Source organism: Vibrio sp. 10N.261.54.A5, from assembly GCF_041471145.1.
GTDB lineage: Bacteria > Pseudomonadota > Gammaproteobacteria > Enterobacterales > Vibrionaceae > Vibrio > Vibrio crassostreae_C.
In genome coordinates this window covers 1-57,671 of the sequence record NZ_JBFRNU010000025.1, presented here as the reverse complement: position 1 = coordinate 57,671, position 57,671 = coordinate 1, and the positions used below count along the sequence as shown (strand labels likewise).

At 42.8% G+C, this 57,671-nt stretch carries 54 protein-coding genes and 1 pseudogene; 23 read left to right on the top strand and 32 right to left on the bottom strand.

The window, feature by feature from the left end:
* Nucleotide 1 precedes the first annotated feature (1 nt).
* The 3 genes from AB4329_RS08500 to AB4329_RS08490 all read right to left on the bottom strand — a co-directional run bounded on the left by AB4329_RS08500 (nt 2) and on the right by AB4329_RS08490 (nt 2,666).
* Nucleotides 2-1,312 (bottom strand): peptidoglycan DD-metalloendopeptidase family protein, encoded by a 1,311-nt coding sequence (locus AB4329_RS08500; RefSeq protein ID WP_372138014.1) that lies wholly within the window; start codon nt 1,310-1,312, stop codon nt 2-4.
* Nucleotides 1,313-1,588: 276 nt separating this feature from the next.
* Nucleotides 1,589-1,888 carry an isoamylase early set domain-containing protein gene (locus AB4329_RS08495; RefSeq protein ID WP_009845720.1) on the bottom strand — a complete coding sequence of 100 codons (300 nt, stop codon included), beginning with the start codon at nt 1,886-1,888 and terminating at the stop codon, nt 1,589-1,591.
* A gap of 124 nt (nt 1,889-2,012) precedes the next feature.
* Nucleotides 2,013-2,666: a hypothetical protein gene (locus AB4329_RS08490; RefSeq protein WP_017062744.1), complete on the bottom strand. Its 654-nt coding sequence runs from the start codon at nt 2,664-2,666 to the stop codon at nt 2,013-2,015.
* Nucleotides 2,667-2,698: 32 nt separating this feature from the next.
* On the opposite strand from AB4329_RS08490, the gene AB4329_RS08485 reads away from it, so the two are divergent.
* The 4 genes from AB4329_RS08485 (at nt 2,699) to AB4329_RS08470 (ending at nt 7,937) form a co-directional block, all read left to right on the top strand.
* Nucleotides 2,699-3,181, top strand: coding sequence for a GFA family protein (locus AB4329_RS08485; protein ID WP_102393911.1), 483 nt, complete (start codon nt 2,699-2,701; stop codon nt 3,179-3,181).
* Between the two features lie 175 nt (nt 3,182-3,356).
* A complete protein-coding gene (locus tag AB4329_RS08480; protein ID WP_017062746.1) occupies nt 3,357-4,031 on the top strand; it encodes a YoaK family protein in 675 nt (224 codons plus the stop codon).
* Between the two features lie 228 nt (nt 4,032-4,259).
* Nucleotides 4,260-5,630, top strand: a complete 1,371-nt coding sequence (locus AB4329_RS08475; RefSeq protein ID WP_017067418.1) for a YjiH family protein — start codon at nt 4,260-4,262, stop codon at nt 5,628-5,630.
* Nucleotides 5,631-6,065: 435 nt separating this feature from the next.
* Nucleotides 6,066-7,937 carry a methyl-accepting chemotaxis protein gene (locus AB4329_RS08470; RefSeq protein WP_102321342.1) on the top strand — a complete coding sequence of 624 codons (1,872 nt, stop codon included), beginning with the start codon at nt 6,066-6,068 and terminating at the stop codon, nt 7,935-7,937.
* A 128-nt stretch (nt 7,938-8,065) separates the two neighbouring features.
* Here AB4329_RS08470 and AB4329_RS08465 read toward each other — a convergent pair whose 3' ends face one another.
* Together AB4329_RS08465 and ppiC are read right to left on the bottom strand one after the other, a co-directional pair.
* Nucleotides 8,066-9,472 carry an alpha-amylase family glycosyl hydrolase gene (locus AB4329_RS08465; protein ID WP_017062749.1) on the bottom strand — a complete coding sequence of 469 codons (1,407 nt, stop codon included), beginning with the start codon at nt 9,470-9,472 and terminating at the stop codon, nt 8,066-8,068.
* A gap of 283 nt (nt 9,473-9,755) precedes the next feature.
* Nucleotides 9,756-10,037 carry a peptidylprolyl isomerase PpiC gene (gene ppiC / locus AB4329_RS08460; RefSeq protein ID WP_258185064.1) on the bottom strand — a complete coding sequence of 94 codons (282 nt, stop codon included), beginning with the start codon at nt 10,035-10,037 and terminating at the stop codon, nt 9,756-9,758.
* A gap of 281 nt (nt 10,038-10,318) precedes the next feature.
* Here ppiC and AB4329_RS08455 point away from each other — a divergent pair, with 281 nt between their 5' ends.
* Nucleotides 10,319-11,233 (top strand): chemotaxis protein, encoded by a 915-nt coding sequence (locus AB4329_RS08455; RefSeq protein WP_017062751.1) that lies wholly within the window; start codon nt 10,319-10,321, stop codon nt 11,231-11,233.
* Between the two features lie 94 nt (nt 11,234-11,327).
* On the opposite strand, the gene AB4329_RS08450 is transcribed toward AB4329_RS08455, so the two are convergent.
* The 4 genes from AB4329_RS08450 to hutW form a co-directional block, all read right to left on the bottom strand.
* Nucleotides 11,328-11,888 carry an ATP:cob(I)alamin adenosyltransferase gene (locus tag AB4329_RS08450; protein ID WP_017062752.1) on the bottom strand — a complete coding sequence of 187 codons (561 nt, stop codon included), beginning with the start codon at nt 11,886-11,888 and terminating at the stop codon, nt 11,328-11,330.
* 113 nt (nt 11,889-12,001) lie between these two features.
* The gene (gene hutZ / locus AB4329_RS08445) at nt 12,002-12,532 is read right to left on the bottom strand and encodes a heme utilization protein HutZ (protein ID WP_004731858.1); all 531 of its coding nucleotides are present in this window, start codon (nt 12,530-12,532) and stop codon (nt 12,002-12,004) included.
* A gap of 155 nt (nt 12,533-12,687) precedes the next feature.
* On the bottom strand, nt 12,688-13,209 hold the full coding sequence (gene hutX / locus AB4329_RS08440) for a heme utilization cystosolic carrier protein HutX (protein ID WP_016784265.1): 522 nt from the start codon (nt 13,207-13,209) through the stop codon (nt 12,688-12,690).
* 48 nt (nt 13,210-13,257) lie between these two features.
* Nucleotides 13,258-14,667, bottom strand: coding sequence for a heme anaerobic degradation radical SAM methyltransferase ChuW/HutW (hutW, locus tag AB4329_RS08435; protein ID WP_372138012.1), 1,410 nt, complete (start codon nt 14,665-14,667; stop codon nt 13,258-13,260).
* Between the two features lie 161 nt (nt 14,668-14,828).
* Between hutW and AB4329_RS08430 the strand changes: the two genes are divergently transcribed.
* The 6 genes from AB4329_RS08430 (at nt 14,829) to AB4329_RS08405 (ending at nt 19,720) form a co-directional block, all read left to right on the top strand.
* The gene (locus AB4329_RS08430) at nt 14,829-15,647 is read left to right on the top strand and encodes a TonB family protein (protein ID WP_372138010.1); all 819 of its coding nucleotides are present in this window, start codon (nt 14,829-14,831) and stop codon (nt 15,645-15,647) included.
* Between the two features lie 2 nt (nt 15,648-15,649).
* Entirely contained in the window at nt 15,650-16,351 is a 702-nt protein-coding gene (locus tag AB4329_RS08425) for a MotA/TolQ/ExbB proton channel family protein (RefSeq protein ID WP_017062755.1), read from the top strand.
* Nucleotides 16,348-16,761: a biopolymer transporter ExbD gene (locus tag AB4329_RS08420; protein ID WP_017062756.1), complete on the top strand. Its 414-nt coding sequence runs from the start codon at nt 16,348-16,350 to the stop codon at nt 16,759-16,761. The genes AB4329_RS08425 and AB4329_RS08420 overlap by 4 nt, the downstream gene beginning before the upstream one ends.
* A 148-nt stretch (nt 16,762-16,909) precedes the next feature.
* On the top strand, nt 16,910-17,797 hold the full coding sequence (locus AB4329_RS08415; RefSeq protein WP_372138008.1) for a hemin ABC transporter substrate-binding protein: 888 nt from the start codon (nt 16,910-16,912) through the stop codon (nt 17,795-17,797).
* Nucleotides 17,798-17,900: 103 nt separating this feature from the next.
* The gene (locus AB4329_RS08410; RefSeq protein ID WP_017064312.1) at nt 17,901-18,938 is read left to right on the top strand and encodes an iron ABC transporter permease; all 1,038 of its coding nucleotides are present in this window, start codon (nt 17,901-17,903) and stop codon (nt 18,936-18,938) included.
* Complete coding sequence (locus AB4329_RS08405; RefSeq protein WP_017062759.1) at nt 18,938-19,720, top strand: heme ABC transporter ATP-binding protein; 783 nt, start codon at nt 18,938-18,940, stop codon at nt 19,718-19,720. Before AB4329_RS08410 ends, AB4329_RS08405 begins: the two co-directional genes overlap by 1 nt.
* Nucleotides 19,721-20,105: 385 nt before the next feature.
* Here AB4329_RS08405 and AB4329_RS08400 read toward each other — a convergent pair whose 3' ends face one another.
* Nucleotides 20,106-20,567: a TetR/AcrR family transcriptional regulator gene (locus AB4329_RS08400; RefSeq protein ID WP_017062760.1), complete on the bottom strand. Its 462-nt coding sequence runs from the start codon at nt 20,565-20,567 to the stop codon at nt 20,106-20,108.
* A gap of 530 nt (nt 20,568-21,097) precedes the next feature.
* Here AB4329_RS08400 and AB4329_RS08395 point away from each other — a divergent pair.
* Nucleotides 21,098-21,397 (top strand): YfcZ/YiiS family protein, encoded by a 300-nt coding sequence (locus AB4329_RS08395; RefSeq protein ID WP_017062761.1) that lies wholly within the window; start codon nt 21,098-21,100, stop codon nt 21,395-21,397.
* Between the two features lie 36 nt (nt 21,398-21,433).
* Here the strand turns inward: AB4329_RS08395 and AB4329_RS08390 are convergent, their stop codons facing one another.
* Nucleotides 21,434-21,730 (bottom strand): YnjH family protein, encoded by a 297-nt coding sequence (locus AB4329_RS08390; RefSeq protein WP_017067955.1) that lies wholly within the window; start codon nt 21,728-21,730, stop codon nt 21,434-21,436.
* A 103-nt stretch (nt 21,731-21,833) separates the two neighbouring features.
* On the opposite strand from AB4329_RS08390, the gene AB4329_RS08385 reads away from it, so the two are divergent.
* On the top strand, nt 21,834-22,433 hold the full coding sequence (locus AB4329_RS08385; RefSeq protein ID WP_372138006.1) for a hypothetical protein: 600 nt from the start codon (nt 21,834-21,836) through the stop codon (nt 22,431-22,433).
* 221 nt (nt 22,434-22,654) lie between these two features.
* Here AB4329_RS08385 and AB4329_RS08380 read toward each other — a convergent pair whose 3' ends face one another.
* A complete protein-coding gene (locus AB4329_RS08380) occupies nt 22,655-23,761 on the bottom strand; it encodes a 1-acyl-sn-glycerol-3-phosphate acyltransferase (protein WP_017064308.1) in 1,107 nt (368 codons plus the stop codon).
* A 175-nt stretch (nt 23,762-23,936) separates the two neighbouring features.
* Here AB4329_RS08380 and AB4329_RS08375 point away from each other — a divergent pair, with 175 nt between their 5' ends.
* On the top strand, nt 23,937-24,563 hold the full coding sequence (locus AB4329_RS08375) for a hypothetical protein (protein ID WP_017067957.1): 627 nt from the start codon (nt 23,937-23,939) through the stop codon (nt 24,561-24,563).
* Nucleotides 24,564-24,696: 133 nt separating this feature from the next.
* On the opposite strand, the gene AB4329_RS08370 is transcribed toward AB4329_RS08375, so the two are convergent.
* Together AB4329_RS08370 and AB4329_RS08365 are read right to left on the bottom strand one after the other, a co-directional pair.
* Complete coding sequence (locus AB4329_RS08370) at nt 24,697-25,182, bottom strand: hypothetical protein (RefSeq protein ID WP_048609737.1); 486 nt, start codon at nt 25,180-25,182, stop codon at nt 24,697-24,699.
* 27 nt (nt 25,183-25,209) lie between these two features.
* Nucleotides 25,210-25,731 (bottom strand): nicotinate-nicotinamide nucleotide adenylyltransferase, encoded by a 522-nt coding sequence (locus AB4329_RS08365; protein ID WP_017067428.1) that lies wholly within the window; start codon nt 25,729-25,731, stop codon nt 25,210-25,212.
* A gap of 109 nt (nt 25,732-25,840) precedes the next feature.
* Between AB4329_RS08365 and nadE the strand changes: the two genes are divergently transcribed.
* Nucleotides 25,841-26,671 (top strand): ammonia-dependent NAD(+) synthetase, encoded by an 831-nt coding sequence (nadE, locus tag AB4329_RS08360; RefSeq protein ID WP_102393916.1) that lies wholly within the window; start codon nt 25,841-25,843, stop codon nt 26,669-26,671.
* A 106-nt stretch (nt 26,672-26,777) separates the two neighbouring features.
* On the opposite strand, the gene AB4329_RS08355 is transcribed toward nadE, so the two are convergent.
* Nucleotides 26,778-28,649: an MOSC N-terminal beta barrel domain-containing protein gene (locus AB4329_RS08355; protein ID WP_372138004.1), complete on the bottom strand. Its 1,872-nt coding sequence runs from the start codon at nt 28,647-28,649 to the stop codon at nt 26,778-26,780.
* A gap of 209 nt (nt 28,650-28,858) precedes the next feature.
* A complete protein-coding gene (locus tag AB4329_RS08350; RefSeq protein ID WP_017062770.1) occupies nt 28,859-29,623 on the bottom strand; it encodes an EAL domain-containing protein in 765 nt (254 codons plus the stop codon).
* A 269-nt stretch (nt 29,624-29,892) separates the two neighbouring features.
* Here AB4329_RS08350 and AB4329_RS08345 point away from each other — a divergent pair, with 269 nt between their 5' ends.
* Both AB4329_RS08345 and AB4329_RS08340 read left to right on the top strand, forming a co-directional pair.
* Entirely contained in the window at nt 29,893-30,849 is a 957-nt protein-coding gene (locus AB4329_RS08345) for a helix-turn-helix domain-containing protein (protein ID WP_102321328.1), read from the top strand.
* A 96-nt stretch (nt 30,850-30,945) separates the two neighbouring features.
* The gene (locus AB4329_RS08340; protein ID WP_102321327.1) at nt 30,946-31,956 is read left to right on the top strand and encodes a helix-turn-helix domain-containing protein; all 1,011 of its coding nucleotides are present in this window, start codon (nt 30,946-30,948) and stop codon (nt 31,954-31,956) included.
* A 255-nt stretch (nt 31,957-32,211) separates the two neighbouring features.
* Here the strand turns inward: AB4329_RS08340 and AB4329_RS08335 are convergent, their stop codons facing one another.
* The 7 genes from AB4329_RS08335 to AB4329_RS08305 form a co-directional block, all read right to left on the bottom strand.
* Nucleotides 32,212-32,475 carry a hypothetical protein gene (locus AB4329_RS08335; RefSeq protein ID WP_017062773.1) on the bottom strand — a complete coding sequence of 88 codons (264 nt, stop codon included), beginning with the start codon at nt 32,473-32,475 and terminating at the stop codon, nt 32,212-32,214.
* A gap of 533 nt (nt 32,476-33,008) precedes the next feature.
* A complete protein-coding gene (locus tag AB4329_RS08330) occupies nt 33,009-33,749 on the bottom strand; it encodes a LysM peptidoglycan-binding domain-containing protein (protein ID WP_065584792.1) in 741 nt (246 codons plus the stop codon).
* A complete protein-coding gene (locus tag AB4329_RS08325; RefSeq protein ID WP_102321325.1) occupies nt 33,746-34,873 on the bottom strand; it encodes a hypothetical protein in 1,128 nt (375 codons plus the stop codon). Before AB4329_RS08325 ends, AB4329_RS08330 begins: the two co-directional genes overlap by 4 nt.
* The gene (locus AB4329_RS08320; protein WP_229648578.1) at nt 34,830-35,534 is read right to left on the bottom strand and encodes a hypothetical protein; all 705 of its coding nucleotides are present in this window, start codon (nt 35,532-35,534) and stop codon (nt 34,830-34,832) included. The genes AB4329_RS08325 and AB4329_RS08320 overlap by 44 nt, the downstream gene beginning before the upstream one ends.
* A 13-nt stretch (nt 35,535-35,547) precedes the next feature.
* A complete protein-coding gene (locus AB4329_RS08315; RefSeq protein WP_102321324.1) occupies nt 35,548-38,349 on the bottom strand; it encodes a CS1-pili formation C-terminal domain-containing protein in 2,802 nt (933 codons plus the stop codon).
* Nucleotides 38,349-38,876: a hypothetical protein gene (locus AB4329_RS08310; protein WP_240800848.1), complete on the bottom strand. Its 528-nt coding sequence runs from the start codon at nt 38,874-38,876 to the stop codon at nt 38,349-38,351. Before AB4329_RS08310 ends, AB4329_RS08315 begins: the two co-directional genes overlap by 1 nt.
* 67 nt (nt 38,877-38,943) lie before the next feature.
* Entirely contained in the window at nt 38,944-39,474 is a 531-nt protein-coding gene (locus AB4329_RS08305) for a hypothetical protein (protein ID WP_102321323.1), read from the bottom strand.
* A 467-nt stretch (nt 39,475-39,941) separates the two neighbouring features.
* On the opposite strand from AB4329_RS08305, the gene AB4329_RS08300 reads away from it, so the two are divergent.
* The 3 genes from AB4329_RS08300 to pyrC all read left to right on the top strand — a co-directional run bounded on the left by AB4329_RS08300 (nt 39,942) and on the right by pyrC (nt 43,572).
* Entirely contained in the window at nt 39,942-41,906 is a 1,965-nt protein-coding gene (locus AB4329_RS08300) for an adhesion domain-containing protein (protein WP_372074940.1), read from the top strand.
* A gap of 286 nt (nt 41,907-42,192) precedes the next feature.
* Nucleotides 42,193-42,351, top strand: coding sequence for a YqaE/Pmp3 family membrane protein (locus AB4329_RS08295; RefSeq protein ID WP_017059962.1), 159 nt, complete (start codon nt 42,193-42,195; stop codon nt 42,349-42,351).
* Nucleotides 42,352-42,543: 192 nt separating this feature from the next.
* Nucleotides 42,544-43,572, top strand: coding sequence for a dihydroorotase (gene pyrC, locus AB4329_RS08290; protein WP_372129481.1), 1,029 nt, complete (start codon nt 42,544-42,546; stop codon nt 43,570-43,572).
* 117 nt (nt 43,573-43,689) lie between these two features.
* Here the strand turns inward: pyrC and AB4329_RS08285 are convergent, their stop codons facing one another.
* Nucleotides 43,690-44,595, bottom strand: a complete 906-nt coding sequence (locus tag AB4329_RS08285; RefSeq protein WP_372138002.1) for a DUF808 domain-containing protein — start codon at nt 44,593-44,595, stop codon at nt 43,690-43,692.
* A gap of 174 nt (nt 44,596-44,769) precedes the next feature.
* Here AB4329_RS08285 and AB4329_RS08280 point away from each other — a divergent pair, with 174 nt between their 5' ends.
* Nucleotides 44,770-45,696: a M14 family metallocarboxypeptidase gene (locus AB4329_RS08280; RefSeq protein WP_372138001.1), complete on the top strand. Its 927-nt coding sequence runs from the start codon at nt 44,770-44,772 to the stop codon at nt 45,694-45,696.
* A gap of 205 nt (nt 45,697-45,901) precedes the next feature.
* On the opposite strand, the gene AB4329_RS08275 is transcribed toward AB4329_RS08280, so the two are convergent.
* The 6 genes and pseudogenes from AB4329_RS08275 to xsc form a co-directional block, all read right to left on the bottom strand.
* A complete protein-coding gene (locus tag AB4329_RS08275; RefSeq protein WP_372137999.1) occupies nt 45,902-47,509 on the bottom strand; it encodes a BCCT family transporter in 1,608 nt (535 codons plus the stop codon).
* 486 nt (nt 47,510-47,995) lie between these two features.
* The gene (locus tag AB4329_RS08270) at nt 47,996-48,568 is read right to left on the bottom strand and encodes a malate synthase (protein WP_017070684.1); all 573 of its coding nucleotides are present in this window, start codon (nt 48,566-48,568) and stop codon (nt 47,996-47,998) included.
* 236 nt (nt 48,569-48,804) lie between these two features.
* Nucleotides 48,805-48,996, bottom strand: a pseudogene (locus AB4329_RS08265) (cache domain-containing protein); the annotation flags it as partial.
* The gene (locus tag AB4329_RS08260; protein WP_372137997.1) at nt 48,990-49,376 is read right to left on the bottom strand and encodes a nuclear transport factor 2 family protein; all 387 of its coding nucleotides are present in this window, start codon (nt 49,374-49,376) and stop codon (nt 48,990-48,992) included. The pseudogene AB4329_RS08265 and the gene AB4329_RS08260, both read right to left, overlap by 7 nt.
* Nucleotides 49,377-49,638: 262 nt before the next feature.
* Entirely contained in the window at nt 49,639-50,454 is an 816-nt protein-coding gene (locus AB4329_RS08255) for an FRG domain-containing protein (RefSeq protein WP_372137995.1), read from the bottom strand.
* 400 nt (nt 50,455-50,854) lie between these two features.
* On the bottom strand, nt 50,855-52,666 hold the full coding sequence (gene xsc, locus AB4329_RS08250) for a sulfoacetaldehyde acetyltransferase (protein ID WP_017057935.1): 1,812 nt from the start codon (nt 52,664-52,666) through the stop codon (nt 50,855-50,857).
* A gap of 262 nt (nt 52,667-52,928) precedes the next feature.
* Between xsc and AB4329_RS08245 the strand changes: the two genes are divergently transcribed.
* Together AB4329_RS08245 and AB4329_RS08240 are read left to right on the top strand one after the other, a co-directional pair.
* Entirely contained in the window at nt 52,929-53,912 is a 984-nt protein-coding gene (locus AB4329_RS08245) for an AAA family ATPase (protein ID WP_372137993.1), read from the top strand.
* A 3-nt stretch (nt 53,913-53,915) separates the two neighbouring features.
* The gene (locus AB4329_RS08240) at nt 53,916-55,634 is read left to right on the top strand and encodes a cobaltochelatase CobT-related protein (protein WP_372137992.1); all 1,719 of its coding nucleotides are present in this window, start codon (nt 53,916-53,918) and stop codon (nt 55,632-55,634) included.
* 84 nt (nt 55,635-55,718) lie between these two features.
* Here AB4329_RS08240 and AB4329_RS08235 read toward each other — a convergent pair whose 3' ends face one another.
* Together AB4329_RS08235 and pta are read right to left on the bottom strand one after the other, a co-directional pair.
* Nucleotides 55,719-56,483, bottom strand: a complete 765-nt coding sequence (locus AB4329_RS08235) for a sulfite exporter TauE/SafE family protein (protein ID WP_065605238.1) — start codon at nt 56,481-56,483, stop codon at nt 55,719-55,721.
* A gap of 73 nt (nt 56,484-56,556) precedes the next feature.
* On the bottom strand, nt 56,557-57,630 hold the full coding sequence (gene pta, locus AB4329_RS08230; protein ID WP_102458217.1) for a phosphate acetyltransferase: 1,074 nt from the start codon (nt 57,628-57,630) through the stop codon (nt 56,557-56,559).
* Nucleotides 57,631-57,671: the final 41 nt, after the last annotated feature.

The following is a 57,671-nucleotide window of genomic DNA, read 5'->3' as shown; positions in this document are numbered from 1 at the left end:
GCTACTTACTAGCATTATTAACCATTGCTAGATTGCGCGTTTCTAACGCTGCCTTCAATAGCTTGTCGGCTTCATCTCTCGCGGCTGTGAATGTCGCTTTTTCCTTTTTAGGCACAGAATCAGCCATTGGGATATTCGCTTTCATCGCATCAACAGGGCGACCACGTTCGATCAGTTCATAGTGCAAGTGAGCACCTGTCACTCGACCCGTTTTACCCGATAGGCCAATACGTTGACCACGAGATACCGTTTGTCCTTTACGAACAAGGATCTTGCTTAAGTGCAAGTAGCGCGTTTTGTAAGTGCTGCCGTGCTGAATGACCACGTAGTTACCCGCATATGGGTGCTTACGCGTCATAATCACTTTGCCATCACCCGTTGCTTGAACCGGCGTACCAACTGGCGTCGCGAAATCTGTACCGTTGTGCGGTGAAATGCGGCCAGTCACAGGGTGTAAGCGCTTAGGGTTAAACTGAGAACTTTGGCGCCAGCTACTGCTCACTGGGTAACGTTGGAAAGCACGTTGTAAGCTATCGCCATTAGCATCGTAATATTGTCCGTCAGTGTGTAAGTATGCTGACACAACGCGGTTACGATTCATGATCTTAATTGCTTCAATTTCACGTTTTCCGGTTGCAACACCATCAACATATTGCGCTTTTTGAAGCACTTCAAACTGATCGCCAGCACGTAGGTCTCGGCTAAAGTTCAGCTTATCTTTAAGAAGAGTCACAATATGGTCAATCTCAAGACTGCTCAGGCCAACCTTGTTCGCCGACATTGAGAAGCTGCCATGAATATCACCCACTAAAGGTTTTTGCTTCCATTCACCAGGAATAGAGATGTCTTCGAATTCGTAGCTGCCGTCATCAAGCAGTCGGTAAACCACTTTGTCCGCGACGCTAAATTGAAGTTCCATTTTAGAAAGGTCGCCGGTCGCTTCATCACGCCAAAAGCGTAATGTATTACCCGGACGAAGCGTATCTAAAGCAAGGAAGTTCAAATCAGTTTCCATCACGCTCATCATCGATTTGTAAGAAAATCCAAGCTGAGTGAAGATGCTACTCAAGTTATCGCCAGATTGAATTTGATACTCAAATGTCGGCGGCTCAATAACGGTAACAGAAGATGGTGACAGAATTGACTCAATAACGGTTGAGTCGGGCAAATCAAGATCGATCGTTTTCGTCAGATCCGATTGTGACGATTGCAAAGCAACACCAATCGCAGCAATAAGTGGCAGTCCCAAAATAGCTACTTTTTTTACAGGTGAAAGCTCAGCAAACGGAGAGGGAAATATTTTTGAATACACGGTAAACAGGTCTTTCTACGATATAAAGGCATAGGATATGCTTTTCAAACGCATAAATCATCAATGCATTGTCATAATATGATGTGAATCTTCCCAACTTAGCCTAAGTCATTGAGTTGCCGTAGATGAAGAGCCACTAGATAAGAAATAAAATTAACCGCTAAATTTAAAAATAAAAAAGCAGAAACGGCTAGTTTCTGCTTTCTATTGGTTGACGTTATTCCGTTTCGAATAATTAATAAACGAAGCGAATTAGTCGCTGGTTTTAAGAAAAGATTATGCGTTTACCGTCGACACTAGGCAGTTGTCTTCACCAAATTCATTTGGGATGTAACGATCGGCATTCGCATCGTTCACCCATTGTTGGTCATCAACTAGGTAGCGGAATTGAAACTCGCCATCTTTAGGTAGACGAGTTTTAAACTTGTAAACCTTCCCTTTGGCCAGTTTTTTCATTGGGGTGGCTTTCCAATCAAGAAAGTCAGCAACGATGGATACAGAGTTCGCTTCCTGAGCTTCTAGCTCGAAGGTCACTTCAACTTCATCTTTCGTCTTAAAAAAACGTTTATTAATCATTCGCAAGCTCCATTTGTAAAAATAAGCGGACACAAAGCTAAGTGTGTCTAAATTTCATTCATCTAACTAAGATAATATGTAATTTGACTCACATAAACAACAGATCCTTACATTCACGCAAACGTTATTGCTTACCAATTGATTGCGTATCAAAAGAAAAACTCATTAACACCTTTTCAGAAGGGGGTTCTGCAAATGATTGTTCCGCAGAATGCTGAGTAAAGCCGATAAAACCTTCCCCAGTAAGTTTATTCTGTGATTGCGAATCTGGCAGCTGAGCGACCTCCAATGTCTGAATTTGTATACGGTCACCCAGTAAAAGTTGGTCGACTAACACCACGCGGCTTCGTTGCTGGTCATGTTTAAACAGGCCTAGATAATAGAACACACCGCTGCCTTGGTTAGATATCCACATCGGCGCGACAAAGAAACTCGCCTTGCCCAGCGTGGCGGCTGAAAGATTATTTGTGTCTACCGTTACCACACCGCGCTCAACACCTGAGTCATAGCGTCCAAACGCGATGGCTCTAGGCTCATCAACTTCATTGATAAAAGCGTAGGCGTTAGTCTCAGGAACTTTAATTGTCCATGGATTGGTCGTCTTCAAATCAAAAACGGTTTCTACGACTGGGTCATAACTCACTTGAGAAGAAGGAAACTTCGCCAAGATCTCTTCATCACTTAAGCTAAAGCGATAAATACCCGCTACTATCACCACAACCAGCATGACAATTGGAATCAGTAGAATCAGAGGGATAGGTAAGATTTTCTTTTTCATGGGCAATTATATTCTTTTGTTTTCATCCAGTTGTGCAGACCATAAAGGGCTTTAGTATAATTATCAATACAGGGTTAACCAGAAGTGGAGCATGGATGGATATCAATCATATTAAAGATAGAAATATCAGAAGTTGCGAATGCCGCTGTGGAGCAGTCAACCTAGTATGCCGAGGTGAACCTCAACGTACATCTGTCTGCCATTGCTATGAGTGTCAGAAACGCACCGGAAGTGTGTTCGGCATTCAGGCTCGGTTCCCAATAGAACAAGTTACACTCAGCGGTGAAGTGACCTCTTTTTCACGCATCAGCGATACGGGTAATGAAGTCACCTATCAGTTTTGTCCCAAGTGTGGCACCACCATGCTTTTGCAGTCGGTTGCCGCCGCTGATTTTTATATCGTCCCGCTCGGATTATTTAAAGAGCAAGACTTCCCACTGCCGACCTTTTCGGTTTATGAAGAACGCAAACACGGTTGGGTTAAGTTCGACCACCAAATGAGCCATTACAACTAGTTCGTCATTGAGCGTTATCTTTATCTCGTTATTGACCGTTATCTTTATATAGCAACAGTATTAAAACAAACTGCAATACTGTTGCCTAAGATCAAATATCACCGCTTCACAGCGCTAGCGTATCTTTTGTCTAGCGTTATAATCTTGCTCCTCTATTTAACCCAGGGTGAACCACATGATTTCTAAGTTACCTCGCTGGGTTGAATACGGCGCCCTTTTGTTAGCTGGTCTTGCTGGCAGTGTTAATGCTATCGGCTTACTTGGCTTCCAACATCAAGCTATCTCCCATATCTCCGGCACCATGTCTTTGCTAGGCAGTAGCCTGCTTACACCGACCTCGGCTTCTGTTCACCTCCTATTGGTGATCATGAGCTTCATGTTAGGTGCGGCGTTCAGCGGGTTCTTTATTGAAAACCAAGCATTGAAGTTAGGACGCCGTTACGGTGTTGCACTATGTATTGAGGGTGGATTGCTGTTTTTGGCGCTGTGGACACTGTTGCAAGGCTATACTTCAGGTCAGTATTTCGCTTCAGCCGCGTGTGGTTTGCAGAACGCGATGATCACCACTTACAGCGGGGCAATCATTCGAACAACACACATGAGCGGGATCATTACCGATCTTGGGATCATGATTGGCGCTCGCTTAAAGGGGATGCCTTTTGACCGCCGTAAAGCCAAACTGCTAATTTTCATTGTGGTTGGCTTCCTGTTTGGCGGCTTAATTGGCGCTTGTCTGTTCCAACGCTTCGAAATCTTGGCATTGGCTTTCCCTGCCTCTTTTGCTTTCATTATTGCGTTTAGCTACTGGTTATACTTGACCTATCGAACTGAAACCCCAGTCAATTTATAAATATCTGGCAATATAACCTCAAACTACGTAACATCCGCAACACTTTATTCTAAACTCTTAATACGTTGCAGAATAACCAGTATGAATATTTAGCGATATTTGATGAATAGTATTGCAAGCGATATTAATACTGGGTAATCTTGCACCCAATGAGAAAATACGGACGTTTAGTGAATAAAAATGCCAAGGATGTGGCTTTTTTACGTGTAGAAATTCGAGAACAATAACATGTCTAACAACAAGAATACTGCTCAAACAGAGAAATCTAAAGGCAGTTTCTGGGTTTTCTTAATCCCATCATTGATTGGTTTATTCCTTTTCATGGCGCCAATCAGCTATCAAGGTGATCTAACCATCCCTGTAGCTATCTTAGCCAAATCAATTCAAGCGGTTTTCGGTGAATATCTAGTCCCTATCATCACTGCGATCGTTGCTTTCATGTCTGTAGCTTCAGTTTTAAGCACCATTTTTAAGCCTACATTCATTACATCAAATTCATTTTTAAACGGCCTTTTCAACCCATCTCCACTGTGGTTGCTGGTTCGTTTAATTGGTGGTGCTGCAGCCGTTATGGCTTTCTTCCAAGTTGGCCCTGAGGTTATTTGGGAAGAAAATACTGGTGGTCTGGTTCTAGAAGGCCTGCTTCCGACACTGTTCTCAGTATTCATCTTTGCTGGTTTGCTACTTCCGCTTCTACTTAACTTTGGTCTACTAGAGCTGTTTGGCACGCTACTAAGTAAAATCATGCGTCCAATCTTCAACCTACCAGGCCGCAGTGCTATTGACTGTATGGCTTCTTGGTTGGGTGACGGCAGTGTTGGTATCCTGCTTACAAGCAAACAGTACGAGAAGAAATTCTACACTCAGCGTGAAGCTGCGGTTGTTGGTACGACTTTCTCAGCAGTATCTATCACATTCAGTCTTGTGGTTATTGCTCAGGTAGAACTAGAGCACCTGTTCCTACCTTTCTACGCAGCAATCTGTTTAGCGGGTATTGTGGCAGCGGTGATCATCCCTCGCCTTCCACCACTAAGCATGAAGAAAGATACTTTCATTGATGGCAGCAAGCCGCACAAAGACGCTGACGCGATCCCAGCAGGTCACTCAACGTTCTCTTGGGGTCTTGAGCTAGCGGTAAATAAAGCATCTCAAGTAAAGTCGGCTAAATCTGTATTTGGCGAAGGCGTTCGTAACGCCGTAGATATGGTATTTGGCGTACTGCCTGTTGTTATGGGTTTAGGTACAATGGCACTGGTTATTGCGGAATACACGTCTGTGTTCTCAATCCTAGGTCAGCCTTTCATTCCATTCCTAGAGCTACTTGGTGTTCCTGAAGCGGTTGCAGCATCTGAAACGATTGTTGTTGGTTTTGCGGACATGTTTATCCCAGCAATCCTTGCGGCTTCTATCGACAACGAGATGACTCGCTTTGTTATTGCAGCAATGTCGGTAACTCAGCTGATCTACATGTCTGAGGTGGGCGCTCTACTTCTAGGCAGTAAGATTCCAGTGAACATCTTAGAACTGTTTATTATCTTTATTCTACGTACGTTAATTACGCTTCCAGTTATCGCTGGTGTAGCGCATCTAATATTCTAAATTAGATACTACTTATGTAACTCAATAAAGATTCAGTTTATAAAGCCTCACTTTTGTGGGGCTTTTTATTTGCGAAAATATATACACAGTATTATTTGGAGTTCAATTAATTTATAAGCTCTGCATGTCATTTGATTTCATATCGTTTGTTCACCCCGCCTCTTTTTAATAGAAAACTGAACGCATAACTATCAAATTAATACATTCTTAATTCCTCCTTAAACTCCGTCTAGCCCCATTCCCCAACTCATTGAACCAAATACTAAAAGCAACAAATATGCGATTTAGTGAATTTTGTATTGTTTATGTTGTTGTATTTTTGCAGTCTATTTTGTGAAATTACATTCAAGTAAAACCCAATCTAGTCGATATATATAATTACAAAAACACGATTAACTTTAGTCTTCGCAAAGCCTGTGAGAAGGGGAAAACTCAATGAAATTTAGCCATAAGGTGGTTGCTGCATCATCAGCCTTGCTGCTAGTGACAGTATCATTGCTTTCAATACAACAACTTTACACTGTAAGAAGTGCAGTAGAAAACCACGTCAATGCGAGCCTGAAAGAGATGGTCTCGGGCGTGAAAAATACCGTCGTATCGGAGATGAACGCCAAGAAAGCGTTGGCTCAATCGACGACTGAAGTCATCGAGATCAACCCTGAAGATCGCGCTTACGTTAAAGAAATCTTAGAAAAGCCAAAGCTTAAAAACAGCTTCCTAGCGGTTGGTTTTGGTTATGAAGCAAACGGTTTCGTTATTGAAAATGATGATGGTTGGGATGCCGGTCCAGACTACGACCCACGAATTCGTCCTTGGTACATTGATGCTAAATCCAAAAACAGTTTAGTTGTTACCGCTCCTTATGTGGATGCATCAAGTAAGAAAGTCATCATATCAGTAGGTACTCCAGTTAAAGACAACGGCCGCTTTACTGCGGGTATGTTCTACGACCTAGAATTGACGAACCTTGCTACCTTGGTCAACCAAGTGAACTTGTTTGATGCGGGTTACCTGTTCCTAGTAACAGCCGACGGCACCACGATTGCTCACCCAAATGCGAAAAACAACGGTGAAACGCTATCAAGCTACATGCCACAAGCGACTATTCGTGAAGGCTCTCAAGAAATTGAAGTCGACGGCAAAATGTTCCTAGTTAATTTCACCCACATCCCTAGTGAAGATTGGTATATAGGTGCCATCCTGGATGAAGAGATCGCGTTCCAAACCGTTGAAGAATTGAAGAACAGCTCAATGATCTACTCGTTGATTGCAGTTATTCTCAGCATCATTGCACTGACTGTTCTGATTCGTGTGTTAATGCGTCCACTGGATGCGCTTAACCAAGCCATTCAAGATGTGGCGAGCGGTCAAGGTGATTTAACTAAGCGCCTAGATACCAACACAGACCAAGAGTTCTCTGACCTAGCGAAAGGTTTCAACACCTTTACTGAAAACCTGCAAAATCAGATCATTCAATCGAAAGCGATTGGTGTTGAAATTAAGCGTGGTACTGAAATCACGGTTAAAGGTGCAGGCGAATCAGCGAAAGCGATGAATACCCAACTGGAAGAGCTTGAACAGTTAGCGACTGCAATGAACGAGATGGCGGTTACTGCAACTGAAGTTGCAAACAATGCTCAAGGCGCAGCAGCGGCAGCCCGTGAAGCAGACGAAGCAACGCTAGGCGGCACATCTGTCGTAAGTGACACCACTCAAGCGATTGATAACCTTTCAGCACGTATCGACCAAGCGGTTGCCGAAGTACAAGTACTTGAATCAGCAACAGCCAACATCGAAACAATTCTAAAAGTAATCAACGATATTGCAGACCAAACCAACCTACTGGCATTGAATGCGGCTATTGAAGCGGCGCGTGCTGGTGAATCAGGCCGTGGTTTCGCAGTCGTTGCCGATGAAGTTCGTACTCTGGCACAACGTACTCAAGAATCAACTACGGAAATCCGCAACATGATCGAGCAGCTCCAAGCGGGTGCAAGCTCAGTATCGAACGCGATGAACCAAAGTAAAGACACAGCCACTGACGCCGTTGAACGCGCTCAGCAAGCGAACTCTTCACTTGACCGTATCCGTGACGCGATTCAACGCATCTCAGATATGAACATCCAGATTGCTTCAGCGGCAGAAGAGCAGAGCTTAGTAGCGGAAGAGATCAATAACAACACTGTTAAGATCAAAGACCTTTCAACACAAGTATCAACAGCGGCCCAAGAAGCGAATACCGCAATGCAGCAGCAAACTGACAATGTTCGCCAACAAGACGAGCTATTGAATAAGTTTACGGTTTAACCAAGGTTTGGCTCAGTTGCCGTTTGGCTGAGTCGCCATTTGGTTTAGTTACCGAGCAATAGCTTAAAATAAAAAGCCCCGATTACTGATTGCCAGTAAGCGGGGCTTCTCTTTCTAGTCTATCCAAGTTAACTCGTGACAGGCTTCAATTCATTCGTCGTTAACATCATGCATTGGTTCGATTCCACCTTGATGGTTAAATCCTTACCAACACATTCAAACACATCATCCGACAGTAAATCGGTTACCGCACCAGTCCAATTTAATGAGGCTGTTTTGCTTCGCTTCGACTTGTTGATCACCACAATGCCTTTATCGCCACGGACAAACACCAACAAATCATCATTCGCTTCAACCACACGCATCGCTTCGCCATGAACATGGTTATGGAATTGAATCATGCTTTTCATGTAAGGCGCTTGCCAGTCGTTAAGCCAACGAGGCTGACCGCTCTTGTCCAGAATACCGCTGGTGCTCAGTTCACTGTAAACAAGCGGCACACCGCCGTCTCGACCAAGAATGAAAGCATGAGCCAATCGCTCATCCACTTCATCCATCACATGCTCCAAAAACACCTCGTTATTGGGAATATCATGAGTGACCGCAAACGTGATCGCTCGCATATTCGACAGAGCCTGACCAAAACAGTATGGGTTAATCAAAGACTTAAAGCTGCCCTGCTCTTCAAATGCTTTGAAGATGGTGTTGAACAACGGGAAATCGTAAGCGCCTAAGCGAGTGTGTTTAAGATAAGGCTCAAGGAACAGCTCATACTCTTCTTCTGTCGCGCCGCCATCGGTAATGATCTCACCGAAGATGTGCATTTCTTCGCAGATGTCATCCGTCCACACCTTGCGTAGGTGTGCCAGTGTCATATGCTTTGCCGCATCAATGCGAAATCCTTTCACACCAATCTCTTTCAGTGCTTTTAGGTAGGCTCTTTGTTGTGCCACCACATTATCGTTATCGAGTAGCGTTGGCAGGCCAGGATCGCTGGCGCCACCGGTAATACGCCCGTTTTGCACTTCCCACGTGTCTTTCCAGTTCTTGATACCAAACGCTTCCACGAAGTCGTTCTCATCAAAAAGAGGCTCAGAAAGGTCACCAAACAAACGTATGGATTCATAATAGTCAGCATCTTTTTGATAAGACGCCATGTCTTGCTGATTGGGATACGTTAGATCACCGCGGATACCCGATTCGTTGGCCATGTGGTTAAACACCACATCCACATAAGTACGAAGCCCATGTCGCTTTAACGTGTCGACCATCGCTTTAAAATCTTGTGTGTCACCCAACTGATTATCGATCACACGATAGTCTTGGGGCTGATAGCGTTGCCACCATTGAGTACCAGAATTTCGATCGCAACCTTTAGGGCCGCGCAGCGATTTCATCGCCGGTGATACTAAAACAGATTTATAACCCAACTCTTGGATCAGTGGGGCGTTCTTCATTACGTCAGCGTAGCACCAGTCAAAGGCATGCAATATGACATCTGTCGCTGGTTTGCTTAACATAGCTGAACTCTCCATGTTGTTCTCCTACCAAACTCGTTTACAGCTTTTTAGAAAAGGCAAAGGCTAAAAGGCAAAGCTGCAATAAATTTCCTCAAGAATGGCATTTATTATATGAGTTACTCATTAAAAACCCTCCTCCTCCTACCAATTACTCACGGTGGATGGTTGAGGGCGTAGCACCAATTATCGCATAACGTCTGGGATGAACACTCAACCGTAGTGCTTTAAAACGCTCACAAAAGTCACAAAAAAGGAGCGTATATACGCTCCTTTTATTCAATCTAACACATATTTATAACTAAGTTCTGTAAAGAACCTTCACGACGTGCCAGCCAAATTTTGTTTTCACAAGGTGTGGTACAAGCGTCTCGCCAGAGAAACAAACCTTATCAAACTGAGGCACCATTTGACCTTTTTTGAACTCACCTAGGTCGCCGCCCTTTTTACCAGATGGACAGGTTGAATGTTTCTTCGCTAGCGTTTGAAATTTAGCGCCCTTTTTAAGCTGCGTCATGATGTCTTCTGCTAGTTCTTTATGCTTCACCAAAATATGAAGCGCTGCTGCTGTTCTTGCCATGATAATTCTCAGTTTGTTGCTGCCAGTTTACTTACGACGATTACTTAGAACATCGCGAATGAACTGACTGTTGTAAATCTGTTTGCCGCTAACGGCTTATCGACATAAATTCATCGACAGCCAGCGTTTAGCGTGATTTTAACCCAAGAACCGCTATTCTTCACTCTATAACCGAAAACAACTGCCTTAAAGGCCATTAAAAACCGCATCGCGACTTGCTGCGGCTTCCATTTCCCTTTAAATTAATCCTTATAAATTAAGCGCGTATTAAGTAGGAGCCACTTATGGCCAAACCGATCAGTAAAGCGAGTCAGTCACAGGGAATGTTGATGTTCAAGTTGTCCCTCACTCAAAGTTTTGCGATTGGCACGCTTAAGGTCAGAGAAATCGTCCCTTTTCAGCCGATGACTCAGATCCCCTACTCCCATCATCACGTGATTGGTACAGTGACTATCCGCGACCTTACAGTTCCTGTGATTGATATGTCCGCTGCGATTGGCTTCCGTCCGATAACACCCGCTGAATACCAAGATTGTGTACTCATCGTTACTGACTGTTTGAGAACAGTTGTGGCGTTCTTGGTTCGTTCAATTGATAAAATCATTGAATGCGACTGGAAGAGCATTGAATCTCCACCCACCAGTGTGGGTCGCAATGTGTTTGTAACGGGTATTACACGTTTTGAAGACCGTATTGTGCAAATGCTCGATGTGGAACTGCTGCTTTCTAAGATCTACCCAGCTTATGAGAATGCTCATATCCCGATGCTGACCGATGTAGAAAGGGAACGCCTCAAAGCATTGAACATCTTATTAGTGGATGACTCTTTGATTGCACGTAAACAGTTATCTGATGCCTTAGACAGCATCAACATCCCTTACAGCATATGTAACAACGGCTTAGATGCCATCGACCTAATGCGACGCCAAGCCAGCGCTGGCAATGCCATTGATCTTCTGGTGAGTGATATCGAGATGCCGGGATTAGATGGTTATGAGCTTGCATTTGAAGTGCAAAACGACAGCGCTTTAAGTCACGCTTACTGTATTTTGCATACCTCACTGTCCAGTGAGATCTGTGTCGACCGTGCTAATCAGGTGGGGGCGCATGAAGCGCTTGAGAAGTTCAACGCGGGTGAATTAATCGAAGCTATGCTACGCGGCGCAAAAGTCTTAAACGGCGCCTCTACGGCTGCTTAGGCTCTGTTATAGAAGCTAAACCTGGCATAGTGCTCAATGGTTTAGCTTCTTAGTCTCTTCTTTCTTCAAATCTTAATAAGAATAGAGCTAACCGTTAGTCTTTGTTTTCTGGCATAGACTTTTTCGGCATAGAGTAGCTCTTACTCACAAATTCCACTTCCTCGACTTCATTCACATGATTGGTAAAAGAGGCCAATGCATAGAGAGTGTTCGCGACTAGGTTGGCGTATTTAAAAAGAATCGGGTCTGGCGACTTTTTGCTTTCATGATGTTCAATACTCACCAAAGCTCGCACAACTTTCTTAGCCTGACAACGACACAAGTGAAGTTCACTAGACACTCGGTGTCCACCGGGTAAGACAAAGCCTTTAACCCCCCCTTCTAACTGCTCACGGATACGATGATAATCTTGCTTGAGCTCGACCAATTCAGACTCGGTGATGGCAAGCTTACCGCGCACAGAGCCATTCAAATGGTAGATGTTTGGCTGCAAGCGTTGCAGGATCTCACGAACCTGAGGCTCTAGCTCTAAAGACAACACCAATCCAACTCGGCAACAAAGTTCATCCGACAAAATCTCAAAATCACAGATAGGACTGTCTTCATAGATAAACGGATAACAAAACTCGTCCCAATCTCGACTTACTGGTTTCACGTACCGATCCTTACACATAAATAGTCATCAAACGTCAATATACCAAACTCTTTGATTTAGACATAAAAAAGCCCTCACATTGGAGGGCTCCTGAAGAAATCGGTTAAACGAGATTACTCGTTAGATACTTTTTTGTGGCCTTCTTGTAGGTGAACGAAGTCCACCAGATCGTCGCCTGACACTTGGTATGCTTGACCAAAGCCTTTAACGAACAGGCCGTTCTCAGCTTTAAGGTTAAACAGAGAGAAGTCTTGAAGTTGGCTCAAACCATCAATGATTTCACCAAAACGCTCTTGCATCTGGCCAATCACTTGAGTCCAAAGTTCCGTTTCACGCTCCACAACACTTGCTTGAGCATCAAACGTTAAACGCTTACGTGCGTAAAGCTGCTTCGAGCTCTCTTCGTCTTCAATCATCATCAAAGATACCTGAGGGTTCGCTTTCAAGTTACGAGCATGACGAGCAATATCAGAAATTAGAACAAAGTAACCTTCTTGGTTCTGAACGAAAGGTGCGTAACTTACGTTCGGGCGACCTTCTTCATCAACCGTTGCAAGTTGAAGGGTACGGCGCTCTTGGCGAAACTCTTTAATTTCTGGACCTAGGCGACCTTGTAGACGTTCTTGTTTTACTTGCTGTTCCATGGGTAATTCCTTTCTTCACTTTCTCTGATTTATTATTTTTGCCCAAGGTTGAGCGATCATTAGCGAACTAAACGATCCTCGAGCATTGATGTCTTGTTTAAGCCAGTTGGCAACCCTATGTAAGATTGCTGCTGATTATTTACTGTAAATTGAACTTAAGCTTGTTCTTTTAGCGCTTTGAAGCGTTCTACTTGGTCGGCAATAAGCTCACGCTTTTCGTTGCGGCCTAGGTAAATCTTAAAAATGTTCTCACCGGTTTCACTGAAGAAGCCGAAGTAATGACTTTCACGACCCATGAACGCCTTGCTCACCAAACCGATATGTTTAACGTTATCAAGTTTAAGGTGACCATGAAGCTCGCCCTCTTTGCCCATTAGGTTGTAGTAACCACGCGCTACCTTACCTTTCGGGAATGGCGCTTTAACTTCAAAGATAGAACCAAATGAATGCACGATAGTGGTCACAGGGCCCCAACCCACTAAACCTTCTAGAATCTCTTGAGCACGGCTGCCATCTAGCATTACCGCCATGTCGTTTGGAAAAGCAGCAACCACTTCAACCTCTGAAACACCTAGCTTCTCAGCAATTGCTGTTGGCAGTAGTTTTGGCTCTTCTTCTAAAATTAGAGCTACGCGTTGTTCTAGAGTTTCTGTCATTTCTAATGTTGTATCTGTCATTGAATATGTTCCGTATAAACGAGTAAGTTATAAACTAAAAATTCGATATTAAGCGTGCTTCAAACTTGCATGCGGGTGTACGCCCGAACCTGACGCTTTAGGCGCTGGGTGCATAGCTTGGTATTCAGCGTTAAGCACTTGAATCACACTCTGCGCTAGGCTTACCGCCCAAAAGCTGCCAGCAATAGTCAGGCTCAGATAATCTTCCGAAAGCTCAACTAAACCGTTCTTTTCCCAATGCGCGAACAAAGGCTTGAGGTAGTCGAACGTATCTTGCCCCATAAATCTCGGTAGCGTACTTCTTCTAACAACACCAGAATCGAAACCTGCCTTTAATGTTGAGAAGATAGGCTCTAATGAGCTTTGCTTAGTCATCATGGCAATAGGTAATTGACCTTGCTTTATAGACTCCATGTAGCTGTCTAAAGTTCGATGCTGCATCACACCATGACCGCCGATGTTGCCACCAGCGCCACAACCAATGGGTAGAACTTCGGCATAATTTTTCGCTAAGCTGTTGTAAATGCTGCGTTCGCGGTTATCACGAGTCCAGTGGTTTACGCTCAGTTGCTTGACCTTATTTTTTGCCATGAACTCCACACCCGCCAAATACATGCTCGCCTTATCTGGCGTATTCGCAGGCGGTGGGATTTTTCCTTTCTCAACAAGATTAAGCATAGGTGCATTGCCCGCAACAATCAGTTGGTAGAGGTCAATGCCGTGTGCGCCAGTAGACATGTAGTCTTCTAAATCTTGTTGGAACACTTCCATAGATTGGTGTGGTAATCCGTATAACAGATCAAGAACGATTGGCGCTTGCTCGGTGCGGCTTAGTGAACTGATACGTTCTAGCACAACCTCTCGGTCATCTAGGCGCTTAGCACTACGTCGAACCTGAGTATTGAAACTTTGAATACCGAACGAGAAACGATTGAAGCCACCTTCAAGCGCACGATCAAACATCTCGTCACCAAATCGATTGATGCGCCCTTCCAATGTCATCTCAACATCGTTTACTAGTGGGAAATATTGACGAATCGCTTTACCCAGCTGCTCAACTTGTTGAGACGACAAATCGGTGGGAGTTCCGCCACCAATATAGACGGCGTGAAATAGTCCAGACTGAGCCCAAGGTGTTTTGGCTTTCTGCTTTAGCTCGACCATCAGTGCATCGAAATACTCATCCACTAATTTACGGCTTGCGGCATTTTGGAAGAAATTGCAGAACGTACAACGCACACGACAGAAAGGAATGTGGATATACAAGCAACGCGTATCCTGTTTTTTCCCTTCACTCAGCATCAGTTCGTCAAAGAGTTCTAACTTCTTACTGGGGTCGACCGGAATTGAACTTCCTCCGGCGTGTGCAGAATGCTTTTTCGCAAACGCAAAACGAAGCGGATCAGGGCTAGAAACGCCCAAGATTGATTCGTCAAATTTATAAATATTAAGACTCATATAATCTCTCTAAACACTTACATAGCAAAGTCTGGAAGACTATTCGCTAAAAACTGAGAGAATCATAAATACACGCAAATGATAATGCAATTGATAATTGATCTTATTTAGATTCTAAGCAATAATCCGATACAGAATTTTGATTTGGTAAAGGATTGATTGTGAACGTTCCTAGATATGTTATTGCAGGCGGTGCATCGTTAGTGATTCATGCCGCGTTGTTGTTTGTCGCTCAAGAATCCAAAGTATTTGCGATGCCTGCAGGTAGCCAATCGAACACGGTATCGATCAACTTCACTCCTAAGAGCGTTCCTTCACAAGCTCAGCAAAAAACAATCACAGAGCCAGTTGAACCAGAACCAATAAAAGAAACCGTCTCACAAGCCGAACCTAAACCAGTCGAACCAAAAACGGTTGAGCCAAAGCAAGCTAAGCCAACCCCAAAGAAAAAAGCGATCACCAATAAACCTCAACCAAAGAAAGTTGAGAAAAAAGTGATTGAGAAGAAGGTTGTCGAGAAAAAGCCGGTTCAAAAGAAACCAGTAACTGAGAAAAAGGTGGTGAAGAAAGAGCGCCCAGAACCAGTACCGCAACCAGTCACTAAACCAGAGAAGCTGGCCGACAAGAAAGTCGATAAGAATATGGACGAGTCTGCGAACCAACCTCAGGAAGTAAACCAAGGCGTATCAAACCAAGAGCCAGTTTTGGTCACTAAACCTTCGTTCTCTGCGCGTCCTACCCCACCGAATTACCCTCGCCAAGCAAGACGTCGTGGCGTTGAAGGTGTCGCGACTTATGAGATCTGGCTAGACGCTGAAGGTAAACAAATTAAACAAGCATTAGTAAATTCATCAGGCGCACTAATGCTCGATAACGCCGCATTAGATGCCATTAAACAATGGAAATTCTCACCTCACACTGTCAATGGTCGAGCGATTGCTCACCGAGTACAAATACCTGTTCGTTTTAGGTTGGATTAATCATGCAACAAATCAGTTACTTACAAGATCAACTTGGCTTAATGACTTGGCCTCTTCTTATCTGTTCAGCATTAACAGCAATGATCATCGCTGAACGTGTCTTCCAAGTCATGCTCAGCATTGGTGTGGGCAAACGTGCCATTCGTCGCGAGCTAAACCAAATCTCACCAACCAACAGTAAAGAAATTGAAGCGCTTGCTCAGTCGATTTCAGGTAAACGCCCGCTACTGTACAAGGGCGTGTCAATGTTGCTTGCTCACCACTCTTTCTCAAAAGGGTTACGTGAAGATGCCGCTGGGATCTGGCTACAAGAAAAACGCCACCAACTTCATGCAGGTTTAAGGCTGCTTGGTTTGATCGGCGTGATCAGCCCACTCATCGGCTTGCTTGGTACGGTACTTGGTCTTATTGAGATGTTTAAAGGCGTTGCCGCGACAACAGGCAGCATCACGCCTAATGATTTGGCAGACGGTCTTGGATTAGCAATGAGAACCACAGCAGCAGGTTTGATGATTGCGCTTCCTGCTATTTCTGGTGCTCAACTACTAGGGTTATGGGCCGATCGAGTGCTAGCTCAGCTAGAACATACTCTGAACTATGTGAATGTGTGGCTAGAAGGCATGTCGATTCAAACCAATCAGTCTGATGATACTCAGGGCAAGCCTGTCAACAAAACCTCTATCGGTGATGTGAGCCAAGCATGATTAAAACGCCCCACTCATCTCACACACAGAGCCTAGCGCCAGACTTAACACCGCTGCTCGACATCATTTTTATCGTGATGGTTTTTCTATTGCTTACGGCATCAGTAAAGCTGGAGTCACTGGAAGTTGAGCTGCCAAGCTCGGATGTCAAAAACGTTTCTGAAGTCCACAAGGATTCGATTAGCGTCAATATTTTAGACCGCGAACCCTACTGGGCAATTAACGGCCAAGAATACATCGACTGGGAAAACTTCAAGATTGCCCTGTTAGAAGAGACTGGCTCAACGGATAAAAAGCCGATCATCATTGGCGCAGATAAAGCCGCTAACGTGGAGAACCTAGTGAAGTTGCTTTCATTCCTTCAAGAAAACGGAATACCAGCGACTCAATTGCTCACGGACGATGGCTAGAGCGACACTCAATTTTCACGAGGTTTGGCTTCTGGTTGATAAAACTAAACAAGCAGACTAAGCCTCTCTATCGATTCGAACTCACAATGCGAACGGACTGCTCACTGAGTATCTTCGCGATACAAAAAGAAAATATAAAGAACTTATTATGAACAACTTAAACGTGCTCAATAAATTAAAGACCAAGACACCTCTTCTTTCATTAGCTGCAATCAGCCTGGCACTTAGCGCACCCGCAATGGCCAACGACGCTGAACAACCTCGAATCATCAGTGCTGGTAGTGCCGTTACTGAATTGGTTTTGGCATTAGGTGCCGAAGAGCAGTTAGTCGCGATTGATGTGACCAGCCACTTCCCTCAAGGAGAAAACCTGCCAAAGATTGGTTATCACCGAAACCTGTCTGCTGAAGGTCTACTCGCCCTAGAGCCAACCACATTGATTGGCTCGGATGAAATGGGACCAGACAACGCTATCTCTCAATTAAAATCGGCAGGCGTCGATGTAGAGATTGTTAACACTGAAGCAAACGTGGAAGGGCTATTAAAGCGTATCGACCAAATCGCAAAGATCACCCATACCGAAGACCACTCGCAGCAAGTTAAAGCTGAAGTAAATCAGAAGATTGCAGCACTGAAAGCGAACCAGGTACCAAGTAACGAAGCGAAGAAAGTACTTTTCCTGTTGCTGCACGAAGGTCGCCCTGCGAACGTTGCTGGCGGTGAAACTTCGCCAAACGCAATCATCGAGTTAGCTGGCGGTATCAACCCTGCAGCTCAAAGCCTAACGTCTTACAAGCCACTGTCGATGGAATCACTGGTAGAAATGCAGCCAGATGTGATTTTAGTCAGTGGTCGTAGCTACCAAAAAATGGGCGGTGCTGATGCCATCCTGAAATCGCTACCTATGTTAGCGGCAACGCCTGCAGGTATGAACAAGCAAATCATTACCGTAAATGGCAGTGCTTTGGTTGGCGGGCTTGGCCTAGAAAGCCTCTCTGAAGCAAAGCGTCTAAACGCACTTATCTACCCGCTATAACTCAACCACCCTATTTCTGCTATCGCTAATTCGCTTCCCTCACCAACTGACTCACGCTGTTGTTGAAGGAGGTCGAAGTTAGCGATAGATATTGAGGCCCTTTATGTTGTTACGCTCCGTCCCACTGAAAACGTCGATGTTAGCTCTAGGTGCAACCCTAGCTTTTGTCGCGCTGTACTCGATCACTGTTGGGCCAATGAACATTAGCTTAGCGGACAGCGCCACAAGCTTAATTAAACCAAACAATGACTTAGCACCTCACATCAACTTAGTGATTCAAGAGATCCGCTTACCTAGAACCATCTTGTGCATGCTGATTGGTGCGATCCTCGCCTTGTGTGGTGCAGTGATGCAGGGTTTGTTTCGAAACCCACTTGCAGAACCTGGCATCATAGGTGTGTCTGCGGGCGCAGCATTAGGTGCTGCACTGGCTATCGTTTTGTTCTCTGAGCTATCGCTTCAATACCCTGCTTTCATGAACTTTGCTGCGGTTCCTGTGTTCGCTTTTCTTGGCGGCGCTTTAACCACGCTGCTGGTGTATAAGCTGGGTACAGGTAAATTCGGCACCTCTGTCACCATCATGTTGTTGGCGGGTGTGGCGATCAGTGCGCTCTCTGGCGCAGGTATTGGCTTCTTGAATTTCATTGCTGATGACCAAATGCTGCGCGATCTTTCATTGTGGTCGATGGGTTCATTGGCGGGCGCTAAGTGGTCAGGAATTTTGCTGGCAGCTGTCACGCTCGTTGGCTTGTTTGTTGTTTTCTACCGCCAAGCGATGTCTCTAAATGCTCTATTACTGGGCGAGTCAGAAGCGCAACACCTTGGTATCCCAGTTCAAAAGCTGAAACGAAAGCTGATTCTACTGACGGCTGCGGGCGTTGGTATCACAGTTAGCCTGTCTGGCATGATTGGTTTTATTGGATTGGTTATCCCACATTTAGGTCGCATGTTGGCAGGCCCTGACCACCGAGTTCTGTTGCCACTATCAGCGGTACTAGGCGCACTGCTGCTAACCGCCGCAGACATGTTCTCACGTGTGGTACTTGCTCCGGCTGAACTTCCTGTTGGTATTGTCACTGCGATTATCGGCGCCCCATTCTTCTTATATCTACTATTTCAACAGAAAGGGAGAATCCTTTAATGTTTCCTTCAGCTTTAAAAGCGACCGATATCGAAGTGAAGTTCGGCAGTAAAGTGATATTAGATGGCGTTTCTATTGAGATTGAAGCGGGAAAGGTAACCACACTGCTTGGGCCAAATGGCGCAGGTAAAAGCACGCTGCTTAAAGCTTTGTGCCAAGAGATATCAAGCAACGGCGATATCCAGTATTTTGGACACAGTAAAGACAAGTGGCCTTCTCAAAAGTTAGCGAAGCACCTTGCTATGCTTCCTCAACACAGCACATTGACCTTCCCATTCTTGGCACATGAAGTTGTCGAGCTTGGTGGGATTCCTCTGCAAGAATCCAACAAGAAGCTGACCAGCATTGCTAGCCAAAAAATGGATGTTGCTGATGTGACTCACCTGAGTGAAAGACTTTATCCTTCGCTATCAGGCGGTGAAAAGCAGCGAGTGCACTTGGCTCGAGTGTTAACTCAGCTTCACCACTCTGGTGACCAATGTATTTTGATGCTTGATGAACCAACCTCTGCACTGGATCTTGCCCACCAGCACAACACCTTAAAGATTGCGAGAGAATTAGCCGATAACCACAATGCCGCGGTTATCGTGGTTTTGCATGATCTCAACTTAGCCGCGCAGTATTCCGATCGATTGGTGGTATTGAAAGATGGCAATTTGGTGTGTGATGGCAAGCCTTGGGATGCACTGAAACCTTCGATGATAGAAGATGTGTATGGTTACAAAAGTATCGTAGAAAAACACCCAACCATGAGCTTCCCTCAGGTTCACCCCGCACAATAAGTCCGATTAAGGAGCGACTCGTTTTGAGTATTCGTTCTTGATAACAATGACGTAATCCTAAGCCTCGATTTGTTCGGGGCTTTTTATTGGCTCACAGCCACTCTCTCGGCTTAAACTCAATTTTATTAATAACCACAGCAGCAAGCACCAAAACGACTCACCTTGAGCATTTGAGGCTCTAGAAATGAACACTACCCGTTAGGGTTACTTAGCTTTTAACACTGAAGAGTAAAACAAGCCGCGAGCGTAAGCATATAAAAAGAAAGGAAATAACATCATTCAACAAGACTGCGACATCGATGTGGGATTGAGAGAAAAACGTACAAGAAGTGAAACTGCAAGCACAAAAAAAGCCCCCGTAGGAGCTTCTTTTATTGAGTGCTGATTATTGGCTCATACGAATCAATGATTTACCAATCAGCCACTCTAGTTCTTTACCGCTAGTATCGCCAAACTGAGTTTCAGTCAGCTTGTATAGACGATCAATACCGTTTGCAGCGAACTCATGCGCGCTCTCAGCAGTAACGATATGATGGAAAAGTAAACGTAAGATTGCTAGGAACTCAGCGTCTTCAAGTGCTGCAACCCAGCTAGCTGAAAATGCGTCAAGGCCATTTTCGAAGTCAATGTGTTCCACGAACATCTTGAAAATACGACCGTCTAGAGCAGCAGTAAAATCCGTTTTCTTTGGAAAGTGATGACTTATACCTGTACGAGAAACACCCGTTTGTTGACTCAACGTCGTGTATGACATCTTGTCGTAACCCAATCTTAGTAGCTGGTCTACAACGGCATCCATGATTTTCTGGATCGTGATTTCTGTATCTTCTTTACTACGCTTTGGCATATTCAGGCTCTTCTCTTTGTAAATCCATCTAACTCAATCAAATGAAGTCAGAATGAAAATCGTTATCAGCATTATGTGAGCAAGGTATTTTTTCGCAAGTATTTATAACTAAATTCACACAAATACTATGTACGAACAATTTTACAGTGATGCCTCTTTGGACACTTTGTCTAATTATTCTTCGAAAATCACCTTACAATCCTAAGTCGATAAGTTTAAATAACTACTTAGAATATGAAATACCCAACGAAAAATTCATTGTATAAATACCTATCAAGCGATAGATAGTCTTATAAAATCATTTCTGGCGCAACTAAGTGAATGATATTCTGACATATTAATAACATTCCTTTTCAACAAAACGTGAGGTAAATCACATACATATTTGGCGGCGCGAATATAGATATTCATCAAACACCTTAACAAACAACATAGCATACCAGTATAAATTAGTTCAAAGGTTTTAATTTTTGTAGATACAGTTCAAATTGCTCGTTAGAATAACCTCAAACTTTGTAAGAGGATTATTTATGAGCCAAGATATTGGTAACAACGATGTATGTGAGGCTTGCGGCTGTGCAGGCGAAATCGGGTTCATCATTAAAGAAGGCGACGATGTTGCTGAAGTAACGGTTTACGGAAACTCAAAAGCACTGATTGAAGCAGAGTTTGCTAAGTATGTTGAACTTGCTAAACAAGTGTCTAGCAACGTTGAGTTCGAAGCATCAGAGATGACTGAAGAAAGCACAGAGTTGCACGCTCGCTTTAAATTTGAAGTTAGCGCTGAGAAGATTATTTTTGAACTTAAGACTCGCTCTCTAGCGCGTTAATATAAGCATTTATATGCTTATTAAAAGACGAGTGAATTACTCGTCTTTTTTTAATTGAACCCAAGCCAGTGACCCATTTTGCTCAAAATCGTTTTCTGCAGCGCACTGAATCACTACGCCCCCCACCTCTAACACTGCCCCAATGCTATAAGCCTTGTCATCGTAATAACAAACTCGTTGCTGTTGACCGCCTTGTGTCACCACCACCGCAGCTTTACCGGGCGTTGAAATTACTTTGTTGGCACTCGCAGACATTGAGCCAAACACTGAAGCGGCTATCAGAAAGACCTTAATAATTCGTATATTTACTCTAATCATTAATTTACCTATCATCTTTGCTCCATTCCTCGTTAATCTACCGCCAAATGGGTAAAACACTATGCGAGATTAATTTTTCCATTATAGTGTAAGCGTCTATCGTAATAAGAAGCCTGTTATGCTCAGAATAATTGCACTTATTATTGGTTCCTTAACCATAACAAATGTCAGTGCTGAACCACTCGATCACTATCAAATATTGAACCATCTCGATAATTACGGAAACTTATATCTACGAAATAAGCCTTATACATCACTTCCAACTGGCTTGGTGGTAGATGGTAATCTCAATATAGAGAATACTGCGATCACACGCCTACCCAAAGGGTTAGAAGTGAACGGCAGCCTTAAAGGCTCTAACAGCCAACTCGCTCGAGTCCTGAGCGGGGTTAAGATAAAAGGTTACGTCAACTTGATTGGTAGCCAAATCACCAGCTGGCCAAGAGGTGTAAGAGTGGGCGGCTTTATCAACCTCACCGACACTCCACTGGAAAGGCTACCGAATGGCTTTAGAGTAAAAGGCGATCTGAGCGTGATCCGCACTCCTTTAACCGAGTTACCCAACGGGATCGTGATTGACGGCGACCTTTATATAGGCGGTTCTGGGATTACAACATTCCCCGAGACCATGACAGTCAAAGGCAACATCTATCTGGGCGGTAACACTGTAACCACATGGCCAACCAATCTAGAGCTCGGTGGCGCAGTCGCTCGCTAATTCAGGCTAATGCTCTAATGCTCTAATGCTCTAATGCTCTAATGCTCTAATGCTCTAATGCTCTAATACGTTAATGCTCTAATGCTCTAATGCTCTAATGCTCTAATACGTTAATGCTCGATCGCAGCAACAAATGGTGATTCAGAAACAAAAAAGGAGCCCAAGGCTCCTTTTTCAATTCAATCAAGTTGCTAATCAACTAGCAAGCTAACTAACGCTCGTTAACCAATGTTCTTCACTGGGTTGGCGTAGCTATCGATCAAGTACTGACGCGCACCTTGTGGCAGGCTCGACAGTTTAGCTTCAAACTCTTGTTTAACGGCCGCTGTAATCGACTCATCTTCTTTTTCTGCTGCCAGCAAGTTTACTGGGAACAGTTTGTAGTTATCGTGGATCTGACGATCGATCTCTTCAGCAAGCGCTTCAGGCGTATCAAAATCTTGGTCGATAACCTGACCGAAACCAACGTGAACGCGTCCTTTATCACCGATGATGCCTTGAATGATACTTTCGATATCTTCAAACTCACCCTTTTCGTAACTGCCGTTTACGTCTTTTTCGAAAAGCTCTATCGCTTTAGCCGTGTCACATGGGTCGTTCTCGTAAGAAATAGCCACAGGAACAATCTTCAATGACTTCACGTATTCAGGGAAAGCAATTTTTTGCTTACGTCCTTCAACGTGGAACATTTTCAAAATTGCTGGCTCAGTAAAATCGTTACCGTCTTTCGCACGACCTTCCTTTTGAGCGATCCAGATTGAGTTGCCCGTTTCTAGAGAGTGCTTAATGTAAGAAGACAACTGCCCTAGCGCTTTCATCATCTCACGCGGTCCTTTCAAAGAACGCTTTACGATGAAGCTCTTATTTAAACGCATCAATTCAGTCGCACATGGCTTTTTCAACAGGTTGTCTCCGATAGCGATACGACAAGTCTGATGATTATTTTGATGCAGAGCGTAATTTACCAACGCAGGATCCATAGCAATGTCACGATGGTTTGATACAAACAGATAAGCTTGGTTCGCATCCAGTGACTCGATACCAGTGTACGTCACACCGCTAGTGGTTTTCGCTAACGTGTCGCGTAAGTACTTTTTCACTTCAATCTGAATGGATTCAACGCTAGTCAGCTTGCTCCATTTCATTTTTAAGTACACACGCAAAATCGGGCTCATTAATGCTTTGAACCAAGACGCATGGTTTGAAAAACGGTAGTGCAAGATTGCACTGATAAATTCTTCATCATTAATAAGACGGTTTAGTGCCGCTGGAATTTCATCATCGCCGTAAGGACGAATATCAACATATGGATCGGTTGGAGAGGTCATTTTTTAATTCATATAATAAAAAGCTGGCTCATTCTACGCGTTGTTTTGACTTCTCGCAGCTACAGAGCCCATACTTTTGACAAGGTCAGACCAGAAACATTGAAAATCCCCTGTTATTGTTGGCATTCTTTAAGATTAACGGTAATCTTGACGCCCCAAAATTAAGGTACTATCTATGAACTTCGCTATTGAATATACATCGGCTTACTTTTCACACTTGGTGATCACACCACGCAAGAAAGTACTTAAACATAGCCTTGTATCGGTTCAAAGTGGCTTGGTTTTGATTAAGTTAGGCAAACAAGAGTATGCCGTTGAACCAGGACAAAGCGTCTGGATTCCACACGACTGCCTAACGTCACTGACCTACTTTCCAAACACTCAGGTTAACCGTGTCGATTTTTCTGTTCGTTTGACGGATTCATTCCCAAGACAAGCGGGTTACATCACGCAAACGAACCTCTCTTCGGCACTACTAGAAAAGCTAGAACAAACCAAAGCTCGCGCTTCTAATGCCAATAATACGGAACAAGCGTTTAAAGATATGCTTTCTGTATTGAAGCAAGAAGTGTTGTCGTTTAAACCCCTGCTTTGCGAAAGTGCTCTTTCTCAGCGATTCAATCAATGGAACATTGATGACTCAAACTTGCCACAAGAGCACACTCTGGTGATGGTGATGCGAGAAGCGAAGAAGCGCATGCAGTCAGGTCAAAAACGTTCACTTGTGATTGATGATCTGTTCTCAGGTAAAGAAGAAGAGTTCGAGCAACTGTGTATGCTTGTTTTTGGTGAAGATTTATAGCTTGGCGGAAAGTGAGTGCTGGTATTAAAACTCGCAAGCCAGATACTAAAAAGCCGCAAAAACTGAGTTTTTGCGGCTTTTTTAATTTTTACTATTTAGACGTAGATAGCAATCTATCTGTGCATCTGCCTGTCTAAAATGGCAACTCAACCTGCATCATTAGGTCGGCGTCACGTGAGTCGTGCCAACGATAATCAAAGCGCATACGCGGCTGCCCTTCGACTTTCTCGCCAAAACCGATACTAAGTTGAAGACCATGATTCATCAACCACTCTTCAGTCGACATATCATACTGCTCGTCTTCAAGGTCTTCTGGAAACCACATACCCAAGCCAACATAATTTGACTCAATGCTTTGTGTCAGCAATGGCGAGTCTTTACTTTGAAGAACCCAATCAGACCAATAGTCCGGTGTGCTTTCAGGTTCATCATCGCTCAGCCCGCTGATTTCCATCATACGTTGGCCAAAAGACTCGATGCTGGTCGAGAAATCTAGACAGTTGTCATCTTCATCAGAAGTCAGCATGATCGAATCTAGGCTAAAAAAATCACACTCAGCATACGCAGGCATACTGCATGCTGCCATGATCAACGTCGCTGGTATCGCGCTCTTTAGCATAGTCCTCTGACCTCTTGATTAGTGAACTTACATTATCTGATACAGTCCACTATCTTGCAACATCTTTGTAACTGACTTTGTACTCAGTTTTGCCACATCGCTTCCACTTATCAGTGCATTACGTATGTCTGTACTGCGAATTTTCACTTTTTCAGGGCAAGCCATTACAGACCACTGCTCGGTAATCTCATCTGATTTATAGAAAGATGAGAACTTAAAGAAGTTATCTGGGCCAATAACAAACGTCAGTTCAGCGTCACGATGTAACTTTTGAAGTTCACTGAGCACGGCATAAGTCGTGACGCTTTCACCTGGGGTAAATAGGCTCTTTTCGATCAAAGAAAGCTCCACTTGATCCAGTGAAAGATCGCTAATAAATGCGTTAACTAACTGACATCTCGTATCAAAGTCTAGCATCTCTTTTCCCCAAGCATGGGCAATACTTGGAACGAGTAGAATTTTGTCAAAGTGAGCCAACGAATCAATCACACTTTTGTGCCCTAAGCTCGGCGGATTAAACGCACTACCGAAAATGGCTATTTTTTCCATTATTAATTACTGCCTTCTCTTTCTAAGCTTGTGCAAAGAGGTTTTTAAATCGGATGATTTAGGTATGATAACACTAGATTTTTAATTTGCTTGCAGGAAAGGAATACGAATGGAACAGTTAATTCGTGACGAAATGCGCGTACTACCTTCAATTGACCCTCACTTCGAAGTGACTCGTCGTGTGGACTTTATTAAAACGAAACTTCAGCAGTCAGGCTGCAAGTCTCTGATCCTTGGTATCAGTGGCGGTGTGGATTCGACAACTTGTGGCCGTTTAGCACAAATGGCCGTTGATAGCCTAAATGAAAACGCTGGTAGCAACGACTACCAATTCATCGCGGTTCGCCTGCCTTACGGTGAACAAAAAGATGAAGACGAAGCGCAACTTGCGCTGTCTTTCATTCAGCCTTCTCAATCTGTTTCTGTAAACATTAAAGCGGGTGTTGATGGGCTTCACGCTGCATCTCACATTGCTCTAGAGGGCACAGGCCTACTACCAACAGATTCAGCAAAAATCGACTTTGTGAAAGGCAATGTGAAAGCTCGAGCTCGCATGATCGCACAATACGAAATTGCAGGTTACGTTGGCGGTCTTGTCATCGGTACTGACCACTCAGCTGAAAATATCACTGGCTTCTACACCAAGCACGGTGACGGCGCATGTGATTTAGCGCCTTTGTTTGGCCTGAACAAGCGTCAAGTTCGTGAACTTGCAGCAACGCTAGGTGCGCCAGAGCTATTGGTTAAGAAAGTGCCTACTGCCGACCTAGAAGAGCTTGATCCACAGAAAGCCGACGAAGCAGCATTGAACCTTTCTTACGACCAAATCGATGATTTCCTTGAAGGTAAAGAAGTCCCTCAAGACGTGTCAGACCGCTTAGTAGGCATCTACAAAGCAACACAGCACAAGCGTCAACCGATCCCAACGATCTACGATTAATTGTTTGAATTAATCTTAGAATCAAAAAGGCCGGAAGTTCATTTCAGTGAACTTCCGGCCTTTTCTATTCAATGTGCTTTTCTTTCTGGCCTTCCGACCTACCGAGTTAGTCTACAACTTCGATATCAGTTTGAGGCACACTGCAACACGCCAGTATTTGCCCCATGTTGCGTTCATGATCTTGCAACGCCGGTACATCAGGTTGATGAACTTGCCCAGACTCAAGGGTCACTTTACAAGCACCACAGAAACCCGCGCGACAGCTTGATGCGATAGACACACCTGCCGACTCAGCTTGCTCTAGTAGTGTTGATTGGTTGTTGCCTTCGAACAGGTAGCCGTTAACGCTCAACTGCAGTTGCTTCACCGCTTCTTCCGTTGATTGAGCAACACCAAACGCTTCTTGATGATAATGCTGAGGATTCAGCCCCATTTGAATCAGCAATTTCTTGGCATTATCCATAAAGCCGTCAGGGCCACACACGAATGCTTGGCGCTTATGAAGGTCCTCAATTTTGGCGACATGAGACACACTCAAACGACCTGACAAACCATCCCACTCTTTCGTTGGTTGGCTTAGTGAATAAATCACACTTAGACCAGCATGTTCGCGAGCGATCTTATCAATCTCAGCTTGATAAGGGATATCTTCTTCACTGCTGCATTGGTGATAGAACACCACATCATCAATCTGACCATGGTCGGCTAAGTAACGAAGCATCGACAACATAGGGGTGATGCCGCTTCCCGCTGATAACAGCAGTAATGGATGTGTTGGGTTATCTTCTAAGTAGAATGCGCCATCTGGATTCTGAGCAACTAGCGTGTCACCGACTTGGAAGTGATCATTGAGCCAGTTTGAGATTTGACCATCGTCCACTCGCTTCACGGAAATCGCCAAACGACCTGCGCGTGAAGGGCTAGAAGATAACGTGTAACGACGAGACACTTTCTCGCCATTAATCACCATTTCAATCGGTAGATGCTGCCCCGGCTGATAGCTTGGTAATAAATTGTTCTCTTTCGCTGGCTCTAGCCAAAAGGTTGTGAAGTCGCGAGCGATCTCTTCACGCTCGACGCAAGTTAAGTGCAGTGACTCGACCCAAGAGTCTTCGTAATGTTCTTTCTCTTTGGTTTCAAGTACCTCAACAACGTCACCCGCTTTCACCAGACCTTCATTTTTCGCCACAAGGTTCTGACCAAAGAAAACGCCACCACGTTCATTGGCTCTGAACGTAGAAAAGGTATTGAGTGGCTCTTTTGTTGCTCTGAATTCGCCGCTCTCAACATCGACTGTCGTTAGGATACAGCGCTCACAAGGCTTCACCGCTTCGAATTCAACCTCACCAATTCGAATGCGCTTCCAACCATCTTCAGCAAACGCTTCAGTGTTTGAGACGACAAAATTGGTGCGGAACTGATCCATTGAATGGGTTTCAGGGCTGCGGCGATTGAGTTCATCAAGAGAGGCTTGGCTGATCACTAACATTGGGTAACCGTCAGCAAAACTCACATTGTGACCGAGCTTTTCACGAACACGATTCGATTGCTCGCCAGAAAACAGTAGCTCAACGCGCACGCCCAACACATCACTGAACCAATCATCGGCTTCATCACATGTCGTGTATGCCGTGAAGCTGTCTTTCCACACCGTTGCTGGCGCTTCTTGCATCTTGAAGCTCGCATACTTTAAGCGCAGCGGTTCTTTAGCTTCATAAGTGAAGATCAAACCATCTGGTTGCAAGCTAGAAGATACCTTGACCATTTTAGGGTACTTACGTGCCGTCACCATTGAGCCGTCAGCCAAGGCCAACATAAAACGTCTGTCGAAGGTAAGGCCCTGTTTTTCGACCCAAGCAGAAGAGAGTGCAATCCCACCTACTGATTTAACCGGAAACACATTAATTTGAGATAAGGAGGGCTGTTGACCTGAAAGCTCTTGCTCCAAAGCCTTTTGATCCAAAGGTGACTGCGACATAACGATTCCAATGTTTTGTTGTTTGTCCCAATGCTAACAAATGGTTATAAATAGATAAACTGGCAGGCATTAAACACTTGATACTAAGTAGGCATGATTAAACTAATAGAATGGCATTATGTTCCGGCAAACCTAAAACTCTTGAAACTAACGATGATGCTTTACACACTAAAAGTAACCCGAATTTATTCACGCTATTTTTAAGTAGATCAGCAATATGCTGCACCTTGTTTCGACAATTGACTCAATGAGCCAGGTTTGCCTAAGTGATAGCCCTGAAAATAATCTATGCCCTGCGATTGTGCAAAACGTAAATCTTCATGGTTTTCTATACCTTCAGATAACAATTCAATCTGATACTTCCGAGCTAAAAATCTAAGACGCTCCCAAAAGGTCGAATTATCACTCCGGTTTCTCATTAACGACCGATCTATTTTCACTATGTTCGGTTTAACAACCCTAATCAGTGCTTCACCAGTGTTATAACCACTGCCATAGTCATCTATCGCGATTTTAATTCCAAGACCACGACATACTCCAAACTGGGACATCATCCTTTTCTCGTCAATGCCAACCGGGTATTGTTCATTCTCAGTAAGCTCAATCCATAAGGTTATACCCAACTTATTACATGCTTGCCAAATTGGGGAAATATCACGTAGAAAAGTGAAACTTAAAACGTGATCAGGGGAGATATTAATAGTCAGAAAATCAATCATTTTCTTCTGAGACAATAATTCCTCGGACACTCTTAACAAGAATATTTGAGTAAACCATGCAATCTTCTTAGAGTCTAACAGACAGCGAATTGACGATTCAACATCGTGCCCTTTTTCCCAACGTAACAAAACCTCAGCACCGACAGTTCCATTGCCATTAGTTATCGGTTGAAAAACAGGATAAAACAATCCCTGATTAACATCGTCAATAAGTGCTTCGGCTTGTAAATTTTCAGACAACATATTCGTATTCATAAACAAACCTCTTTTTGTGATTAATCCATACTACAGATCAATAACTAGCAAGGATTAGCATGAACAAATCATATGTAGCTTTACATGCCTACTTCTTAACCGTGAAGACAAACTGCATAAGTAGTTAAACGAACTCCTGTACAAATACACAATGCCGTTTCAAAACGGTAATCTCGAGTCTGTTACATTTAGATAGGTTATTAAAAACGCCATTAACTATCATAGATGACTATACTTCAATTAGATCAAATTACGCTTAGGGATAATGTATGTTTGGTGACTATTTAAAGGAATTGAGAGTCTCACTAGGTCTTACTCAGAGTGAGCTTGCTGTTAAGTTAAACCTTGCAAATGAAGAGTTTCGCTCTGTAGACGTGGTAACTCTCAGTCGTTGGGAACGAGGAAAAACCAAACCAACACTTGCAAAATGCCTAAGAATCTTGCGTTGTTTACAGGTTGACCTGAGTGACTTTTATGAATTAATACCTAATCCAAACGAAACAAAGCTACTAGACGAGGTTGAACAACTTCGTTTTAATAACAGGGTAACGAAGCTTTCATCATTAAGTTATGAAGAGCCACAAGAGCCACAATCAACTTTAATTACTGAGATGCCACTTCTTTTGAAAGATGATGACAAGATACTATCTAGCCTTAAAATCTTTTACGAAACAGCCATCCATACACCGAAGGGTTTTTTCGACATTAATCTATATGACTACCAACAAAACAAACGAGCTATTTTAAAAAGATTTATAACAGAAAGCGGGCAGTTGGTAGGTCACTCAATTAGTTTTATATTCGAAAGTGACTATTTTGACAAAGTTACTCATTCAAAAATCATTGATATCGACCTGACAAAATCTGTCAGTTATAAAAATTCGACTAAGTTATCGGTTTGTAATTATAATCGTTACTCTTCTAATTTCCAGATATTTCGATGTATGTTAGTTTCTCAATTTATAAACCTAATTCACTATTCAAATGTTCAACGTTATTATTTCTTTAGTGCATGGCCTGAAATCGGACAAATTTTAGAGCAACTTGGATTTAAGAAAATAGCATTTGATATTGAGTCAGAAAAAGGAGGTTTTAAATTAGGCAACCGCTCATTCGAACATTGCTTATACGAAATTGATACAGCGACACTTCTTTCTCAACCCGAAATAATAACCCTCATAAAAACAACCCAGTGGGATAACCAATACTCAATCAAAAATCATTAGGCATAGCCAAACAGACTTTAAATTAAGATGCCTACCATCTTAAGTTTCTACACATAATAATACTTCGCCTTATGCAAAAGATTGGAGAAAACTACTGTGTTTGGCGAATACTTAAAAAAATATCGAATCGCGAATGAACTAACACAAAGTCAAGCAGCTACAAAGCTCAACTTACTCGGAGGAGATCTATCGAACATTGATACCGTTACACTTAGTCGATGGGAAAGAGGAACAACTAAACCAACTCTTAGCCGTAGTATTCGTGTTTTGCGAGAATTTACCAACGATCTTGAGCCTTATCTATCTAAAGTTAGTCATTTACAACATCAAGACCCTAGTTCTAAAAATAGAGTTGATCAATTCAATACTCTGATGGAAGAGAAATACCGTAGTTTAAATAACTTGATCGCCAGAGCAAATTATCAGTCAACATCGATGATCGAACACAATCCTGTTTGTGAATATCCGATTGGAAATTCTAATGATAGTGAGATTGTAAATTCTGTACTTGTTTTTCATGAGAAAACCTCTGATGAGAATATTAAGCATGGACTCTATAAAATCGATTTTTTAAAATATTGCAATGAAAAACGTTTCATTGCCTATAAATATGTCGACAGCGTCACAGGGGAGCTATTAGGACATAACATAGGCACTATATTCACGACTGAAGGTATGATCTCCGAAATTGAAACACTTTCTCAAAAGTCGATTGATGAAATAGATTTAAGAAAAACCGTTCCTTATAATAAAAGACGAAAATTAGCTTATTTTGCGGTGAGCCATCATTCGCTGTACGAGCGACCTTTTCGTCTACAATTAAATAGAGAATTCAGGTTTCTAGCAAAACACGCTAACATTACCGACTACTACACAACAGTTGCTATAAAGAGCTCAGCAGAAGTACTCGAAAAAATGGGATTTTCTGTTGTTTCGTACGAGAAAAAATCAACCAACGGTGCAATCAAAATTGGTAAACACTATTATTCTAAAGCTTTAATGCACATAAAAACAAGCCAGCTATTTACTCAACCCGAGTTCTTGAACTTGCTTACAGGCTGTCAAACCTGTTCAAACCCATGCTCAATTAGCTCTCAGTGTTGCTAAGCGGTCTCTTTCCGCGCACATTAACAGGAGTACCAATCCATCGAAAGATAGTTCTGATGGATGAACTCCTGCTTGCTTCAATCTTTCAAAACACAGCTCTACAGTTTTGACATTCGTATTCGATATTATTGAACCAATATACCTCATTATTTTCCCACTTAAATTATCAGTACAATCTATATACTATGTAATTAAGCGATTGAGTATTAAAGCATATGGTAAAAAGTTAGAATCTAATATGCTATGTTCGCTTGACTACATGTCAACCTCACGAACAATTACATCATCTACTTCATTGTTTAGTAATGTTACATAACTGCTCTGAGTCATGCCTCTTACAGCTTTCGTGTTTTGCATGCCATCCACATTCGTTAGACTTTTGTCAGAATAAATTGCTCGTATATCTCCATCGACTCGGCCTGAAAACGTGACATCATCAGCACTAATAGAAGCAATCGCTGAGGTTGCAAAAAATAAAAACGAACATAAAACGACCTTAATATTGACAAACGACTTCATAAACACCTCAAATGTAATTGGTTACATATGAGAGTTTAGCTTATTCGCAGGAAAAAAGAAGTCTAATGCCTACCAGACACTCTTGCATCCGTGATGTTAGATTTGTAAACATTAATTTGTTCAGAAAAGTCCATTCATAACGATCATGATATAGCATGGATACGGCCACATCAATTCACCAGACTTATGCATATTATGCACTGGTTAGCGATTTGATGGCAGTTAAACCTTAGGGAGAGACCGAAGAGTAAAACGCTAATACATATCTTGCAAGTCTTCATAGTAGTTTAATGGTTTTACATTAAGAGAATTAAATTTTATCTAACTTCGTAATATTTAATACCTGAACCTAAGATCTGGTATGTAAACTATGATTCTTGGCAACACTTGATTATTCACATCAACGTAAGCTATGTAAGATCATAGATGAATAGTTAGACAGATTTAATCGAGTGCAAAAAAAAAGCATCACCATACCTTATAAGAAATAGGTCTAGTAATACTTTAATATTGATCAGGTTACCGGTAAGAGCTTATTCTAATACTTGGCCAGGAATGATCAAATCAGGATTTTCAATATCATTACTCTCAATGATCTCTTCTAAATCGAAGCCGAACTTTCTACGTAGTTCATATAACCAATCACCTTCTTGTACGACATAAGGTAATGTCGGCTTAACAGCAACTTCGGATATACTGTTAGACATAGTATCGAAGTCACAGTCCGTATCAGTTGGGTCAGATGTGCAATCCGGAGCTTTCGTAATTTCAAGTGACGAAGGGCGAGGTTCAACTTGGTCAGACTCAATCTTACGCTTGCTGTCATTGAAATAATAAGATAATCCAACCACGGCTTCTCGTTGATTTTGCCCAAAATCATCATTCAACGTTTGATTAAGTGCGATACTCGCACCGAAATATTCATTCAAAGCATACTCAGCAAGGTACTCTATTGTTGGATATTTATCTTCAAATCCGACTCCAACCTTTAAATCAATTTCTTCTCCATCATGTATACTATAAAGCAAACCTAAATCAGGTATGTACTCAGAATCATCTAATAATTTATAATGTTTGATACCTAGATTCAATTGAAGTCGGTTATATTGGTAGAGAAAATAAATAGATTGAGAATTCTCAAACATATCTCCATCAAAATTATAGCCATAGTTTGCCCCTACCCCCAAAATATGAGCAGTTGGCTTCTCAGCAACCGCTGCACCGCTGGTTAGTACTAGAAACATAAAAAAAATATTATTAATTAGTCGGTTCACAGGTTCACCTCATAAACAACATTAAACGACCCTTGGTAATTACCTGAACTGAGTGCATTTCCATCGACATCAAAACTAACATCGTATGCTACATCAACTTTGTTACTACCTTCTCCATTCACTGTAATCACTTCTGAATCAGGAAAAGATACGGTATTAAGTACTCCGTCTTGGACAATCACCTTGTCAGGGCTTTCGCAGCCAATGGCACACGTGATTGTGTAGGGTATCTTTTCTAGCGAGTTATCAATATTTGTAAGCTCATAGTCACCTGACGTAGGGCTAAATGTCATAATAACGCCTGTAGGTAAAGTCCCTAACAAGCTAACATCATACCTCGTTGTACCAGAGATCCTTTTTGTTGCAGTATCATACTGGGGTTCAATATTCCCGTCTCCAAGTACCGTTAATGATTCAAGGATCGCAGCTTGATAATCAATCGTGATAATTAACGTTTCCGGCACTCTGGTATAAGTCATCGTACCGGTTTGACTTGTAAAAAAGTAAGTGGGTGAAAGGTTAATTGATGCCGTAAAAGTTCCAGATCCAACAGGGGCTGCGAACACATCATTACTGATATTAGGCAAAGCGAAAGCAGGTCGATAAAACTTAAAAGGCTCTATTCGGCTTGTTGCTGTGTAACCCATTCGCGACACACACAAAGTCGACTCTTGGCCCACTTTCGCACTCGAACCACTTATATTTGTAGCTGCACACTCATTGGCAACTCCCATTCCCACATTTGACCCGTAGTCTTTTGATGTGAAATAACTAGCCGAGCTACCCAAATTATACTCAACGCCTAACAACTCCAGGCTGGTGTTAAAACTTTCGCCTGTAGAATGATTAACAAAGCTAACGTTATTAACGGGTTGGTTATCCATCGTTGCGGGATACCACTCTGCCGTTGGTTGCTCTTGCGCTATCGTCCATGCAGATGGAGATATAGCTTCACTACCGAAATAACTATTTGGCGCCGCATTGTTCCAAACCACAGAGTTGTTTGCTGTAATCGTTCCGTATACATCTGCAGCATGGCTACTATCTAAAGCCGTGAATAATAGCGCTATACTAATTAGGCTATTTCTTTTTAATAGTGATATTTTTGTTATAACTGTAATCATGGTTGGCTACCTTAACGGATAACGAATCGACATTTTGCAGGCCTTCTGCTAATTTTATGGTTTTCTTTCGACCAGATAGTATTGTATTAGTTTGTTTACATTTGTTACTAACAGAATTCGGTTTACAGTTATCAAACTGTATGTAGAAAAATGTGTTACCATTATTTTCCACATAAACTTCTGAACCGTTATATTTAACTTTGTAGTCAACATTAGTATTTTTTGCAGGTACAATATAATAAGGAGCATAACCATAATTAATACCAATTATACTTTCTTTTTTATCTCCATCGATAACGCTAGGCATGAAAGTCACTTGATAAACTTTGTCCTTCTCTAAATCATCACAATTAACCTGACATAAATTCTTTACTGATACACGACGTCTTTCCCCCGGATTTAATATCAGTTTATTGGGTAATAGCGCAAGATCCCATAAAGGTAAATTATCTTTTGTTAGCTCTACCTTTTCTAACTCTCCGTTTTCAACCTTTACTTGGCTAACGTTACCTTTTATATATTCAGGTTCAGTTTTCGAACTAGTCAGAGTAAAAACTCCATTACCATCTTCTCCAGCTATAAGAAGCATTTTATCTATGCTAAATGCATGGCTAAAAGAGGTCGTCATTAATAGTATCGAAGTAAATATTACACGTTGCATAATTTTCTCTATGTTAGTTATAAGCATATGGCGTCATCTCCATATGAACTGCATAATTAATGAGTTCATCAACATACAGTTTGTTTGCCGTAGTTAGTTGCTCAGGAGACTTAGCGAATATATACAAATAACCGCCAAGCTTTTTGTTTATAATTTCAACACCTGAGTTGTTCAGTTTGTTCTGATAGTTCAATACAATATTACTATCCTTGTATTGCCCTAAGTAGTAATAATAAACACCATCAACTAGGGCTATCTGATAACCTTCACTATTTTCTTCGAATGATGGCATACAGAAGTTATTACCTAAATTCAAATTATTAACCGATGATAACTCCGGTATTACACATTGGTTTTCCTTAGATATAATTTTGTAAGGTTGTTTATCTTTCACCTTAAATTGATACACACCTTCAACAAGCTTGTCAGTAGAAACACAACCTCCACCGATACATTCAACTCCGTCTATTGGATTTCCATTTATATCACTAAACGTCGATATAAATGATTTCAACTCAGACAACGACGTATCCAAACGGATAACAGTTCCTGGATAACTAGTAGCCGACGTATAAGACTCACCATTGTTGTAAAAATCAGAGGCTTCCGTATCAAGCTTGAATTCATATTCATAGAACTCTTTTAATGGATATACCGTCAAAGCATCTCCACTAACATAAGCATTGCTTTGTTTTCCATTCTGCTCGGAGTTAACTACCGCCAAGAATTTTCCATCCGAAGACAGTTCCCCTGTATCATTATTCGAAATAAAATAAGAAGATGACTTTTCACTCGTAAACTCTATTCCTTGAGAAGTTACGATATTACTTGTACCAATATATGCAGAAACACTTGTATTGCTACTTGAATTGATATAGGTATAAGAGTTTGAGTCAATATATTTATTCTTATAATTTGCAGACAATGATAAATCGGCACTGCTTTGGTCTTCAGTAGAATCTTGATAATAAAGTCCCGCAGAGCTTGATACATTTAGATTGTTTCTGTTAATTAGACTACTTGAGACTGTATCTCTATGCGATAGCGCAACATCACCACTATCATCTATTTGTGCTTGTGTACTATGTGTGTATGTGTTTTCCTGGCCTATTGGAATAATTATTGAGGCCATAACACCATAATTTATATCGCTCGATTCACTTGCTGATAACTCTAAGTTCACCTTTGAGTCAAGTGGTAATGATGATATCTGCACGCCACTTCTTGCAGACCAACTTTCTGATTCATTATTATAACCATTACTAAAATCTTTATATTGGTTTTTTGTTAATATACCCGATATATATGATGATATATTTCTCGTTAAGTACTTGTTGTAATTTACTGATAATGACGTATAGTTCGAGTTACTGAATAAAAGTTGAGACAAACTAATATCTCCAATACTATTATCATTTTCACTATCAAATTTTGTGTAAGATACACTTAAGTTATAAATCCCCACATCAAAATTATAAAAACTAGATCCATCGTCAAATAATCCTGTTACTGCCGATATTCTGGACACTTCCCCTAAAGATAAGTGACCACCAACATAATTATAATTATCTTCCCCTGTAATAAACGAACCTGCACCCAGTGCAAAAAAATCCGTAACTTGATAGCTCAATTTCCCATTGGTGAACATTGGACTTTCATAATTATCATAAGCAAAGTTGATGGATTTCTGGTCAAAATCGTCCTCTAGTCCCGTATTCGTCAGGTCTCTTGATAAATAACCGGCTGTAATATGATAATCTAGTTCGCCGGTTTTAATCGACGAAGAGCTTGTATTGACTATCAACCTATCTTCTGTGTAAAACTCTTCACTGCCATCAAATATTCGAATTGTCGCAGTATAAGTACCAAATGGTAGCTCGTTATAGTCAAAGTATTCTTGCCCTGCATCCACATTACGACTTAATAGAACACGGCCTCTATCATCATTAATTTCTAGTCGACCAGCTCTTGAAATGTTCAAATATACTCGTCTAGAATTAGAAGATGATTTTTTTACTAGCTCTCTCGTCGATCCAATCGACAACATGTAACCAGAAGTTTTGCTGCCATTTTCTAAAAACTGAGTACTATTCCAAGGGCGTTCTTGGTATTTATACCCGACAGAGAAACGAGTATTACCACCAACATAGTTATACGATGAGTCATCCGAACTGAAACCATTGACATCACTAAAGTTTAGATCATTATGCAAATAGCCATACTTGCCAAAACCTGCATAATTTTCATGTTGATAAGAATAAGACGATGTATAATCAGTGTTGTCGCTATAAGAACCAGATAGATTCAAACCATGTGACATAATGATCGCGTTTTGATCGATCTCTTCTTTTACAAATTTTATTTCTGACTCTTCTATTATCTCAGTTAAGAATTGTGAGTTAACATGAATAATCAATGATTGGCTATCTGGCACATAAACAAAATCATATAAATCAGGTAGTAGACCACATTCACTTCGATAACCTTTACAATCTAGGCTCGATTCAACCCCATTTACCAGTGTTGTTGCCATCGCATCGCTAACATCTTTCTCAATACCAAGTTCATTCGCCAATGCTTGTGCTACAAGTTGTTTTTGTGAAGTGGGAATTCTTACTTCATCACCCGAGATGAAAGCTTCCGAATAGAATAATTTGTTGTTATCAGCCGAGAGAATTAGTGGCATTCTTATCAACTTCTCTTCAAACATATCTTCAAATCCATCTGGAATATTTGCGACGGATTTTGAACTATATATTATGGCCAAGAAAAATATGATAATTAAGTTTAAACCAAACCAAAGTCTAATAAACATTATAGTTGAAGCTCCACATTGAACGTAATACGACCATTGCAATCTAATGGCTCATCACTCGGTATATTTTTATTTGTCACTAATTCAAATTCATTGGTAGAGTTTTCATATTCAGTATTTTTAATATTATTAAATTCAAAGTTTGGTATATCTGAAATATCAGAGTAATGTTTTCTATCGATATAGAGATCGACAAAATCATCATACATAGTCTCACCGCTATCGTTGAAAACACATTTAGAAGTGAACTCTGATATGTTATAACTGTATTCAAACGAATCCCCAGAGCTTGTTGGTATATTCGTTCTAATATAAGAATAAAAACGCCCATTTAGAAAGGTTTCGTTCTCACCATCATACTTCAGTGCAATAAACTCATCAGATAAATCTACATTTATAGAATAGTCATACAAATTCGCTCTATTTATTTGTGTATTTACTGGAAATGAATAGCTTTCATAGCCAAAGCTATTGAAACTAAAAATAACAAGCAATAATAGAAAGAAATAATTTATATAGATATTCATTTTTCATCAGCCTCGAAAAACAAGGCACTTAATTAATTAAGTGCCTATCAAATAATGAGATTTTTTCTTATGGCAAAGTTGCAATCATATCAACGTTAACGATAACTTCTGTACCAGCAATATCATCTGGAGTTGAGTGTGCTGTATCGTTAGCAACATACAGTTGAATCGTATCGCCTGCTGAAAGTTGAGTTGAAGCTAAGTAGTCAGCTGCAGTAAGTTCCGTCGCTGAAAGGTTATCGCCGACGACAATGTTAGGCTGTACTTCACCCATTGAAGCTGGAAGCACATTTACTTGTGATACCGTCCAGTTAGCTGGAGTTAAAGCCCCAAGCACAGCCCCCGTGTAGTCATGCGCTTCCAAAACAACTGCTTTAGTCGTTGCGAACGTACCGTCAGCGTTCACCTGTAACGTACCAACAAAAGAAGCAGGGTCTTCACTACCGCCCGCACCAGTAACAAGGATGTCACCGTTGGATACAAAACCAGGAACAAAGCCGCTGAATACTACAGAACCAATAGAGGTATCGCCAGGTGCAGAAAAAGCTGGAACAGATGTAATTGCAGATAGCAGTGTAATAAGTGTTAGTTTTTTCACTTTTATTTCCTTCGATATATTCATAATATGATTAGTTAGCCCCTTGCTAACTTCGGGTGTATGATATGCAATGAATAAACGTTTTGGTTAGCAAGTAAAGAAAAGTGACCTTCCGATATGCCTAGTGGATATTTGAGCAAGAAAACCATTCACCTAAAAAATAACCTAGGCATTTAATTCCTTAGGTTACTCATTCGCTAATTTAGTAACTGGTATTAGATCCCACCTTCGGTCTTATCTTATAAAAGTAGTTATTCACATGAACAACCCCACTTCAATATAAATACTAGAGACGTATAACAGTTTGAGTTTTAACTTATATCATTGCTAATAGCGCCAGCTGTCAACTAGGCACTCACCAGTGCCAGATACTAGCTCGTGCTAATTTAAAGTGATTTAGCCTTGTTAGAATACGCAAATAAATAATGGGCTGTGCTCTCTTTGCTTAATTCCCATAACATTCACTAATGAGTATTAAATACATGATGAGAATAAGTACATACGCACCTTTTCATAAATTATCCCTGTCAGTAGCGATATCATTGGCGCTGTTTGGGTGTGGTGCATCTAGCGACGAAGCGACTACTAACTCCAAACCCGAATCTCCAACATCAGGAGATACCCTTTACTATGCTCAGGATGTAATTCGTCAAAGCACTCCCACAAATACCTTTTTTGTTGATTTGTCGAATAATATGGAGTCATCTGATGATTCGTCAGTTACATTAACGACAGTTACGTCTTTGAATAATAGCTATGATTGTAATGTTGTATCCCAAAATGCCAATGGCTTCACCATTAGCGCTCAAAGTGCAAAAGTGTGCGACTACCGCTATCGAGTTGGCGCTGCGCTACCTTCTGACATCGCTATGAGCTCCCATAGTAACCATGGAGAGGCGCGTATTAGCGCTACTTCAGCAACATCAGGAGATGGTTTTGCTGAAGCGACAGTTCGTGCGGCTGTCGGTGAGTCAACTGAGCAACTTACACCGATTTCAGGACTAACCTCCTCTTTCACATCTGTACAAATAGATATCGCTAAAGAGCTTGGGAACGCGGGGTACTCTCTAGACACAAGCACATATGCATTAGCAACCACGGTTACATTGCCTAATGGTGATGCGACAAATTCAACTGCTATTGCAAACACATCAACTAATACGATTGATTACACCCCAGGAGATGGCATACCAAGCGGCGTAGAACGCATCCTATATAGCTATAGTGATGGTTCAAGTGTGTTAGCTGGTAGTATTGATATCGCGGTCTCAACAGACACAAACAGTGCACCAACAGCAGAATCTCGTAGGAAAATCAGTTATATAGATCCAGACTCTGGTGACGAGGTAGCTAAAATTCCTTATGGTAAACAATTAAGGTTCAATGTTGCGGATCTTATAAGTGACCCTGACGGTGATACTCTTCATCTCGTTGACATATACAGCTTTGGTGCAACCATCTTAATTCCAAACGATGCCAACAACGATGGTAATCTTTTCAATGATACTGAGTTTGATTTCACTAGTACCCAACCTGGAGAAACATCTGTGTCCTATGTTGTGTCTGATGGAAAAGGGGGCTATGCCACAGGAATTTTGCAAGGTTACGTCGGTAACCCATATGAGCCAATCGTCTCAGGGAATATCTACCTACCACCGTTGATGTACGCAGATGCTAAAGATGCTGAAATCATCGCCACACCTCAAGTTGGTAACGGTACTACCGCTTTAAATGGTATCACCACGGCTTCTCACGATTGGCACACTGCTAATCACTTGTGCCAAGCTAGAGGAGCACGATTGCCAACGGTGACGGAACTTCGAAGCCTATATGATGATGGCAATACTAGTGGCCGTTTGTTTACTAATCACAACTGGCCAATTGACGTTAGCTACTGGGCTAGTAACCAAGGAGCAAGTGGAACTAGCTATCATCATTCCGTAAACATGGCAGATAGAGTTGTTAGTACATATGATGCCAATTCGAGTGTTCGATTTGCTGCTTGCGTCGATGCAACACCTCTAGGGTATCCAGTTAAATTCCTTGGTGATGACATTGGTAATGATTATCTATTTGATACTCGTATCAATGCTCAAGTGACGTTTGGCTGTGGGTTTATTGTAGATTCTATCTCGCAGGTAGGAGGTGCTCATATTGGAGGCACTGGCGGAGCCAAACATACAATAAACGTTGCTGACATAGGTAGAGTTAGAGCTGTCTGGGGACCCACAGAGTTTGGGTCTGGAAACGATATGTCTCGACTCTTTCTATATAATAAATCTGGTGGCTTACTGTTAACCTGTGGTAGCAAATCTTACTCAGGTCACTATAGCGATGAATATACTCTAACCGCAGATGAGCAGTTAACAGGCTTTAGGGCCACAGGAGACAGCTACCTAAATGGATTAGAGCTTTGGGTTGATACCGAATAATCCTAAGACGCTAGCGTTAAACTAGTTATTCGTAACTAGTTTAACGCTAGACTGCACACTATTTATGTTTCAATTTAAACAATTTCAACTCAAACCTCACTATTACATCCAATCTAACTTTAGTCGAACTGGCAGGCATTAAACACTTGATACTAGGCTAGTATCTTGAGATGTTTAGCTTTCTATTTTGGTACATTAAGGCAGCAATGCCGTAACACTCTCGAGACGTTCTATAATATGAACACGTTTACCGCATTGAACTTTCATTGAATAAAAAGGATTTATCATGAACAAACTCGTCATTATCATCTTATGTGTACTGCTTCCGCCTGTTGGCGTGTTCTTCGCTCGCGGCGCCGGGAAAGATTTGGTGATTAATATCATTCTTACTTTCTTCTTCTGGGTTCCAGGAATGATCCATGGTCTGTGGGTAGCCACCCGCTAACCCTTATTAACAAATAGATACCGAATAAAATATCCATAAAAACAAGCTCCTAGCCATGAAGAGTTAAAAATAGGATGAAATGAAAGTACTTTTCCACTATCATCCTGTCGCCTAAACGTAAGCGATTGCTTTCACAGATTTCGCTGAGTTTAGGCTCCAACTACATAACACTTCAAATGGTGGGAGCCTTCAATGACACAACTTACGATTACTCGTCCTGACGACTGGCACGTTCATCTACGCGATGGCGAAGTATTAAAAGATACAGTTCGCGATATCAGCCGTTACAATGGTCGAGCGTTAATCATGCCAAATACGATCCCACCGGTAACCGATACCGAAATGGCTCTTGCTTACCGTGAACGCATCATGGCAGAGCAGCCAAGTGAACAATTCCAGCCTCTAATGGCACTTTACCTGACAGACAACACAACACCTGATGAAATTCGTAAAGCGAAAGAATCTGGCGCTGTTGTAGCAGCGAAGCTATACCCTGCTGGCGCAACAACAAACTCTGATTCAGGCGTAACTTCTGCTCAAAAGATTTACCACGTACTAGAAGCAATGCAGGAAGTTGGCATGCTACTTTTGGTACACGGTGAAGTAACGACTCACGATGTTGATATCTTTGACCGTGAGAAGCAGTTCCTGGACACAGTACTTGCACCGATTGTGAACGACTTCCCTAACCTGAAGATTGTTCTAGAGCACATCACAACTGCAGATGCTGCGACTTTCGTGAAGAACGCGAACGACAACGTTGCTGCGACTATCACCGCTCACCACCTGCTTTACAACCGCAACCACATGTTGGTTGGCGGCATTAAGCCACACTTCTACTGCCTTCCTATCCTAAAGCGCAACACGCACCAATTAGCGCTTATCGAAGCGGCAACAAGCGGCAGCAAGAAGTTCTTCTTGGGTACAGACTCTGCACCACACGCTAAAGGTGCAAAAGAGTCAGCGTGTGGTTGTGCAGGTTCTTACACAGCGCACGCTGCGGTTGAACTGTACGCTGAAGTATTCGATTTAGAAGGCAAGATTGAGAACCTAGAAGCATTCGCGAGCCACAATGGCCCAGACTTCTACGGCATGCCACGTAACTCAGATACAATTACGCTCGTTAAAGAAGAGTGGAATGTTGCTGAAACGATGCCTTTCGGTTCAGACATCGTTGTGCCAATCCGTGGCGGCGAGGCGATTGCTTGGTCTGTAAAATAAGCACTTGGGCTGTTAAATAAACACCCTCCATTTAGCGAAAAGGGTCACCATAGTAATTATGGTGACCCTTTTTTGTTTCGATGAAAGACTGTCTTATTCCCAGCAGTAATTTAACGATTACTTACCGCGAATTTTTCCGATAGCAGTCCAAATAGCAACGACAATCAATCCAGATAAAACCCCAATCACACCATTTAATAGCGTTGGTACCACCGCAGTCGCAATCGTATGCCCACTGAAGTCCATAATAATCGGTTCAATTAAGTGATGAATCGCAGGAACGTTGTGCACCACAATACCGCCGCCAACCAAGAACATCGCCGCAGTACCGACCACCGCAAGCGTCTTCATTAACTTGGGCGCAAACGCGACTAGCCCGTTACCCAATCGAGTTTTAATGCCACTGCCATTCGATGTTCGCTGGAGATAGAAACCTAAATCATCCAGCTTAACGATCCCTGCCACTAAGCCATAAACACCAATCGTCATCACAACCGCTATCAAACTCACCACAAGAATCTGAGTCACGATACTTGTACCCGTTACGGTACCCAGCGCAATTACAATGATTTCCGCAGATAATATGAAATCAGTACGAATCGCGCCTGCGACCTTTCTCTTCTCATATTCCTCTATGGATTCACCAGTACTCGTATCCTCTCCCTTTTCGTCATCTTGATGAGAATGAGGAAAGAGCTTCTCTAAGATTTTCTCTGCGCCTTCAAAACAAAGAAACAGACCACCAATCAAAAGCAAAGGCATGATCAGCCAAGGAATAAAAGCACTGATCAATAATGCCGCAGGCACCAAAATCAGCTTGTTTTTAAATGAGCCTTTGGCAACCGCCCATACCACTGGGATTTCTCTTTCAGCAGAAACACCGGATACCTGCTGAGCGTTCAGCGCTAAATCATCCCCCAACACACCAGCGGTTTTTTTAGCTGCCACCTTAGACATCAGTGCGACATCATCCAACACGGTTGCAATGTCATCCAGTAGCGTTAATAAACTTGCTCCAGCCATTTTATGGTCTCTTTTAAGGGATTAAACAATTGATAAAATGTAACACCATCAATCCACTCATCAAAGTTATGAGTCTGTAAAAAATAAAGTCACAAGTTGTGTTTTCTATTGCTGTCTCTGTTAGACAGGAATAATCTGTCTTAATCTTTCACGAACATAAAAGAAAAAGTATAGATGAAAAGTGAATCTACCTACCCGATTGGTAAGCTAGGGCAAAAATGGCAACAAGCAGAACGTCAAGCATGGTTTGCTCAAAGAACCGTTAAGCGCGAATACCAGCAAGAAGTCGTTCCTAAAATCCAAGCATTAGCAGACCGCTTTGACATCCAGCAATACGGCGCACTGAGCTACAATGAAGTTCGTTTCCCGCTTTTTGCAATCAAGAGCAAAAACTGGGATGCATCAAAACCAACCGTTCTGGTAACTGGCGGTGTTCACGGTTATGAGACAAGTGGTGTACACGGTGCGATCAAATTCGCAGATACTCAAGCAGAGAAGTACACGGCGCACTTCAACATTGTTGTCGCACCTTGTGTGAGCCCTTGGGGCTACGAAGTGATCAACCGCTGGAATCCAAATGCTGTTGATCCAAACCGCTCTTTCTACGACGGTACGCCAGCAGAAGAATCAGCAAACCTACGAGCTCTAGTAGCGTCTCTGCCAGAAGTATTGGTTCACGTTGACCTGCATGAGACGACTGACTCTGATGAAACTGAATTCCGACCTGCACTCGCAGCTCGTGATGGCATTGAGTACATCGAAGGTATGATCCCAGACGGTTTCTACACTGTTGGCGATACTGAAAACCCACAACCTGAATTCCAAGCTGCTGTCATCGCTTCAGTTGAAAAAGTAACCCACATTGCGCCTGCGGATGACGAAGGCAAGATCATTGGTTCAGACGTCACTCAACACGGCGTGATCAACTACCCAATGAAGAAGCTTGGCTTATGTGGCGGCGTGACTGACTGTAAGTACGGTACAACCACAGAGGTTTACCCAGACAGTGACAAAGTAACAGACGAAGAGTGTAATGATGCTCAAGTTGCTGCTGTTGTTGGTGCTTTGGATTACGTTATTCAGCACGAATTGAACGCGTAAGCGTAAACCCGCTCATGGCTAGAACCGGGCACCTAGACTAATAACTAAGAGCCAAGAACTAAAAGAGCCACAAATGACTACTCACTTGTGGCTCTTTTTTGTTTCTCTTTCGCTGATGTCTTCTACGGCATAAAAAAGCTCCCTTGCACGCGGTGCAAGGGAGCTTTGAATCTGCTGATTAGAGTAAGTTCCTATCTAGAGGTACTTACTTAGTGGCCGGAGTAACCGTTTCTTGCCCTTTACCGACTTCTGTCAGTAGGCCTTTCAACAAGCTCACACAACCAATCAAAAGAATGATCGTAAACGGCAGTGCTGCAATAATCGTAATAGATTGCAGAGCTTGGATTGATTGAGTACCACCAATCCACAGCATCACCATCGCGATAGCACCTGAGATAACCGCCCAAACGACTTTCTGTTTCACTGGCACTTCTAATTTACCACCCGCCGTCATGCCATCGATAACGATAGAACCTGAGTCCAACGTTGTAACGAAGAACACGATGATCAGCGCGACTGCGAGAACAGACAGAATGCTACCGAACGAGTAAGCATCTAGCATGTAAAACAAGCTTAGAGATACGTCTGTAATGCCTTGGTCGAGGCCAAGTTGCCCCACATGGTTAATTACTTGCTCGATAGCTACGCCACCGAAGATCGACATCCAAGCCGACGTTACCAATGTTGGGATAATCAGTACGCAAAGTAGGAACTCACGAACCGTACGGCCCTTAGAAATACGCGCTACGAACATACCGAAGAATGGTGCATACGCAACCCACCATGCCCAGTAGAACACAGTCCAGCCATGCAGCCATGTTGTGTCTTCACGACCCGCACTTTGGCTCAAAGCTACGATGTTTTTCACATAGCCCGTTGCCGCAGTCGCCACAGAATCAAGCACTGTCGTAAAGTTCAATACAGCGATAAGACCAAGGAATACGAACGCAATAACCATGTTCAGGTTACTTAGGAACTTAACACCACCGTCCATGCCACGCATAACAGAGATGATCGCCAAGCCCATAATCAAAACGATAATTGATTGCTGAAGGAAGATGTTGTTTTCCAAGCCGAACACGTGGCTAATACCACTTGCTGCTTGTGTACCACCTAAGCCCAATGAAGTCGCAAGGCCAAACAGAGTAACCAGTACGGTTAGTACATCGATTACATCACCAGTTTTGCCCCACACACGCTCACCCAGAATTGGGTAAAACACAGAACGCATTGATAGCGGTAAGCCTTTGTTATAAACAAAGTACGCCAGACAAAGCGCCGTCATGCCATAGATAGCCCATGCATGAAAACCCCAGTGGAATACGGTTGCGCCTAGCGCCAGTTCACGACCAGCGGCTGTGAAAGGTTCTGCGTCTAATGGCGTTCCGAACCAGTTAGTGAAGAACGCAGTTGGCTCTGCAACACCCCAGAAGATAAGTCCAATACCCATACCTGCTGCGAATAACATCGCAATCCAAGATGACATTGAATAGTCCGCCGTCGCGTCTTCGCCACCTAAACGGATTTTACCCAACGGTGAAAAAGCAAGAACAACAGCAAACGCTAGCATGATGTTAGCTCCCCACATAAACAGGAAGTCAAACTTTGATAGAACAGCACCCTTAATAGAATCAATTGCAGCTTTAGCATCTGCAGGAGGAAGAGCAAGAAGAGTGATGATGAAGAGAAGAGATAAGCCAACTGAGGCTACGAAAACTGTGTTATGGACATCCATGCCCCATTTACTGACGTTGTCTTGACCAACTTGATAGTCAGTAGAATCAATACTGTACTTTTTTGATTTAAAACTCATAAATTATGATGTTCGCATATCCGATTCAACGAATATAAGGACGCTCTCCATATCCAACTACTACTTGATTGGCTCGCCGCATCGCCTAAATAAAAGGCAATAAAAATCACAATAGTTAGTGATAAATGGACTTACTGGCTCAATCCCAAGGCGCACATTATAGCACAGCTCAAAGCATTTTGACTGATTTTTAGCTCAATAGTCACCCAAACCACCGTTGATAGTGATAGTTAACCCAATAAAAACAGAATAAAACAAAAGAATAAAAACCTTCAAATACAACAATTTAAATTAAAATGACGCACCGTAAAATCACATCCAAACTTTTTGCAGATAATTTTAATAATCACCCAATTTACTTATAGCTCTAATAAAAAAGCCCCGCTATAGGGGCGGGGAAAGTTACCAAAGGTAAAAGAGAAATCAGAGCTCAAATGTCAGCGCTGCGTCTCACAGATCAGCACTGCACATTTCAAAGACAGTTCGTTAGATTGCGAAGCAAAAACCTAGGTTATAGTCTTCACCATTTTTCGCAGTGAACTCTTTGTCTTCACTTGATGCATTCGGGCGGCCGCTTTCATCGCCCTTCACTAGGCTCACCCAGTGACGGATGCCAGAAGAACGGCTCGCCTCAGTTTGACCAAACGTAGTGCACGTCTCTAATTGGATATCTTGAATATCAACCAACTCCAGACGGCCTGTGCCTTTACGAGCGCCGATTGTCACTTCAACGTGCGTACCGCTTTCATCACGGAATAGGATTGCTGAAGGCTTAGATTTATCACCTGTGTAAGCTACAAAGTGTTTAGCGCGTTTTAGGCCGGTGTGCTCACCGTTTTTGAAGTAAACCTGAACATGTCGGTAATCAATCTCGTAGCTCACCGCGTCTTCGTGTGAACCCGCCTCAAGAGGAAATAAAGTATCAAGCAACTGTTTCGCCATTTTCTGTTTTTCGAGTTGCTTGTCTGCTTTCACCATTTCGACGGCAAAGACAGCTTCAGCAATAAATGTTGAATGGTTTCTGTGAAGTTCTGTTTTGTCTAGTGTCAGCATATTCATAGTCTATCCCTCGTACGGCTTTAAATTTCATTTAGGTCAAACATCCCAATAGACCCTTTTCAAAATTGTTCTTTACTGTGTGGTTTCCATGTTTTTCATACTACTGTTATTTTTGAAACAATTTCACAACAAAAATTACACAGTGTGAATTTTACTAAATTGCTTTTTTACACAAACCGGCATTTCGAGCCCCCAGCCCTTTATTTAACTGGGTTGAGGGTTCCGTAGAAACGCGTTTACGTGTTGTTTGAATTTGTGTAATAACCCACCCCAACCAACTTATTGTCGATAACTCGATAGTAAGTGTGCTTAGTTTCCACTTTGCTCGACAGCGGATTTAACCATCGATAGGTGTAAACGCCACGACCATTTTCTTTGGCTCGATTTAACATCTCAGTAAGAATTGGCTTATCGTCAGGGCTTAGATTTTTACGCTGATTTTTCCATCTTTCAGAGTAAACACGTCGACCATGCTAGCTTCGATGATGCTGCCATCCGGGTTCGTAGCAGAAAACGTTGATTCACTCACCGCGCGGTCACCGCACACAAAGTGGACAGGGTCGCTCCAAGCTGCATCTGGAAAGTTCTGCCAAACCAATTCAAAGCTATTTCGAACCGCTTCGTACCCTTCGATAGTGTTTCCAAGCAAGCCTTCTCCTGCCACCGTGTGGAATACACTGTCTTCTGTCATGAAAGACATCAGCGCTTCAATATCATGGTTATTCCACGCATCACTGAATGACTGTAAAAAGGCGGTGTCGACTTGGTTTTCCAGCACGAATGTCGATGCATTGGCTTGCATATTCATATTCCAGAATCCTTTATGTTTTCGTTATTGGTTTAAATTTCAGTAGCTTTGCGCCACTTTTTTATTAGAGTGTTTAAACTAGATCTGTGAAAATTTAACAATTTGATAACAAGATTCATCACTCTAACTTCGAGTTAGGTTATAAACAATCTCTAAGCTCACCGATTTCATCTTTTTATAAATTAATTAGTGTTCTAATTTTATTTACTCAACTTTTTACTCACGATATAAGAGGTGTAATTAAATTAGAACATGTTAGCCTTTAGTCGAAATCAAAGTCTTGATGATACTTTCGGCCATACTGCTCAAGCTGGCGATCATGAGTATTCACTTGTAATTCAATATTAACCTCACCTTTATTAATAACTTGATTGTTATCTACATGGGCTTCATTTTTTATATCAGTTAGCTTCTCTTCGATATAATCAGTCGGTTCATTTAAAACATTCATGGATATTAACTCCTTTATCAGGTTTACTTTCGCTGACGGAAGAATATGAACGGATACTAGACCGTTTGAATATTCTTTCTCATCGTACAAAGGCTGAATGGCATCATTACTGCCGTCCTTAAATGGATGAATGGAATACCACTTATCCGTTCGTTGCTCTTGCTTATCGCAGTCGGCTACTTTGAAGATCTGAGTTCTTTCAAGTTCATAGGGTGAGTTAAAAACACTAACCCTATGATAATTAATCGCTTTAACAATATTGATGCAGTCTTTACTTTGGCTATGGCACACAGACCACAACGCATTAATCAGGCTATCTGTCCATTCAAGTAAACGGGTGGGAAAGCCCTGCTTTTTGGCTAAACACATCAATAACCAATCATTTATGTCGTATGAGCTCAGCGAGTGACCACCGTAAACTCTCACTGTTGAAAGCAACTCTTGTTCGACACGGCGTATGTTCTTACGATTGGAACGGCCTAAACTTGGCATTAGATTATTATTTTCATAATCACACACGTTATACATCAAACCACATTGGTCACTGCATTCATTCATTAATGAATTAATTATTTTATACAGCTCTTCGAGTGAGCTTATATAACGTTTATTGTTCACAGCATGCATGTAATATGGCACTTAATTTAAATTTATTACAATAAAAAATTAACTATCATGGTTAATCAGTATCGTTACGAATGATTTTAAAAATGACAATAGGTATATGTCTTTATCAATAGCCATATATCCTCATCAATAACTAACAGTTATAAAACCATTAACTAAGGAGCAATTAGCTAAGGGTCGATTAATAAGGAACGACAAAGTTTATATAACTAAAACCACTTATATGTACAACAGTCATTTAATTCATGTTCTAACGTTTGACTAAGGATTATTGAAATACGGGTTGCCGGTATTCACTTAAGTACATTGCCAATACCCGTTAATATTGCCCGACCACATTCTCGATTGCACTTTCTCTAACACTCTCGAAAATACCGTGGCCGGACAAACTTCCTACGACTTATACGTAATCTTTGTATTTATCTAGGAAACGAACCGGTGTTGATAGCGCATCTCGGCGGAACGGGTCGCCCAACTCCTGAGTACACATGATTTCAATGATGGTTGTTTTGCCTTCGTTCATCTGCATGTCGATGGCTTTTTGCAAGGTTGGACCTACATCTTCTAGCTTATCAACCGTGATACCTTCAGCGCCCATTGCTCGTGCGATTTCAGCAAAGCTTTGGTTATCTAGCTCACCGGCAACAAAGCGTCGGTTGTAGAAGTCGACTTGGTTCTTCTTCTCTGCACCCCATTGACGGTTGTGGAATACCACGGCTGTCACTGGAATGTTATGACGAACACATGTCATGGTTTCCATCAGGCTCATGCCCCACGCACCGTCGCCTGCATAAGAGATAGCTGGGCGATGAGGTGCTGCTGCTTTCGCGCCAATGATGGTCGGGAACGCGTAACCACAGTTACCAAAACTCATTGCCGCAAAGAAACTACGTGGTTTTTCAAAGCGTAAGTAGCTATTTGCCACCGAGTTGATGTTACCGATATCGGTTGAGACCATTACGTCTTCTGGCATCGCTTTTTCTAGTTCACGCAATACTTGGCGTGGGTGTAGATATTCGCCACCAGAGAACGGAGTCTCGTGTGAGTTTTCCTCAATCATATCTAAGCTGAACGAGTCACGTTCGTGTGTCCACTCATCAAGCTCTTTTTCCCAAAGTGCTTTTTCTGTAGCGACGGTATCTTGGCGAGCGCCTTTGTTGTCATCACACAACAGTGCGCGGCCTTCCAATCTTTCAGATAGAGCAACCGCTGCTGCTTTCGCATCACCACAGATACCAACCGAAATCTTCTTAACCAGACCAAGCATCTTGTTGTCGGCATCAATCTGAATGATTTTCGCGTTCTTCGGCCAGTAGTCCATGCCATGTTGAGGCAAGGTACCAAATGGACCAAGACGTGTACCCAAAGCGATAACCACATCCGCTTGAGCCATCAATTTCATTGCTGCTTTCGAACCTTGGTAGCCTAAAGGACCACACCATAATGGGTGACTAGCAGGGAAAGAGTCATTGTGTAGGTAGCTGTTCACAACAGGAGCACCCAGTCTTTCTGCTAATGCCGCACACTCTTGAACTGCATCGGCCATGACCACGCCGCCACCAGAAATGATGACTGGGAATTTAGCTTCAGCAATCAGGTCTGCCGCTTCATTCAGAGATTTTTCACCACCTGGACCTCGGTCTAAACGCGCAGGTTTAGGGATTTCAGTTTGAGTTTCACCGTAGAAGTAGTCACGAGGAATATTTAGCTGAGTTGGACCCATTTCGCTCATCGCACGGTCGAAGCATCGGCCTGTGTATTCCGCCATACGATCTGGGTGCGTTACGTGTCCTTGATACTTAGTGAACTCTTGGAACATTGGAAGCTGGTTACATTCTTGGAAACCACCTAAGCCCATTGTTTTAGTGCCTGTCTCTGGCGTCACAATTACGACCGGGCTATGTGCCCAGAACGCAGCTGCAATTGCTGTTACACAGTTACTGATACCTGGGCCATTTTGCCCGATGACTACACCGTGGCGACCCGATACACGGGAGTAACCATCTGCCATGTGGGCAGCGCCTTGCTCGTGTACTACTGGGACCAATCGAATGCCAGCAGGAGCAAAGATATCCATTGCGTCCATAAATGCCGACCCCATGATGCCGAACATATCGGTAACATCATTAGCAACCATAGTTTCAACGAACGCTTCTGATGGTGTCATTGTTACTGTGCCGGAAACAACCGTACGTTTTTCTTGCTCGCTCATTCTTCCATTCTCCTTGAGTTAACCAAAATTTCATTTTTCGGAATGAATTGTCTCTTTTTCGAATTCATTTTCACCTTAGTAGTAGAATTTTTGCGCGTCAACTTTTTATATTAAATTGGAACAATTCATTCTAATTAATAAAACTGGATCACATTATTGGTAGTTTTTCGTACAAAAAGTGCCGTTAACTTAACTGGAGCTGTTAATAATCGATGACATATCGCGATAGCAGCGACAAGTGATGAGCTATATAGAGGGAAATATGATGAAAGAGGCGGAATTGGTACCAACGCAGCCGGTAAGCGTGAGAGAACGCTTTGGCATCGACAGTAACCTAACCGTGATGGCATTTGAACATCCGGGTGAATATGTGCCGAGAGTCGATCCTAATTACTGTTTTGACCCCGAAGTGACGCTGGCTATATTGGCAGGGTTCACCTCCAATCGTCGCACATTGATACAAGGCACGCACGGAACGGGCAAGTCTTCTCACATTGAGCAAATTGCCGCGAGATTGAATTGGCCGTGTTTGAGGATCAACCTAGACGGACACCTGAGTCGATTGGATTTCATAGGTAAAGACAGCATCGTCATTAAAGACGGAATGCAGGTGACTGAGTTTAAAGAAGGCATTCTTCCACAGAGCATTCAACAACCCATCGCACTGGTGTTAGATGAGTACGACGCTGGTCGTCCTGACGTGATGTTTGTGATTCAGCAGTTGTTAGAGCAAGACGGAAAGTACACCTCTTTAGAACAAAACCGAGTGATCACACCTCACCCTTCTTTCCGCCTGTTTGCTACCTGCAACACGCTTGGCTTGGGTAACTTCTCAGGTTTGTATTCTGGCACTCAAGTGCTTAACCACAGTCAGTTAGATAGATGGAACATCATCGCTACGCTCAACTATTTAGACCCACAACATGAAACCAAGATCGTGTTATGCAAGCTTCCAGAGCTGAATAATAAAAGTGGCCGACAACTGGTTGAGAAAATGATCGCCACCGCAGGATTAACGCGCAACGGGTTTCGGGCTGGCGACCTTTCAACGGTGATGTCTCCGCGAACGGTGCTCACTTGGGCTGAAAACATCCAAATATTCGACGATGTAGCCACCGCATTTAGGTTGTCATTCTTAAATCGCTGTGAAGACGAAGAGAAAGAACTGGTTAGCGAATACTATTTCCGTTGCTTTGGTGAAGCCTTGGAAACGCATACTCAAAACTATTCGCACTCGGAGTCGTAAACCATGGCCAATGTTTCTTCCCAGCAGAAAAAGATCCTCGATATTGGTGTGTCTGTCGCCAGAGCAATCAGTGGCGAACTCAATCTGAACTATCGGGGGGAACGTCTCTATAAAGGCAATAAGCCCTGTTATTACCAGTCCGCACATACTAACGATCTCACCTTTGTGTCTCGCCACGAGCTGAAAAACAGCAAGCTATCGATGCAAGGTAAGATCGATTCATCGGCACTGCGACTATTGCTTTCAGACGCTGACCTCCATTATTCATTGCGCCCTCAAAACGAAATAGAACGTCTGCTTTACGACTTCTGCGAACAGGTCCGAATTGAATCTCAAGTCCCGCCTTATCTAAAAGGCGTGACCACCAGTATCCAATTCAACTTTGCGTATTGGAGCAACCAATATCATCAAAATGGCTTTACCGAATCACGAATAGGCATGTTGCTGTTTACACTGATGCAAGTCATCTACACCCGCTTAACTGGCGTTCCGGTGTCTGAACCTATCGCTGAGACCATTGAATCAACTCGCGCCGGCATCGTGCCTACTTTTGGGCACAGCCTTAAGCGCTTAAAGCAACATAGAACCGACCAACAACAGTTTGCTCACTGCGCCAATCAGCTTGCAGCCCTTGCACAAGAGTTAATCAACCAAGAACAAGAGAGTGATAACTCGCCCACGCCAACGGTCGAAGAAGACATCAAGATCCTTGCGCAGCTTGCCTTGATTGTTGATGGTGACATTCAAGATCAAGACGTCGATACCGACATCACAGGCAGTAGTAAGGTGTTCGAGCTTTCGGGCGCGAATTATCAGGTCTTTAATTCAGAATTTGATCAAGTCATCGCCGCAGACAAACTCGTCAGGCGCGCCCTATTACTCGAACTGAGACAGAAACTCACCGATGACATCATGGCGAGACAAGTAAACACTCGCCGTTTGGCCGCTATGCTCACTAGTTTTGTCGCCACGCCACAAAGGAACCGACGTCAGGACCATTTAGAAGAAGGCATTGTTAACGCCACCACCATCACCAAGCTCATCACGTCGCCATTGGATCGCACTGTCTTTTATCAACCTGACATCTGTGCATCTCATCAATGTGCTATCACGTTTTTGATGGACTGCTCAGGCTCAATGCAAAAACACAGTCACAAGCTAAGTTTGTTGATGGATACGATTCTCAAATCCGTTGGATTGGCTGATATCCCATTTGAGATCATTGGCTTCACTACCAACAACTGGAACGGTGGCAAGGTCTATCGACAGTGGCTTAAACAAGGCCAACCAAAGCACCCAGGCCGCTTGAACGAAGTTCGGCACATCGTGTTTAAGGATTTTGATACGCATTGGAGACGATCTCGCCTTGGTATTGCGAGTCTTCGTAAAGCAGACGTCTTTAAAGAAGGGATTGATGGCGAAGCGGTACAGTTCGCGAGCCAGCGGTTGCAACAGCACGCTGCTCAACGAAAGGTTTTGATCGTGTTCTCAGACGGCTGCCCAATGGATACCGCCACCAGCACTGCCAACGATCAGTTCTATTTGGATAACCACCTCAAACAAGTGATTGAACGTGAGTCGACCAAAAACGGAATTGAGATTCATGGCGTGGGGATGGGAGTGGATTTGAGCCCATATTACCGCAACAACATTACCTTGGACGTACAAGAGAGCTGCTTGTTCGGGTTATCTAGGAACATCTTTGAGATGCTAAAGCGCTGACGTGTCATTGAGGAGGGTGTCATCAAGCATTAAACGAGAATCAAGCCCTCCTCCTTCAAAGGTAATTTTGATAAAGAAAACGTTCTAAGCCAAAAACAACGACCATACAGAGACCGCCATCAAGTACCCACCAATCAACATCAACACAATAAACACTAACTTTCTGAGTTGATCATTAGACAACGGCGGTGGGAAACGTCGAGCAAACATCGTGACAAGCGCTACCAAGGGAACAGCAATAGCAGATAACCACAGTATGCTCTGTTCCATGTCGCCTGCAGCGTAGACATTGACAGTACGCGACATCGACGTACAAGCGAAAACCATCAGCAGTGTGCTTCGCACCAGATCGAGCGTAAAAGGCTGCCGATAAAGATGATAAACAATCGGTGGACCTGCCATCCCAAACAACCCACCCGCTAACCCAGAGCTAAAGCCTGAGACAAGGAAAGATACGGTTGCCGAGCGATCCTTTCTGGTTTTAGGTTTGAACATAAAACTCAAACCTGCGAATAGCACCATCGCACCTAATAGTCCTCGAAGAATATGCGTTGCCGAATCGCTTAACTCGTCCAGCAAGTACACCCCCATCGAAACGCCGGGAATAATACCGATGACCAACACCACCAGAATCTTGAGTTCCCCAAGCAGTGGCTTACCCATCAATGCGACCAAGCAATTGAACAAGGTCACAATACTGACCACAGCGGCTATAACGGGTAAGGAAACCAGATTAAGGCTAACCGTTAAACCAATCACGATGATACCGAGGCCAAATCCGGTGACAGTTTGAAAATAGGTACCCACCGCAATAGTGGTAAGAATGGCGAGTAAAACAGGTAACTCCATTAGCTATCCTAATTTGGTTGTTTGGGGGTTGGATATGAGTGCGAATTTGAGTGCTAGATTCAGGAGCGAGATGTTAATACCTAAAATCAAACGTCGACTCTTGTCTTTCTTCAACCTCAGCTTCAGTATCAGCCTTAGAGTCAGACACTTTCCCTTGCTGCGCTTGTACTGCGGTCACCGCGATTACATTAAAGATGTCTTGTGCGCAACACCCTCTTGATAAGTCATTCGCAGGTTGATTCAACCCTTGTAACAGTGGACCAATCGCAACTGCCCCGCCTAACCTTTCCGCAAGCTTATAACCAATATTACCGGCTTCTAAATTGGGAAATATCAACACGTTCGATTGACCTTTCACCTCTGAATCTGGCAGCTTTTTCGCGGCAATCTCAGTCACAATCGCGGCATCGAGTTGAACATCCTGATCGACGGCGATTCCGGGACAACGCTGTTTCACGAGTTGAGCCGCGTTACGAACCTTATCGACTGATTCGTGCTTGGCGCTGCCGTTGGTCGAAAAAGACAGCATTGCGACTTTAGGTTCTTCCATCAGTAGCGTTTGAGCACTGTTTGATGCGGCCACTGCAATCGATGCTAGCTCGGTTTCATTGGGGTTAATCACCAAACCACAGTCACTAAAAATCATGCCGCCTTTAAGATTATGGAAAGGCTCACACAACATCATCAGAAAGAAACTGGACACCAATTCACTGTCTGGCGCGGGGCCGATAATCTGAAGCGCAGCTCGCACGACATCAGACGTGGTATAAACCGCACCATTAACTGTGCCATCCACCAGCCCCTCTCTGACCATCAAATTGGCAAAAACGAGTGGGTCTAGAACCAACTCTAGCGCGTCATCGTAAGTCATACCTTTCGCTTTTCTTAATGTATACAACCGCTCAGCGAGCACTTCTTTGAGTGATGACGCTTGTGGGGAGACAATATGAATGCCCACAAGATCAATGTGATGTAATTCTGCAGCAGCGATGATCGCTGGTTCATCCCCGACTAAGGTGATGTAAGCGAGCTGTTTGTCTATCGCCATTCTTGCGGCTGCTAGTACTCGCGGGTCCTCAGCTTCACTCAAAACCACTCGCTTACGATCTAAGTGAGCCTTGTCAATAATCCGTTCAATCGCCTTCATCTTAAATTCCATTTATTGAGATTAATTGTTCCATAATTTAT

Bases quoted from the DNA above. Each gene is read 5' to 3' on its own strand.
- AB4329_RS08495 (WP_009845720.1), bottom strand. From the start codon at position 1,888: ATGATTAATAAACGTTTTTTTAAGACGAAAGATGAAGTTGAAGTGACC.
- AB4329_RS08490 (WP_017062744.1), bottom strand. From the start codon at position 2,666: ATGAAAAAGAAAATCTTACCTATCCCTCTGATTCTACTGATTCCAATT.
- AB4329_RS08480 (WP_017062746.1), top strand. From the start codon at position 3,357: ATGATTTCTAAGTTACCTCGCTGGGTTGAATACGGCGCCCTTTTGTTA.
- AB4329_RS08475 (WP_017067418.1), top strand. From the start codon at position 4,260: ATGTCTAACAACAAGAATACTGCTCAAACAGAGAAATCTAAAGGCAGT.
- AB4329_RS08470 (WP_102321342.1), top strand. From the start codon at position 6,066: ATGAAATTTAGCCATAAGGTGGTTGCTGCATCATCAGCCTTGCTGCTA.
- AB4329_RS08465 (WP_017062749.1), bottom strand. From the start codon at position 9,472: ATGGAGAGTTCAGCTATGTTAAGCAAACCAGCGACAGATGTCATATTG.
- AB4329_RS08455 (WP_017062751.1), top strand. From the start codon at position 10,319: ATGGCCAAACCGATCAGTAAAGCGAGTCAGTCACAGGGAATGTTGATG.
- hutZ (WP_004731858.1), bottom strand. From the start codon at position 12,532: ATGGAACAGCAAGTAAAACAAGAACGTCTACAAGGTCGCCTAGGTCCA.
- hutX (WP_016784265.1), bottom strand. From the start codon at position 13,209: ATGACAGATACAACATTAGAAATGACAGAAACTCTAGAACAACGCGTA.
- hutW (WP_372138012.1), bottom strand. From the start codon at position 14,667: ATGAGTCTTAATATTTATAAATTTGACGAATCAATCTTGGGCGTTTCT.
- AB4329_RS08425 (WP_017062755.1), top strand. From the start codon at position 15,650: ATGCAACAAATCAGTTACTTACAAGATCAACTTGGCTTAATGACTTGG.
- AB4329_RS08420 (WP_017062756.1), top strand. From the start codon at position 16,348: ATGATTAAAACGCCCCACTCATCTCACACACAGAGCCTAGCGCCAGAC.
- AB4329_RS08415 (WP_372138008.1), top strand. From the start codon at position 16,910: ATGAACAACTTAAACGTGCTCAATAAATTAAAGACCAAGACACCTCTT.
- AB4329_RS08410 (WP_017064312.1), top strand. From the start codon at position 17,901: ATGTTGTTACGCTCCGTCCCACTGAAAACGTCGATGTTAGCTCTAGGT.
- AB4329_RS08405 (WP_017062759.1), top strand. From the start codon at position 18,938: ATGTTTCCTTCAGCTTTAAAAGCGACCGATATCGAAGTGAAGTTCGGC.
- AB4329_RS08400 (WP_017062760.1), bottom strand. From the start codon at position 20,567: ATGCCAAAGCGTAGTAAAGAAGATACAGAAATCACGATCCAGAAAATC.
- AB4329_RS08395 (WP_017062761.1), top strand. From the start codon at position 21,098: ATGAGCCAAGATATTGGTAACAACGATGTATGTGAGGCTTGCGGCTGT.
- AB4329_RS08390 (WP_017067955.1), bottom strand. From the start codon at position 21,730: ATGATAGGTAAATTAATGATTAGAGTAAATATACGAATTATTAAGGTC.
- AB4329_RS08385 (WP_372138006.1), top strand. From the start codon at position 21,834: ATGCTCAGAATAATTGCACTTATTATTGGTTCCTTAACCATAACAAAT.
- AB4329_RS08380 (WP_017064308.1), bottom strand. From the start codon at position 23,761: ATGACCTCTCCAACCGATCCATATGTTGATATTCGTCCTTACGGCGAT.
- AB4329_RS08375 (WP_017067957.1), top strand. From the start codon at position 23,937: ATGAACTTCGCTATTGAATATACATCGGCTTACTTTTCACACTTGGTG.
- AB4329_RS08370 (WP_048609737.1), bottom strand. From the start codon at position 25,182: ATGCTAAAGAGCGCGATACCAGCGACGTTGATCATGGCAGCATGCAGT.
- AB4329_RS08365 (WP_017067428.1), bottom strand. From the start codon at position 25,731: ATGGAAAAAATAGCCATTTTCGGTAGTGCGTTTAATCCGCCGAGCTTA.
- nadE (WP_102393916.1), top strand. From the start codon at position 25,841: ATGGAACAGTTAATTCGTGACGAAATGCGCGTACTACCTTCAATTGAC.
- AB4329_RS08355 (WP_372138004.1), bottom strand. From the start codon at position 28,649: ATGTCGCAGTCACCTTTGGATCAAAAGGCTTTGGAGCAAGAGCTTTCA.
- AB4329_RS08350 (WP_017062770.1), bottom strand. From the start codon at position 29,623: ATGAATACGAATATGTTGTCTGAAAATTTACAAGCCGAAGCACTTATT.
- AB4329_RS08345 (WP_102321328.1), top strand. From the start codon at position 29,893: ATGTTTGGTGACTATTTAAAGGAATTGAGAGTCTCACTAGGTCTTACT.
- AB4329_RS08335 (WP_017062773.1), bottom strand. From the start codon at position 32,475: ATGAAGTCGTTTGTCAATATTAAGGTCGTTTTATGTTCGTTTTTATTT.
- AB4329_RS08325 (WP_102321325.1), bottom strand. From the start codon at position 34,873: ATGATTACAGTTATAACAAAAATATCACTATTAAAAAGAAATAGCCTA.
- AB4329_RS08320 (WP_229648578.1), bottom strand. From the start codon at position 35,534: ATGCAACGTGTAATATTTACTTCGATACTATTAATGACGACCTCTTTT.
- AB4329_RS08315 (WP_102321324.1), bottom strand. From the start codon at position 38,349: ATGTTTATTAGACTTTGGTTTGGTTTAAACTTAATTATCATATTTTTC.
- AB4329_RS08310 (WP_240800848.1), bottom strand. From the start codon at position 38,876: ATGAATATCTATATAAATTATTTCTTTCTATTATTGCTTGTTATTTTT.
- AB4329_RS08300 (WP_372074940.1), top strand. From the start codon at position 39,942: ATGAGTATTAAATACATGATGAGAATAAGTACATACGCACCTTTTCAT.
- AB4329_RS08295 (WP_017059962.1), top strand. From the start codon at position 42,193: ATGAACAAACTCGTCATTATCATCTTATGTGTACTGCTTCCGCCTGTT.
- pyrC (WP_372129481.1), top strand. From the start codon at position 42,544: ATGACACAACTTACGATTACTCGTCCTGACGACTGGCACGTTCATCTA.
- AB4329_RS08285 (WP_372138002.1), bottom strand. From the start codon at position 44,595: ATGGCTGGAGCAAGTTTATTAACGCTACTGGATGACATTGCAACCGTG.
- AB4329_RS08280 (WP_372138001.1), top strand. From the start codon at position 44,770: ATGAAAAGTGAATCTACCTACCCGATTGGTAAGCTAGGGCAAAAATGG.
- AB4329_RS08275 (WP_372137999.1), bottom strand. From the start codon at position 47,509: ATGAGTTTTAAATCAAAAAAGTACAGTATTGATTCTACTGACTATCAA.
- AB4329_RS08270 (WP_017070684.1), bottom strand. From the start codon at position 48,568: ATGAATATGCTGACACTAGACAAAACAGAACTTCACAGAAACCATTCA.
- AB4329_RS08260 (WP_372137997.1), bottom strand. From the start codon at position 49,376: ATGAATATGCAAGCCAATGCATCGACATTCGTGCTGGAAAACCAAGTC.
- AB4329_RS08255 (WP_372137995.1), bottom strand. From the start codon at position 50,454: ATGCATGCTGTGAACAATAAACGTTATATAAGCTCACTCGAAGAGCTG.
- xsc (WP_017057935.1), bottom strand. From the start codon at position 52,666: ATGAGCGAGCAAGAAAAACGTACGGTTGTTTCCGGCACAGTAACAATG.
- AB4329_RS08245 (WP_372137993.1), top strand. From the start codon at position 52,929: ATGATGAAAGAGGCGGAATTGGTACCAACGCAGCCGGTAAGCGTGAGA.
- AB4329_RS08240 (WP_372137992.1), top strand. From the start codon at position 53,916: ATGGCCAATGTTTCTTCCCAGCAGAAAAAGATCCTCGATATTGGTGTG.
- AB4329_RS08235 (WP_065605238.1), bottom strand. From the start codon at position 56,483: ATGGAGTTACCTGTTTTACTCGCCATTCTTACCACTATTGCGGTGGGT.
- pta (WP_102458217.1), bottom strand. From the start codon at position 57,630: ATGAAGGCGATTGAACGGATTATTGACAAGGCTCACTTAGATCGTAAG.